53 protein-coding genes and 2 tRNA genes (1 of these 55 cut by a window edge) are annotated in these 56,626 nt (G+C 66.5%); 11 read left to right on the plus strand and 44 right to left on the minus strand.

Translation table 11 applies throughout. From position 1 onward, the window contains the following. Positions 1–385 precede the first annotated feature (385 nt). The 4 genes from F614_RS0107475 to F614_RS0107490 all read left to right on the plus strand — a co-directional run bounded on the left by F614_RS0107475 (position 386) and on the right by F614_RS0107490 (position 5,082). Entirely contained in the window at positions 386–1,246 is an 861-nt protein-coding gene (locus tag F614_RS0107475; RefSeq protein WP_018877178.1) for a diiron oxygenase, read from the plus strand. Between the two features lie 87 nt (positions 1,247–1,333). After that, positions 1,334–2,887 (plus strand): membrane-bound lytic murein transglycosylase MltF, encoded by a 1,554-nt coding sequence (mltF, locus tag F614_RS0107480; RefSeq protein WP_018867826.1) that lies wholly within the window; start codon positions 1,334–1,336, stop codon positions 2,885–2,887. 111 nt (positions 2,888–2,998) lie between these two features. Continuing rightward, positions 2,999–4,309: a peroxiredoxin gene (locus F614_RS0107485; protein ID WP_018877177.1), complete on the plus strand. Its 1,311-nt coding sequence runs from the start codon at positions 2,999–3,001 to the stop codon at positions 4,307–4,309. A 74-nt stretch (positions 4,310–4,383) separates the two neighbouring features. Beyond that, positions 4,384–5,082, plus strand: coding sequence for a rhodanese-like domain-containing protein (locus F614_RS0107490; protein WP_019558652.1), 699 nt, complete (start codon positions 4,384–4,386; stop codon positions 5,080–5,082). A gap of 19 nt (positions 5,083–5,101) precedes the next feature. Here F614_RS0107490 and F614_RS0107495 read toward each other — a convergent pair whose 3' ends face one another. The 3 genes from F614_RS0107495 to F614_RS0107505 form a co-directional block, all read right to left on the minus strand. Next, positions 5,102–6,370 carry a TlpA disulfide reductase family protein gene (locus tag F614_RS0107495; protein ID WP_019558653.1) on the minus strand — a complete coding sequence of 423 codons (1,269 nt, stop codon included), beginning with the start codon at positions 6,368–6,370 and terminating at the stop codon, positions 5,102–5,104. 92 nt (positions 6,371–6,462) lie between these two features. Next, positions 6,463–7,035, minus strand: a complete 573-nt coding sequence (locus tag F614_RS0107500; protein WP_019558654.1) for an NUDIX hydrolase — start codon at positions 7,033–7,035, stop codon at positions 6,463–6,465. Position 7,036: 1 nt separating this feature from the next. Next, the gene (locus F614_RS0107505; RefSeq protein ID WP_018867821.1) at positions 7,037–7,651 is read right to left on the minus strand and encodes a BMC domain-containing protein; all 615 of its coding nucleotides are present in this window, start codon (positions 7,649–7,651) and stop codon (positions 7,037–7,039) included. 264 nt (positions 7,652–7,915) lie between these two features. Here F614_RS0107505 and F614_RS0107510 point away from each other — a divergent pair, with 264 nt between their 5' ends. Genes F614_RS0107510 through F614_RS0107520 form a run of 3 tightly spaced genes read left to right on the plus strand, consistent with a single transcriptional unit; the run spans position 7,916 to position 11,406 of the window. Continuing rightward, a complete protein-coding gene (locus tag F614_RS0107510) occupies positions 7,916–9,934 on the plus strand; it encodes a site-specific recombinase (RefSeq protein ID WP_019558655.1) in 2,019 nt (672 codons plus the stop codon). After that, a complete protein-coding gene (locus tag F614_RS0107515) occupies positions 9,924–10,961 on the plus strand; it encodes an alpha/beta fold hydrolase (protein ID WP_019558656.1) in 1,038 nt (345 codons plus the stop codon). The genes F614_RS0107510 and F614_RS0107515 overlap by 11 nt, the downstream gene beginning before the upstream one ends. 58 nt (positions 10,962–11,019) lie before the next feature. After that, entirely contained in the window at positions 11,020–11,406 is a 387-nt protein-coding gene (locus F614_RS0107520; protein WP_019558657.1) for a YajD family HNH nuclease, read from the plus strand. 15 nt (positions 11,407–11,421) lie between these two features. Here the strand turns inward: F614_RS0107520 and F614_RS0107525 are convergent, their stop codons facing one another. Then, positions 11,422–12,003 carry a GNAT family N-acetyltransferase gene (locus F614_RS0107525; RefSeq protein WP_019558658.1) on the minus strand — a complete coding sequence of 194 codons (582 nt, stop codon included), beginning with the start codon at positions 12,001–12,003 and terminating at the stop codon, positions 11,422–11,424. 25 nt (positions 12,004–12,028) lie between these two features. After that, positions 12,029–13,066, minus strand: a complete 1,038-nt coding sequence (locus F614_RS0107530; RefSeq protein WP_018877173.1) for a DUF21 domain-containing protein — start codon at positions 13,064–13,066, stop codon at positions 12,029–12,031. Between the two features lie 225 nt (positions 13,067–13,291). Here F614_RS0107530 and F614_RS0107535 point away from each other — a divergent pair, with 225 nt between their 5' ends. Continuing rightward, complete coding sequence (locus F614_RS0107535) at positions 13,292–13,741, plus strand: host attachment protein (RefSeq protein WP_018867815.1); 450 nt, start codon at positions 13,292–13,294, stop codon at positions 13,739–13,741. Positions 13,742–13,841: 100 nt separating this feature from the next. Here the strand turns inward: F614_RS0107535 and F614_RS0107540 are convergent, their stop codons facing one another. Next, complete coding sequence (locus F614_RS0107540) at positions 13,842–14,426, minus strand: histidine phosphatase family protein (protein WP_018877172.1); 585 nt, start codon at positions 14,424–14,426, stop codon at positions 13,842–13,844. 113 nt (positions 14,427–14,539) lie between these two features. Then, complete coding sequence (locus F614_RS0107545) at positions 14,540–15,136, minus strand: histidine phosphatase family protein (protein WP_018880340.1); 597 nt, start codon at positions 15,134–15,136, stop codon at positions 14,540–14,542. Between the two features lie 164 nt (positions 15,137–15,300). Here F614_RS0107545 and F614_RS0107550 point away from each other — a divergent pair, with 164 nt between their 5' ends. After that, positions 15,301–16,125 carry a proteasome-type protease gene (locus tag F614_RS0107550; protein WP_018867812.1) on the plus strand — a complete coding sequence of 275 codons (825 nt, stop codon included), beginning with the start codon at positions 15,301–15,303 and terminating at the stop codon, positions 16,123–16,125. 39 nt (positions 16,126–16,164) lie between these two features. Here F614_RS0107550 and F614_RS0107555 read toward each other — a convergent pair whose 3' ends face one another. Beyond that, positions 16,165–17,124: an alpha-E domain-containing protein gene (locus tag F614_RS0107555; protein WP_028485126.1), complete on the minus strand. Its 960-nt coding sequence runs from the start codon at positions 17,122–17,124 to the stop codon at positions 16,165–16,167. A gap of 1 nt (position 17,125) precedes the next feature. Next, positions 17,126–18,574, minus strand: a complete 1,449-nt coding sequence (locus F614_RS0107560) for a circularly permuted type 2 ATP-grasp protein (RefSeq protein WP_018877170.1) — start codon at positions 18,572–18,574, stop codon at positions 17,126–17,128. Positions 18,575–18,704: 130 nt separating this feature from the next. On the opposite strand from F614_RS0107560, the gene F614_RS0107565 reads away from it, so the two are divergent. Further along, positions 18,705–18,983, plus strand: a complete 279-nt coding sequence (locus F614_RS0107565) for a hypothetical protein (RefSeq protein ID WP_018867809.1) — start codon at positions 18,705–18,707, stop codon at positions 18,981–18,983. Positions 18,984–19,108: 125 nt separating this feature from the next. Here F614_RS0107565 and F614_RS0107570 read toward each other — a convergent pair whose 3' ends face one another. From F614_RS0107570 to rlmE, 31 genes are all read right to left on the minus strand, one after another. Further along, complete coding sequence (locus F614_RS0107570) at positions 19,109–19,726, minus strand: class I SAM-dependent methyltransferase (protein ID WP_018867808.1); 618 nt, start codon at positions 19,724–19,726, stop codon at positions 19,109–19,111. Between the two features lie 67 nt (positions 19,727–19,793). Further along, complete coding sequence (gene pnp, locus F614_RS0107575) at positions 19,794–21,881, minus strand: polyribonucleotide nucleotidyltransferase (RefSeq protein WP_018875898.1); 2,088 nt, start codon at positions 21,879–21,881, stop codon at positions 19,794–19,796. 121 nt (positions 21,882–22,002) lie between these two features. Next, positions 22,003–22,272, minus strand: a complete 270-nt coding sequence (gene rpsO / locus F614_RS0107580; RefSeq protein WP_018867806.1) for a 30S ribosomal protein S15 — start codon at positions 22,270–22,272, stop codon at positions 22,003–22,005. Between the two features lie 124 nt (positions 22,273–22,396). After that, complete coding sequence (gene truB / locus F614_RS0107585) at positions 22,397–23,356, minus strand: tRNA pseudouridine(55) synthase TruB (RefSeq protein ID WP_019558659.1); 960 nt, start codon at positions 23,354–23,356, stop codon at positions 22,397–22,399. A 31-nt stretch (positions 23,357–23,387) separates the two neighbouring features. Then, positions 23,388–23,855, minus strand: coding sequence for a 30S ribosome-binding factor RbfA (gene rbfA, locus F614_RS0107590; protein WP_018867804.1), 468 nt, complete (start codon positions 23,853–23,855; stop codon positions 23,388–23,390). Beyond that, complete coding sequence (infB, locus tag F614_RS0107595) at positions 23,855–26,596, minus strand: translation initiation factor IF-2 (RefSeq protein WP_196800285.1); 2,742 nt, start codon at positions 26,594–26,596, stop codon at positions 23,855–23,857. Before infB ends, rbfA begins: the two co-directional genes overlap by 1 nt. 63 nt (positions 26,597–26,659) lie before the next feature. Next, positions 26,660–28,156 (minus strand): transcription termination factor NusA, encoded by a 1,497-nt coding sequence (gene nusA, locus F614_RS0107600; protein ID WP_018867802.1) that lies wholly within the window; start codon positions 28,154–28,156, stop codon positions 26,660–26,662. Positions 28,157–28,230: 74 nt separating this feature from the next. Then, on the minus strand, positions 28,231–28,686 hold the full coding sequence (gene rimP, locus F614_RS0107605; RefSeq protein ID WP_018867801.1) for a ribosome maturation factor RimP: 456 nt from the start codon (positions 28,684–28,686) through the stop codon (positions 28,231–28,233). Between the two features lie 213 nt (positions 28,687–28,899). Further along, positions 28,900–28,976: transfer RNA gene (locus tag F614_RS0107610), tRNA-Met, on the minus strand. A 60-nt stretch (positions 28,977–29,036) separates the two neighbouring features. Further along, positions 29,037–29,381, minus strand: a complete 345-nt coding sequence (locus F614_RS0107615) for a DUF2818 family protein (RefSeq protein ID WP_018867800.1) — start codon at positions 29,379–29,381, stop codon at positions 29,037–29,039. Positions 29,382–29,384: 3 nt separating this feature from the next. Further along, positions 29,385–30,833, minus strand: coding sequence for an NADH-quinone oxidoreductase subunit NuoN (gene nuoN, locus F614_RS0107620; protein WP_019558661.1), 1,449 nt, complete (start codon positions 30,831–30,833; stop codon positions 29,385–29,387). A 13-nt stretch (positions 30,834–30,846) separates the two neighbouring features. Continuing rightward, positions 30,847–32,361 carry an NADH-quinone oxidoreductase subunit M gene (locus F614_RS0107625; protein ID WP_018867798.1) on the minus strand — a complete coding sequence of 505 codons (1,515 nt, stop codon included), beginning with the start codon at positions 32,359–32,361 and terminating at the stop codon, positions 30,847–30,849. 52 nt (positions 32,362–32,413) lie between these two features. Continuing rightward, positions 32,414–34,423 (minus strand): NADH-quinone oxidoreductase subunit L, encoded by a 2,010-nt coding sequence (nuoL, locus tag F614_RS0107630; protein WP_018881793.1) that lies wholly within the window; start codon positions 34,421–34,423, stop codon positions 32,414–32,416. A 6-nt stretch (positions 34,424–34,429) separates the two neighbouring features. Further along, a complete protein-coding gene (gene nuoK / locus F614_RS0107635) occupies positions 34,430–34,735 on the minus strand; it encodes an NADH-quinone oxidoreductase subunit NuoK (protein WP_018141813.1) in 306 nt (101 codons plus the stop codon). A gap of 99 nt (positions 34,736–34,834) precedes the next feature. After that, positions 34,835–35,491 carry an NADH-quinone oxidoreductase subunit J gene (locus F614_RS0107640; protein WP_018867796.1) on the minus strand — a complete coding sequence of 219 codons (657 nt, stop codon included), beginning with the start codon at positions 35,489–35,491 and terminating at the stop codon, positions 34,835–34,837. Between the two features lie 15 nt (positions 35,492–35,506). Next, positions 35,507–35,995, minus strand: a complete 489-nt coding sequence (nuoI, locus tag F614_RS0107645) for an NADH-quinone oxidoreductase subunit NuoI (protein ID WP_018141815.1) — start codon at positions 35,993–35,995, stop codon at positions 35,507–35,509. Between the two features lie 10 nt (positions 35,996–36,005). Beyond that, positions 36,006–37,070: an NADH-quinone oxidoreductase subunit NuoH gene (gene nuoH / locus F614_RS0107650; RefSeq protein ID WP_018867795.1), complete on the minus strand. Its 1,065-nt coding sequence runs from the start codon at positions 37,068–37,070 to the stop codon at positions 36,006–36,008. A gap of 12 nt (positions 37,071–37,082) precedes the next feature. Further along, the gene (nuoG, locus tag F614_RS0107655) at positions 37,083–39,482 is read right to left on the minus strand and encodes an NADH-quinone oxidoreductase subunit NuoG (RefSeq protein ID WP_018881327.1); all 2,400 of its coding nucleotides are present in this window, start codon (positions 39,480–39,482) and stop codon (positions 37,083–37,085) included. Positions 39,483–39,515: 33 nt separating this feature from the next. Beyond that, positions 39,516–40,796: an NADH-quinone oxidoreductase subunit NuoF gene (gene nuoF / locus F614_RS0107660; protein WP_018867793.1), complete on the minus strand. Its 1,281-nt coding sequence runs from the start codon at positions 40,794–40,796 to the stop codon at positions 39,516–39,518. Between the two features lies 1 nt (position 40,797). After that, a complete protein-coding gene (nuoE, locus tag F614_RS0107665) occupies positions 40,798–41,328 on the minus strand; it encodes an NAD(P)H-dependent oxidoreductase subunit E (RefSeq protein ID WP_012982125.1) in 531 nt (176 codons plus the stop codon). Further along, positions 41,328–42,581, minus strand: coding sequence for an NADH-quinone oxidoreductase subunit D (locus F614_RS0107670; protein WP_019558662.1), 1,254 nt, complete (start codon positions 42,579–42,581; stop codon positions 41,328–41,330). The genes nuoE and F614_RS0107670 overlap by 1 nt, the downstream gene beginning before the upstream one ends. Then, entirely contained in the window at positions 42,574–43,293 is a 720-nt protein-coding gene (locus tag F614_RS0107675) for an NADH-quinone oxidoreductase subunit C (RefSeq protein ID WP_018867791.1), read from the minus strand. The genes F614_RS0107670 and F614_RS0107675 overlap by 8 nt, the downstream gene beginning before the upstream one ends. 17 nt (positions 43,294–43,310) lie before the next feature. Further along, on the minus strand, positions 43,311–43,787 hold the full coding sequence (locus F614_RS0107680; protein ID WP_012982122.1) for an NADH-quinone oxidoreductase subunit B family protein: 477 nt from the start codon (positions 43,785–43,787) through the stop codon (positions 43,311–43,313). Then, a complete protein-coding gene (locus F614_RS0107685; RefSeq protein ID WP_017941353.1) occupies positions 43,778–44,134 on the minus strand; it encodes an NADH-quinone oxidoreductase subunit A in 357 nt (118 codons plus the stop codon). The genes F614_RS0107680 and F614_RS0107685 overlap by 10 nt, the downstream gene beginning before the upstream one ends. A gap of 265 nt (positions 44,135–44,399) precedes the next feature. Further along, positions 44,400–44,484: transfer RNA gene (locus F614_RS0107690), tRNA-Leu, on the minus strand. Positions 44,485–44,506: 22 nt separating this feature from the next. Next, positions 44,507–44,887 carry a preprotein translocase subunit SecG gene (secG, locus tag F614_RS0107695; protein ID WP_019558663.1) on the minus strand — a complete coding sequence of 127 codons (381 nt, stop codon included), beginning with the start codon at positions 44,885–44,887 and terminating at the stop codon, positions 44,507–44,509. Then, positions 44,884–45,651, minus strand: coding sequence for a triose-phosphate isomerase (gene tpiA / locus F614_RS0107700; RefSeq protein ID WP_018880332.1), 768 nt, complete (start codon positions 45,649–45,651; stop codon positions 44,884–44,886). Before tpiA ends, secG begins: the two co-directional genes overlap by 4 nt. A 179-nt stretch (positions 45,652–45,830) precedes the next feature. Next, entirely contained in the window at positions 45,831–47,171 is a 1,341-nt protein-coding gene (gene glmM / locus F614_RS0107705; protein WP_018867788.1) for a phosphoglucosamine mutase, read from the minus strand. After that, the gene (gene folP / locus F614_RS0107710; protein ID WP_018867787.1) at positions 47,171–48,064 is read right to left on the minus strand and encodes a dihydropteroate synthase; all 894 of its coding nucleotides are present in this window, start codon (positions 48,062–48,064) and stop codon (positions 47,171–47,173) included. Before folP ends, glmM begins: the two co-directional genes overlap by 1 nt. A gap of 79 nt (positions 48,065–48,143) precedes the next feature. Then, complete coding sequence (gene ftsH / locus F614_RS0107715) at positions 48,144–50,108, minus strand: ATP-dependent zinc metalloprotease FtsH (protein ID WP_018875886.1); 1,965 nt, start codon at positions 50,106–50,108, stop codon at positions 48,144–48,146. Positions 50,109–50,150: 42 nt separating this feature from the next. Next, the gene (rlmE, locus tag F614_RS0107720; protein ID WP_018867785.1) at positions 50,151–50,777 is read right to left on the minus strand and encodes a 23S rRNA (uridine(2552)-2'-O)-methyltransferase RlmE; all 627 of its coding nucleotides are present in this window, start codon (positions 50,775–50,777) and stop codon (positions 50,151–50,153) included. 68 nt (positions 50,778–50,845) lie between these two features. On the opposite strand from rlmE, the gene yhbY reads away from it, so the two are divergent. Then, complete coding sequence (gene yhbY, locus F614_RS0107725; RefSeq protein ID WP_018867784.1) at positions 50,846–51,145, plus strand: ribosome assembly RNA-binding protein YhbY; 300 nt, start codon at positions 50,846–50,848, stop codon at positions 51,143–51,145. Positions 51,146–51,163: 18 nt separating this feature from the next. Here yhbY and greA read toward each other — a convergent pair whose 3' ends face one another. The 4 genes from greA to F614_RS14975 form a co-directional block, all read right to left on the minus strand. After that, the gene (gene greA, locus F614_RS0107730) at positions 51,164–51,643 is read right to left on the minus strand and encodes a transcription elongation factor GreA (RefSeq protein WP_018867783.1); all 480 of its coding nucleotides are present in this window, start codon (positions 51,641–51,643) and stop codon (positions 51,164–51,166) included. Continuing rightward, complete coding sequence (gene carB, locus F614_RS0107735; RefSeq protein ID WP_019558664.1) at positions 51,640–54,873, minus strand: carbamoyl-phosphate synthase large subunit; 3,234 nt, start codon at positions 54,871–54,873, stop codon at positions 51,640–51,642. The genes greA and carB overlap by 4 nt, the downstream gene beginning before the upstream one ends. Positions 54,874–54,922: 49 nt before the next feature. Then, positions 54,923–56,056 carry a glutamine-hydrolyzing carbamoyl-phosphate synthase small subunit gene (gene carA, locus F614_RS0107740; protein WP_018881329.1) on the minus strand — a complete coding sequence of 378 codons (1,134 nt, stop codon included), beginning with the start codon at positions 56,054–56,056 and terminating at the stop codon, positions 54,923–54,925. 515 nt (positions 56,057–56,571) lie between these two features. Continuing rightward, positions 56,572–56,626: the 3' end of a hypothetical protein gene (locus F614_RS14975; RefSeq protein WP_081619697.1), read on the minus strand. It continues 149 nt past the right edge of the window; 55 of the gene's 204 nt are visible here — the last part of the coding sequence; its start codon lies off the right edge, out of view — the gene reads right to left on this strand; its stop codon occupies positions 56,572–56,574.

The following is a 56,626-nucleotide window of genomic DNA, read 5'->3' on the forward strand; positions in this document are numbered from 1 at the left end:
GCACGTCCGCGCTCGAGTCGCTTTTGCGTGCGAACAAGGCGCGGTGACTGCCCTGCAGTCATTCTGCACAAGGGAACCGCAACGCCGTTCCCGCGCCCGTTTTTGATCAACAACGGGCGGCCGAGCCCCTGCTTTCAATGGCTTGTGGGGTTGGTGCCCCCTGTTCCCCGATCCTGCGTTGCGCCGCTTGCGGGTAGAACCACTACCCGCTGCACGACGCGCCTTGTCTCGGAAAACAGGGGGCACCAACGCGGACGTGCGATTCAATCAGCGTCTCCTTAATCATGGGGGAGCAACCGCAGATTGCAACGGGTTGGCGTTGGTCCGGACGGGCAGAGCCGGTATGATTCCCGGCGTCATCCGCATGGGCCCCGGCACGCCAACGATGAATTCCTCCCAGGAGCTGCTCGATCACTTGAGCCGCAACAGTTCGCCATACCAGGATCCGCTCACGCGGATTCGCTGGGATGCGCTGTCGCCGAAGGACTTCTGGATCCCGGAAGAGGCCGTCTCGCTATTTGGTACGCCGGAATACTCGGCGTTGTCCGCCGAGCAGAAACGCCGCCTGTCGCAGTACGAGTTCCTCTACTTCATCAGCGGGGCACTGTGGCTGGAGGGCCTGTTCATGGAGCGCATCTCGCGCATCTCCATGCACTCGACCGGCCGGCTGGACCGGCTGAACTACCGCCTGCACGAGCTGCGCGAAGAGGCCGGGCACAGCCTGATGTTCATCGAGTTCATGCGGCGCAGCGGCCTGGAGCTGCCGGAGAAGCGCTTCCCGAAGCCACGTCTCGCCACGCTGGTCGGACGCTTCGCCCCGTTCGAGTCCTCGATCTTCTGGATCGCGGTGATGATCGGCGAGGAAGTGCCGGATCGGATGAACCGGCTGATCCACCAGCGCCGCGACCAGATAAGCCCCACGGTGCATGACGTCGTCACCACCCACATGATCGACGAGGCCCGCCACATGGCGCATGCCCGCGACACGCTGGAAAGCTACCTGGACTCCCTGCCCGCCTGGCAGAAGACCACCTACCGGCCGCTGATGCGCCGGGTATTCCGTCAGTTCGTGCACGCCTTCTACTACCCGACGGCGGATATCTACCAGCTCGCGGGCCTGCCCGCGGGTCCGGACTACCGCCGACTGGCACGCGACAATCCGCGCCGGGCCGCCTTCATCGACACCTGTGTCGACCCCGCGCTGCAGATCCTGCGCGCTCAGGGGCTGGTCCTGAACTGGCGATAGGGAAACATTCCGGCCAGGACCAGCACCCGGACCCGGCGCCGCCGCGTCCCGCGCGGCCACGCCGCTTGATTGGGTATCATCCAGTCCATGGCCCCGCACCTTCAGCTCCGACCTCCAAGCACGACCTGGCGTCAGATCGAGCTCGGCATCTTCATCGTGCTGCTGGTGATGATTGGTCTGCGGGTCTGGTTCCAGCCACCCTCTGCACTGGAGCAGCTCACCTTTCGCGAGGAGTTGCAGGTCGTTCTGGTGGACACTCCACTTGGCCGTTCGGAACTGACCATGGCCAACGGCCACGACCAACTGGACCTCGACTTGCTGCACGGCTTTGCGCGGGAGCTAGGCACGCGCATCCGGGTCACCCGCGTGGACACAGCGGCCGAGGCCCACCAGCGTCTGCGCGAACAGCGCGTGGATCTTGCCGCCGGCTTGCTGGTCGATCCCGGCGATCCCGCGGTCAAACCGGGCCCGGAGATCCTCGCGATCCAGCAGCTCCTCGCCTTCTGGCGCGGCAACGAAGCGAACGCGGCCCTGTCCGCCCTCGACGATCTGCCTGCCGGAACCCGTCTGGGGTTCACCGCGCAATCCCCCTTGCCGGAACGCCTGCGGGACCACCTGGCCCAAGTCGAGGCCTCAAGACAACGGAGCTCGACCCTGGCGGAGGGCCCCGAATCCGCCGATCCGGAAGAGAACCCCTTGGAAACGCTGAGCGACGAGCCACCTGACCCAGCGATCGACCTGGTACCGCTGGGCACCGCCGAGGCGCTGCGCCAGGCCCTGGCCGCAGGCGAGATCGACTATGCCCTGATGAACTCGCTGGAGTTCGGGCGGCTGCGGCGCCTGCATCCGGAGCTGCGCACCGCGTACGAGTTCGAGCGCGGTGCGACCGTCACCTGGCTGTTCCCGTCCGGGTTCGACCACAGCCTGATCGAAGCGGCGGAACGCTATATCGAGCGCCTGCGCGAGAGCCGCGAACTGGAGCTGATGACCGACCGTTACCTGGGCCACCTGGAGACCCACGACCTGGTGGACGCCCTGACCTTCGCCCGCCGAGTGGAGGACCGCCTGGATCGCTTTCGCGACCTGTTCGAGAGCGCCGGCGAGCAATACGGCCTGGATTGGCGCTTCATCGCGGCGGTGGCCTATCAGGAGTCACACTGGAATGCCAACGCCGTGTCGCCCACCGGCGTGCGCGGGCTGATGATGCTGACCCAGAACACCGCTGCGGGTCTCGGCATCGACGACCGCACCGATCCCGCATCGAGCGTGGACGGTGGCACGCGATACCTGCTGGATCTGCGCGAACGACTCCCGGAGCGAATCCCGGAACCGGACCGCACCTGGATGACCCTGGCGGCCTACAACGTCGGCCTCGGTCACCTGCACGACGCCCGTCGCCTGGCGGATGCGCATGGCGACGATCCGGATCGCTGGCTGGACGTGATGCAGTGGCTCCCGCGCCTGGCCGACCCCGAATGGTACGAGCGCACCCGCTATGGCTACGCCCGTGGCTGGGAGCCGGTCGTCTACGTGCAGAACATCCGCAGCTACTACGACAAGCTGATCCAGCGCTTCCCCGAAAGCGGCGACCACAGACCGCCGCCCCCCGAGCCGTATCGCCGGGTCCCGGTGTCGCTCTAGGTGTGGAGTCTCACAAGGATGTCCACGGGACGACCGGACTGCATTCAGCACCGGCGGATCAATATCGAGCCCTCGTGCGTCTCTCCCCGAACACCCTCCGGAAAGGCCTGCATGACCCGTTCTCTCGCCGTTGTTCTGCTCACTCTGGTAGCGCTTCTGGGGACGCCGCTTATCGCCCTGGCACAGGATGCCGGGGATCCAACCGGCGCTGCGAACGCAGCCGCCATCATCGAGGCCGGCGGCGCCGAAGTCCCGGTGGAGCGCTATCGCGCCGACGGCGACGCCGTGCTGCTGTGGTTCCCGTCCGAGCACGGGTTGCGCGACGGCCACCGCACCCAGGCCCTGGCCCTGCAGGCCATCGGCATCGAGGTCTGGCTGGTGGACCCCTTCAGCGGCCACTTCCTGCCGGAGGCGGCCTCCAGCTTCGATGACATGCCCACCACGACGGTCGCGGACCTGATCGAGTCGGCTCACGCCGATACCGGTCGCGCCGTCTTCGCGTTCGGCCACGACCGCGCCCTGCCCTGGCTGCTCACCGGGCTTTACCAGTGGCAGCTCGCCCACCCGGATGCGGACCACATGGCCGGCCTGCTGATGGCCAGCCCCTACCTGCACACCGGCGTGGACACCGAAGGTGCCGAGCTGCAGGCCATCGTCGGGCTGACCAACCTCCCCGTGTACATCCTGCAACCGGCGCAATCCCCACAGCGCCAGCAACTCGGCCGCATCCGCGCGGGTCTCACGGAGGGCGGTAGTGCCGTGGGGGCCCGCCTGCTTCCCGGCATCCGCGACCGGTTCTTCTTCCGCCCGGATGCCACGGCCGGCGAGCAACTGGCGAGCGAGCACTTCCATCGCGAGATCGCCTTCGGCATGGAGATGCTGTCGCGCCTGCCCCGCCAGCGGACGCCGGCCGTGGCCGATGCGGACACCGACCTGGCCGTGCGCACCCCCACCGGCGGCGACGCGCAACTGAATACCCTGGACGAGCCCGTGGCCGCCCCGCCGCTGGAACGGCCCGACCTTGCCGGCGACACCCGTCGTCTGGAGGACTATCGCGGCGAGGTCGTGCTGGTGAACTTCTGGGCAAGCTGGTGCCCGCCCTGCGTGCACGAGATGCCATCCATGCAGTTGCTGGAGGATGAACTGCGCGCGGAAGGCTTTCGCATCCTCGCGGTGAATCTCGGCGAGGACGAGGCCACCATCCGCCGCTTCATCGAGGACGAAGTGCAAACGGACTTCACCATCCTCCTCGACCCGGACCAGGCCTCCCTGAACGACTGGCGCGCGATGGCCTACCCCACCAGCTACGTCATCGACCGCGAGGGCCAGCTGCGCTACTACCTGTTCGGCGCGATCGAATGGACCGAACCCGGCGTCATCGACCAGATCCGCGAACTCCTCGACGAACAGGCGCAAGGGTAACGCCGCCGCCCGAAATACCCGCCAGGCGTGGGCCCTTGCGCGTGCTCGGCAATATTCGGGACTACGCTTGAGGAATGGCGGATGCCGAGGAGAATCCGATGAAAAAGCCCGAGCCCGCATCGCCCCTTGTACGCGGCCTGCTCGCGAGCCTGGCACTGCTGGTGGCCTCGCCCACCTTCGCGGAGGTGGAGGTGGGCATCACCACGGACATGGCCGAGTTCGAGGTACGCCACGGTGACGAACGTGTGATGGTGACCCGCGACCAGGACACCTTCGCGACCATCGATCTCGACTATGCGCAGATTGCACGCCCCTGTCCGCCCTTCTGCATCCAGCCGATGAGCCTGGGTCGTGGGGTCGAGACGCTGGGTGAACTGGAGTTCATCGATTACCTGCGCCAGACCACCGAGCGCGACGACCTGCTGATCATCGATTCACGCACCCCGCGCGAATATCGCCGCGGCACCATCCCCGGTGCCATCAACATCCCCTGGGATCGCCTGCACTTCGCCTCCGGGGCCGACCCGGACGACGTACGCAATGTGCTGAGCGACCGGTTCGACGTGGTCTTCGACGGGGACTTCTACGACTTCAGCCACGCGAAGACCCTGGTGCTGTTCTGCAACGGCCCCTGGTGCGGGCAGTCCCCCACCAACATCCGCACGCTGACCAACCTCGGCTACCCGGCCGAACGCATCAAGTGGTACCGCGGCGGCATGCAAATGTGGCACGCCTTCGGCCTGACCACGGTGGAAGGCTCCACCGACGAATAACGCACGACCGTCCGGCCGGCTATTCGGGCTCGGTCATGAGGGTACGGACGCGGTTGATGACGTCGGGGTCGTCCCATTCGATGGCGCTGTTGACGGAATAGCGCACGCGGCCGTCGCGGCCAAGGATGAAGGAGCTGGGGAAGGCGAATACACGCCAGTCGGCGGCAACCCGGCCGTCGAAATCCATCAGCACCGGGAAATCCACCTGCACCTCGTCCATGAAGGCGGAGATGTGCTCGGCGCTCTCCTGATAGTTAACCGAGACGATGGCGAAACCCTTGCCCAGGATCTCGGCCATGCGGTTCATCGACGGGATCTCCTGGACGCAGGGCGGGCACCAGCTGGCCCAGAAGTTCAGCAGGACCACCTGGTCCGCGTAGTCGGACAGCGACTGCTCATCGCCCAGGTGATCGGTCAGGGTGAAGTCCGCGACCGGCGGTGGGTGATCGCGCGCTACCAGCCCCCGACCGGCCTCGACCTCGTGCGCGAGTTCCGGCATAGGCGCCGCCGCCAGCGGGCTCGGGACACTCGCCAGCAGCCGGCCCGCCTGCAGCAACTGCGCGGGCAGACGGGCCGCCATGGCCACTTCCTCCGGTTCGGGGTCGGAACGGCGCAGGTAGTAGAAGTCGCGCACCCCCGGGATCATCCGCACGAATACCGCGCTGCCACCCCGGCGCAGGTCGGTCAGGATCTCGTCCAGGTGCCAGCGGTAGACGCCCTGGGTCGGCTGCAGCAGAAACACCGGAAGGCTGGTGGCCCGCACGACATCCACAAACTCCGCGGGCGCCCCGGCGACTGGCGTGTCCACCATCAGATTGGGGAAGGCCAGGGCCGCACCCAGCACGTAGGCCGCCTCGGGCCCGTCTTCCTGCCACTGGCGCAGGCCGCGCAGCGCGGTGATGGCCGGCCGACCGGAGGCCACCAGCATGACCTCCTTGCCCGTCTCTTCATGCGCGGCGCGCAGCAACGCGGCCACGCTGACACCATCCAGGCTGCGCATGCTCTCGTTGGTGCGGGGGAGGAAATGGGCATCCAGCAGGTCCACCTGCCAGACCTCGATGCCCAGGGCCGCCAGCTCGCGGCCGAACTCGGCATGGTTGGCGTGTGCGCCCGCCTGCGGCAGCAGCCAGAGGTAGAGGCGCTCACCCTCGGCCGGGTAGACGGTCACGTCCAGCTCCACGCCGGCGGGATCCGTCACGGTCATCGAACGCGGCTCCGCGACGTCGGCCAGCACCGGCGCAGCCAGAATCAGGCACAGCAGCAGGCCAAGACGTGGCAGAACGCTCATCGACACGGGACGCACGGATCAGGGAGACGGAAGGCGACTATAGCGCCCTGTCGGGCGGGCGGAAACATCGCCGGCCCATCCAGCAAACGGGATCAGCGCGGGTGAATGTGCCGGCAGGTACGCAGGCGGCGGGTCTTCTCCACCATCCGCCACAGGGAACGGCTGTTGTTGTAGCGCGAGACATGCTGCAGCGGGACCCACAGGATGTCGTGCGACTCGTGGCTGCCGGGCACCGGCAGGCGGTCATCGATCTCCAGCAGGAAGCGCACGTCGATGTGCTCGTGCATCGGGAAATGCGGGCTGGCGGGGATGGTGTGGATATCCAGGTCGAAGATGTCTTCCTCGACGAGCCGGATATGCTCGGGGGGCAGGCCGGTTTCCTCGTGTGTCTCGCGCAGCGCCACCTGCAGGATATCCGCCTGACCGTCGGCATGCCCGCCCGGCTGGAACCAGCGATGGTGCTTGCCGTGCAGCAGCAACAGGGCCTGCTCGCGATCCGGGCTGACCACCCAGGCCGAGCCGGTCACGTGGGCCGGCGTCAGGTCGCAATTGAAGCAGTCCGGGTGGTCGTTGACGAAATCCAGCGCGCGGCGGACGAAGCCGGCCTCCTCGATGAAGGTCGTCTGGTGACGGGCCAGCAGGTCCAGCAGCTGCGCGCGATGCATCTCAGGTCCCGGCGGGGTTGTGCAGCGCGTGGATCGCCGCACGCGCCGCCTCGTCCACGTCGCCCTCGCGGCCGGCCAGGGTCAGACGCCCGAAGGCGCCCACCGCGCGCACATCGATCAGCGACACATTGGCCGCCTTCAACGCCTGATTCGCGGCATAGATGATGTAGCCGGCCGGCTCCGCCTCGAGGATGAACATGCTCTGGTCCGGCAGGATCATGTTCCCGCGGCGGTTCTGGCGGTTGATCAGCACGGTGTGATCCGGGGTCATCCCGCGGATGGTCTCCTGCCACGGGATGCGGCAGGGCTGACGATCCTCCTGGCTGGCGCCCAGGCGCGAGAGCAGCACGCGACCGGCCTCCTGCACCTCGCTCTGGTCGCGGTGGTGGATCACCATGGAACCGAACTCGCGCTCCACGACCTGCTGCGCGAGGTGCACGTTGGTCGCCTTCAGCGCCACGTCGGTCAGACGGTGCACCGCCATCCCCGGCGAAACCTCCACCCACAGGCAGGAGTCCCCCGGTACGGGCAGAAAGCCCTGGGAGACCGTAGCCATGTATTCCGCCAGCTGCGGCTGGAGGGAATCCATGTAGACGTAGGTACGCAGCTGGATCATCGATTCGCTCTGGGCCGGGGCCTGGGCCCCATGGGTCCCGCGCGTCGCGGCCCGAACCCGCGCGGGGCGTCCGCGCACAGGTTACGCAAGCCGCCTGCTACCGCCGGCCTGAGTGAGTACACGGGAGAATTGAGGGGCGTATTGTGAACGCAGCGGGCCTCAAGCTCAATCTCCGGGCCGCATCGGCGCCCCTGCAACGCGCGGACACAAGCCCCGTATGGCCTCGTATAATGCAACGCCAGCCCAGCCGCCACAGGGATTGTCATGACAAAGCAGGACGCGGAACACCTCCTGGCCCACGTGGAAGATGCCGACCTCGATCTGGCCGAGACCCTGCGCGAACTCGTCGACTGGCTGCGCCCGGAAGATCCCCGCAATGTGGCCCCGGTTATCGGCCGGATCGAACAACTGACCCTGGCGCTCGCGGACCACCCGGGCCTGCAGGAACGGCTGCGTCAGCGACTGGAGGACGGGCTGGAGGACGCCCGGCACCTGACGCTGTACACCGGGATCGGCCTGTTCTCGCGCAAGGGATTCTTTCGTGAGGCGGCCGAATTGATCTACGAGCGCATCAACCCGCGCCCGATGGATCGCCAGGATCTGAAAGATGTGCTGTTTCACGTCTTTCACCAGACCGACGATGCCGTATGGGTCGCCGCCCTTCCGGACGATGCCTGGTGGCGCCTGCTGGAGGCACTGGGCTGCCTGTCCGGCGAGCATCCCGGGGTCCTGCACCGGGCCCGCGAGGAGATCCTCTACGCCCTGGAGATGCTGTCCATCTGGGTGGCGGCCGAGGAACTGGAACCGGAACTCCTGCGCCTGGACCCGTCGATCGCGGAGCGCAACTCGGCGTTTGTGGCCCAGGAGCGCGAGATCTCCGCCTACGTGCGCGACTATCGTGCCGCACTGGAGGATCCCAACCGCGAACGCATGGACGACCGCCACGCCCGCGTGCTGCTGGAGCAGTGCGGCGAGCAGATCGCGCGCCTGCGCCAGCTGGCCATCACCCACGGCAACAGCCTGTCCCTGACCCACCTGCTGGAACGCCTGGACCAGACCCTCCGGCGCATCCACAAGCTGCTCGACCTGCTGGAACCCGATGCGGAGCGCGATACCCGCGCCGCCTCGGTCGGCGTGTTCCGCGAACTCATCACCATCAGCGCCCGCCAGCACGGGGTGCGCGCGCTGTGGCAGGACAACATCAAGCTGGTCTCGCGCAGCATTACCCAGCATGTCAGCGACACCGGCGAGCACTACATCACCCAGTCGCGCGGCGAATACTTCCAGATGCTGCGCTCCGGGGCCGGCGCCGGGCTGATTATCGCGGTTATGGCGCTGATCAAGATCCAGATCGGGGCCCTGGATCTGTCCCAGGCGGCCTACACACTGTGGACCAGCCTGAACTACGGGCTCGGTTTCGTGCTGATCCACATCCTGCACTTCACCGTCGCCACCAAACAGCCGGCGATGACCGCCGCGCGCCTGGCCGCCGCCATCGAGGAGAGCGAACGGGGGACGGCCGACCCGCGCAAGATGGCGGACCTCCTGATGCGGGTGGGACGCTCGCAGTTTGCCGCGGTGCTGGGCAACGTGGGCATCGCCCTGCCCACCGCGATCCTGATCGGGCTGTTTTCCGCCCGCCTGTTCGAGGCCCCGATCCTGTCCGGCCAGGAGGCCGACTACCTGATGGACGGCCTGCGCCCGGTCATGGGGCTGGCGCTGTTCTTCGCCGCGATCGCCGGGGTCTGGCTGTTCGTCTCCGGCCTGATCGCCGGCTTCTTCGACAACCGCTGCGCCTATCTCGACCTGCCCGGCCGGCTGCGGGAACACCCTTGGCTGCGCCGCCTGCTGCCCACCGGCGCCCGCCACCGCCTGGCTGACTGGATCGGCTACAACTACGGGGCCCTGATCGGGAACTTCCTGTTCGGCGTCCTGCTCGGGGTCACCGGATATGTCGGCTACCTGCTGAGCCTGCCGCTGGATATCCAGCACGTGGCCTTCGCCTCGGCCAATCTCGGCTATATCACCGCCAGCGAGACACCCGGGCTGGGGATATTCACACTGTTCCTGGTCTTCGTGCTGCTGATCGGGGCCGTCAACCTGTGGGTCAGTTTCGGCCTCGCGCTGTACGTCGCGCTGCGCGCCCGGGGCGTGCGCATGGGGGCCTTCGGCCGCGTCTTCCGCGCCTACGGCCATCATCTGCGCGAACGCCCGCGGGAATTCCTGTTCCCCCCGCGTGCCGTTGACGCCGCCGACGACAACGACAAAGGCGATGCTCGGTAGCCACGCCCGGGGTCTCCTGCTGCTGCCGCTGACCATCCTGTGGCTGGCCGGCTGTGCCGGAGCGGTGCCCAACCCGTCCGGTGGCGAGTCCCGCGTACCAATCCTCGCCCCCGAGGTCATCCACACCGCAGATGGTGATCGACTGCCGCTGCATCGCTGGGGTCCGGAGACCCCGGATCAGGTGGTGCTGGCCCTGCACGGATTCAACGACCACGGCGGCAGCATGCAGGCCCTGGGCGAGGCCCTCGCCGAGCATGCCATCGCAGTCTACGCCTACGACCAGCGCGGCTTCGGCGGCACGCGCAATGCCGGCTACTGGTCCGGTCATCGGATCATGGCCGAGGACGCCCGCACCGCGCTGCGGCTGCTGCAGGCGCGTTATCCCGATCGCACGCCCTACCTGGTCGGCAAGAGCATGGGCGGCGCGGTCGCCCTGCTGGCCGCGTCGGAGGCGCCCGATGCCGGGGACGGGACACCCCTTGTAGCCGGCACGGTGCTGATCGCCCCGGCCGTCTGGAGCCGGGGCGACATGCCCTGGTATCAGCGCTTCGGCCTGTGGCTGGGAGCGCGCCTGGCGCCCGGCTGGCGCCTGGACGGCGAGATGGCGGCGGAACTGGATATCCGTCCCACCGACGACCCCGCCGTGCTGCAACAGATGCGCGACGACCCGCTCGTGCTGCGCGACGCGCGCATCGATGCCCTCGACGGCCTGACCACCCTGATGACCCGCGCGCTGGAGACCGGTCCCGACCTGCCCGCGCCCAGCCTGACCCTCTACGGGGCGCGCGACGACCTCGTGCCACCGCGCCCCCTGGCGCGCCTGCTGGAGGGGCTTTCCGCGCAGGAGTCCGGTGCCCACCGCGCCGTGCTCTACCCCGAGGGCTACCACATGCTGACCCGCTACACCCGCGCCGGAACCACCTTCGCCGACATCGCCGCCTGGCTGCAGGACCCGCAAGCCCCCCTCCCCTCCGGCCACGAACGCAGCCTCGATGCGCTAACGCAATACCTTCGAGACCTGGACTGACTGGCCGCGCCGGCGCATCAAAGCTACGCTCGATGCAGCAACCTCTGGAGACCGCCCCATGACCCACTCGACCTCCAACCGTCTCGACGACCTGGTGGCCCGCAGTCGGCGCGACCAGGCGGAGCGCGAACGCGGCTATCGCGAGCAGGCCCTGAAGATGTATCCGTGGGTTTGCGGGCGCTGCGGGCGGGAGTTCACCCGCGCCAATCTGCGCGAGCTGACGGTGCACCACCGCGACCACAACCACGACAACAACCCCCCGGACGGCAGCAACTGGGAACTGCTGTGCCTGTACTGCCACGACAACGAGCACCAGCGCTATACCGATGCCACCCCCGGAAGCGGCAAGACGGGCGGAACCACGGCCACGCACAACCCGTTCGCCGGGCTGGCCGGCATGCTCAAGGGGGACAACGATCCACAGGATGACGATTCGGGGGCGTAAACCCCCGCGACCGCTTCACAGCCCGCGCCACCAGAACTGCAATGGCTTGTGGGTTTCCTGCGTCTCGCCAATATCCGGCCAGGGAAACTGGCAGACCAGGCCCTCGGCCCGGGTGTAGCCGCGCCTCCTCCAGAAACCGTCCAGCGGCCGATAGTCCGCCGGGCGCCGCGGGTGATCCTGCGGGCGCACCACCGCACAGAAGGTGGCATGCGCAAACCCCAACCGGCGGGCCGCCGCCTCGCGCTCGTCGAAAAACCGGTGCCCGGCTCCCTGACCACGAAACTCCGGCTCCAGCACTGACTCCGCGAGGTAGTAGTACGCCGCCGGGTCCAGCCCCTGCTCGCGAAACGGGGCCTGGAATTCCGCCTCGGCCGCGGCCAGAGGCAACGCGGTGGAAGCGCCCACCACACGGCCATCTTCCAGCGCCAGCACCAGCGTGCTGTCCGGGCAGTCCGCGTAGTCCTGCAGGTACCGCGCCTCGTACTCCGCACTGCCGTCGTAGAGGTACGGCCACTCGCGGAACACCGCGATACGCAGGCGTGCCACGGCGTCCAGATAGGGCGTTATACCCGCCCCGCCCACGGTCCTGAATTCCATTCGTTTCGGCCTCCTGCGCTCGCGCTCAGACCGCTCCCGGGGTGTCGGCCGGGGCCGGCTGCCCCACACCGCGCAGCAAACGGCCGAGGATATCGGTCCCGCTCAGGATGCGGCGCTGATCATCGGTCCACAGCAGGATGACATCGTCGCCGACCACGGTGTCGCCACTGCTGGCCGGGCGCACCTTGAAATGCGGCACCAGCCCGCCCAGACGTCGGCCCCCATCACGCACCACCAGAGGATGATGGCAGTGATGCTGGGGATCAAAGCGTTCCGGTGCAAACAGGGCCTCGCGGGTAAACTCCGGGACCCGGATCACCGTGCGCGGCTCGCCTTCGGGGTCGGTAATCACTATCCATCCCCGCCCCGGCCGATTGAGCCGAACCAGGAACGGATCATCGGTCCGCGGCGCGATCGCGGGGAAGACCGGGCGCCCGTCCGCGAATTCCATGGCGACCACGCTGTCCGGATCCAGCGCCTGCCCCTCGTGCTGCACCAGGATGTCGTCCAGCTCCAGGAAATTGCGGGCACCGCGGCCCTCGACCCGCGTGATCTCGCTGCCGTGCGCCTGCATATGCAGATCGATCAGATAGTGCAGATCGCGCTCCGGAAAGAACCGGATCTCCTCGCCGCCGAGCCAGCGATCCAGCACCCAGGCCGTGGGGCGCGCCACCGGATACATCAGGAACTGGTAGAACCGCAGCAGCGGATAGAGCGCCCCGGCCACCTTCAGCGCGTGCCGGGAGAAATAGGACTGCGGCAGGATCTCGGCAAAGATCGTGATCACGACCGTGGAGAACAGGAACGCCGCCACGCCCCCCATCACCGAGCCCGACAGCAGCGCCAGGAGCACGTTGACGGCGACATTGCCCCAGAGGATGGTCACCAGTGCAAAGTTCGCATCGCCGCGCAGGGCCAGCAGGCGTTCCGCGCGCGGATCCCCCTTCTGCGCCTGGACCTCCAGTTCCAGCTTGCTGCGCGAGAACAGCCCGAGATTGAGCCCGGACAGGATCGCCGATTGAGAGAGGCAGACGAGGATACCCAGCCAGGTCAGGAGGCTCATGGGGTCTTTACCTTGGCTCGCGCATACATGGCATCAGGGTACCGCGCCGTACGCCGTGCGCGCCCGCACGGAACAGGCCCTGCGCTTTGCGATACCACCCCAAGCCGCTGCAGAGCATCTACACTCGAAGACGGGGCCGGTGCCTGCCGGGCCGGCCCCGCAGCGGTCCCGTCGCCCCGTCCAACGGGTACCCGGGGCCACCGTCTACGCCACAGGAGGATCTGCATGGACACTGTCTGGATCGTTGTCGCCGATGCCGCGCGCGCCCGCATCTTTGCCTGCGAGGGCCGCGCCTGTCAGGGGATGCACGAGAGCGAGACGCTCTCGCACAGCGAGTCCCGCGCCCACAACCAGGATCTCGTCTCGGATCGCCCCGGGCGCAGCTGGAGCAGTGCCAGCGGGGATGCGCGGCACGCCATGCAGGAGAGTACCGATCCCGCCGCCAACGAACGCAACCGTTTTGCCCGCCAAGTCGCCGAGCGGCTCAAGGCCGCCTATCACGAGGGCACCTTCAAGCGACTCGTGATCGTCGCCGCGCCGACTTTCTTGGGCGCCCTGCGCGAGGTACTGGACCCGACCGTCGCCCAGAGCGTTACCGCCGAGGTGGCCAAGAACGTGACCAAGTCCACCGACGCCGCCAGCCTGCGCAAGCACCTGCCGGATTTCCTCTACTGACCGACCCGCCCCGGCCCCGACCCGGGGCCGGCCTTCACCACGCGCGCCACACCCAAGCGACGGGCGCGCGATTGTGTGCATGGATCCGAGTTTTCCTGGCTCAGTGCATCAGGTCATCGGGCTGCAGCGTTCCGAGCAGACGCGGCCCGTCAGTATGCGGCTCGAACACGGCCATCTCGGCCTCGTCGATCTCCACCTCCGCGGCGTGGCGCAGGTTCAGGTCATGGCCCACGATCACAATGTTCTTCCCCGGGGCTTCGGGCGGCGTGTTCAGGTGCCGCCGCAGCCCTTCGATCAGCTCCTCGCGGCGCGCAGCATCCTGAATAATCGGCAGATTGTAGAGTTCGGTCCGGATCTCGTACTCGCCGAACCCGTAGTGCGCGGTCTCCCAGTTACGGCAGAACTCGCTGGTCAGCACCTGCTCGACCGGTATGGCGTGCCGCTCGAAGCCCTTGCCCACCTGCCGCGCCTGTTCCCGCCCGCGGGTGCTCAGGTTGCGCTGCCCTTCGCAGTCCGTCATGTCGGAGAGGTCATAGTCGTCGTGCGACCGATCCGTGGCCGCATGCCGCCAGTAGATCACCAGCCCGCCCGCCTGCAGGCGCTCGATCAGGGCCTTCGGTGCCAGCGGCTCGGCGCCGGCCGGGGCCACCATCGCCAGCATCAGGGCCAGTACTCCACCCACCATCCCGTTCCTCACCACATCACCCCCGATCTTTCCGCCCTCCCCTTTGCGTAGACGCTCCGGCGTCATTCTGCCCGGCCACGCGACCCCGGCCCGCCAGGGCGGGCCGGGGTCGCTTAGTCGAAATCCTCCGGGGTCAGTATGCCGAGCACGCGGGGCGCATCCCCGCCCGGCTCGAACACCGCGATCTCGCCTTCGTCGATGCGCACCCGCGCCGCGCGCTGGAGGTTGATGTTGTGCCCCACGATCACCACGTTGCTGTCGCCATCCTCCGGCGGCGTCACGAGATAGTCCCGCAGGGCCGTCACCAGCGCCTGCTGTCGCTGACGGTCGCGCACCGGCGGCACGTTGAACAGGTCGTCCCGAACCTCCCAGGAGCCCTCGCCGAAGGCGATCCGGGCGCTGTCGATATTGCGGCAGAACGCCGAGCTCAAAATGCGCTCGACCGGGATCGCGTGACGTTCGAAGCCGGCGCCGACCCGGCGCGCCTGCTCGCGTCCGCGGTCGTCCAGATTGCGCTGCAGTTCGCAGCGGCTCATGTCGGTCAGGTCCTGATCGCGGCGGCTGTGATCGGTCGCGGCGTGGCGCCAGTAGATCACCAGCCCGCCCGCCTGCATGCGCTCGATCAGGGCATCGGGCTCGAGCGCATCGGCACTCGCCAACGTGGGCAGGAACAGCAGGGTCAGCAACAGCCACAGGCCGGAACGAAACATCGGCATCTCCTCGCAAGAACACGCATTCAGTAGGCCTGCAGACCACGCGGCGGGGGCACCGGTTCGGTGCATCCGCCGACGGCACTCAACGCGACACTGCGTTGACGCCCCCCGACCCCAGCCCTAGTATGCCGTCACTGCCTTGCCCGGAAACCCGCGCCCCCATGACCTACTGTGTCGCCATCGACCTGGACGACGGCCTCGTCTTCGCCTCCGACTCCCGCACCAATGCGGGCGTGGACCAGGTGAGCACCTACAGCAAGATGCACACCTTCGAGATCGAGGGGCAGCGGGTATTCGTGGTCCTCGCGGCCGGCAACCTGGCCACCACGCAGTCGGTGGTGCAGCAGCTCAAGCGCGACATGGAGGAAGGCGCCGAGGAAAGCCTGGCGACGGTGGAGCGCATGTCGGATGCCGCCGAATACCTCGGCCGGCTCAACCGCGAAGAGGCGGAGAAGCATTCCGAGGCCCTGTCCCGCTCCGGTATCAAGGCCGAGGCCACCCTGATCATCGGCGGCCAGATCGGCGACGATGCCCCGGCGATCTTCATGGTCTACCCGCAGGGCAATTACATCACCACCTCGCAGCAGACGCGCTTTTTGCAGATCGGCGAGAGCAAGTACGGCAAGCCGATCCTGGACCGCATCATCGAACCGGCCACCCCGCTGGGGGATGCCGCGCGCTGCGCGCTGGTCTCCATCGACTCGACCATTCGTTCGAACCTGACTGTGGGGCCCCCGATCGAGGTGATGGTCTACGAGCGCGGCACCCTGACCTTCGACCATTACCTGTGCCTGGAGACCGACGACGCCTACCTGCGCTCGCTCACCCAGGCCTGGGACACCAACATCAAGAAGGCCTTCACCGACCTGCCGCGCTTCGACTGGGAGTCCGCCCACGCGCGCAAGCAGCGCGGGACCCGCGTCAGCCGCGGCTCCGGCAAGGCCGCAACGCCCGCTTCGAGCAAAGCGAAAAAGTCCCGCCGCTGAACGGATCGCAGCTTCACCCGCGATCCATCGACTACCTCCCTATGCCGCCTGCGTCTGGGTTTGCGCCGGCGCGATCCGGAACCAGGTCTCCACGTTCGCACCGTGGATGTCCCCGATATCCCGCTGCAGCACATCCATGAAGGCATGCAGGCCGTCTTCCGCGATCAGCTCCTCCACATGCGCACTGGAGGCGTGGCGGCGCGCCTGGATCACCAGGCGCAGCGGCAGTTCGTTGCGCGGCAGCTTCTCCAGCGCATCCTGCACCTGAGTCAGGGCGTGGGTCACCGAACGCGGGAAGGCGGTGTCCTGCAGCAGGAACCGCACCACGTCCACACCGTTGATCCGCCGCTTCACATGCTGGCGGTACATCTGAAAGCCACTCCCCGAACGCAGGATGCTGGTCCATAGCAGCCCCTCGTAGGGCTCGGGATCCTCGCCGTCCTTTTTCAGGAGTTTGAGGGCGCCCACGTCGACATGCCGGGTGGACATGTCGGCGCGCTCCAGATTGCGCCCCAGGCGGATGAAGTCATAGGCCGCATCATGACTCATGGTGCCGGCCAGCAGCCCTGTCAGGGTCTGGCAGCGCTGAACCACCTCGGAGAGAAACTCGAACCGGCCGCGCTTGCCGATGCCCTGATCGATATGGTCACGGGCGAACAGGTACAGCTCGTTCATCACCTCCCAGGCCTCGGAGGGAACCAGGTCGCGGGTGGTACGCACATTCTCGCGCGCCGCCCGCAGGGAGTTGAGCACCGAACTCGGGTTGTCGGCATCCGCCAGCAGGAATTTCACGCAATTGCGTTCATCGTCCCGCTGATAGTGGTTATCGAACAGGTCCTCGTTGCCGGTGACCTCTACCAGGCCCTTCCACGACACCTGCACCGATTTCGGCATGTCCAGCGCCAACAGATTGAAGGCCGTGACCATGCGTGCCGTATTCTCGGCGCGCTCGACATAGCGCGCCATCCAGTAAACGCGTTCGGCGACTCTCGAGAGCATCTCAGTTCTCCTCGTCCACGATCCAGGTGTCCTTGCTGCCCCCGCCCTGCGAGGAGTTCACCACCAGCGAGCCCTTGCGCATCGCCACGCGGGTCAGTCCGCCGGCGGTCACGTCGGTGCGCACCCCCTGCAGGATGAACGGGCGCAGGTCCAGATGGCGCGGCTCGATCTCGTCGCCGCACAGGGTCGGGGCGACGGAAAGATCCAGCGTCGGCTGGGCGATATAGTTGCGCGGGTCCTTCTTGATCAGCTGGGCAAACTCGGCCCGCTGCTTCTTGGTCGCGTGCGGGCCCACCAGCATGCCGTAGCCGCCGGACTCGTTGGCCGGCTTCACCACCAGCTCGTCGAGGTGGTCCAGCACATAGGCGCGATCCTTCTCGTTCACGCAGAGATAGGTCGGCACATTGGGGATGATCGGTTCCTGGTCCAGGTAGTAACGGATGATCTCGGGGACATAGGCGTACATCACCTTGTCGTCGGCCACGCCGGCACCGGGGGCGTTGGCCAGGCCCACGTTCCCCTTGCGCCAGGCGCGCATCAGTCCGGGCACGCCCAGCATCGAATCGGGGTTGAACACCTCCGGGTCGAGGAATTCGTCGTCGATGCGGCGGTAGATCACGTCCACGCGCTCAAGACCGTCGATGGTGCGCATGTAGACGCAGTCGTCGTCCCCGACGACCAGGTCCGCGCCCTCCACGAGCTCGGCGCCCATGCGCTGGGCCAGGAAGGAGTGCTCGAAGTACGCGGAATTGTAGATGCCGGGCGTCAGCACCGCGATCTCGGGATAGTCCTGCGGGCGCGGCGAGATCGACGCCAGCATGTCGAACAGCTGAGTCGGGTATTCATCCACCGGCAGGATGCTGGAGCTCTCGAACATCTCCGGGAACACGCGCTTGGTGACCTGGCGGTTCTCCAGCATGTAGGACACCCCGGACGGGACGCGCAGGTTGTCCTCCAGTACGTAGAACTGCCCCGATCCGTCGCGCACCAGGTCGGTACCGCAGATATGCGCCCAGACGCCCTGCGGCGGCTTGATGCCGATGCACTGCTCGCGGAAATTCTTCGACTGGTTCAGAACGTAGCGCGGGATCACCTTGTCCTGAAAAATGCGCTGCTCGTTGTAGATGTCGTCGATAAAGAGATTCAGCGCGTTCAGGCGCTGCTCCAGGCCGGCGGACACCTGGTCCCACTCCTTGCGCGCGATCACCCGGGGGATGATGTCGAACGGCCAGGCGCGGTCGATATTCTCGCCCTCGGTATACACCGTAAAGCTGATCCCCATCTCGAGGATCGCGCTGTCCGCGGCCTGCTTGCGGCTGTGGATCTCGCCCTCGTCCAGCGAGGCCAGGTATTCCGCCAGCGCCTTGCCCGGCCCGCGCGGCTTGCCGGGCTTATTGATCAGTTCGTCATAGAACGGGGCGGGGTCATAGCGCTTCCAGTCGATGGCCATTCGTCGGATCCTCTGACGCGGTGGGCGGGTTCCTCTACAGTAACGCCTTTTCCGACCACTGGCGCGACGGCCAGGGCCACTCAGACGTCTCTCTGAGGCTTTCGTCCGCTACAGCCCGACCGAGGTTCCCATGCCCGACGCACTCGAACACCGCCTGATCGCGCTCTTCCAGCACCCGAAGATCCAGGGCTGCAACTGGCAGCCGCGGCTGTTCTGGCACGCCGCCGCGGACGGGTCACCGTTTGGGCGCCTGCGGGTGGACGGGGGCGAACTGGAGGTCTTCCTGGCCACGATCGTCGGCGAGGCGTCCACCGAGCAGGCGCGCCTGGACCGCGAACAGGACGGGCGAGGCCGCTTCATCGCGGCCAATGCGCGCCGCCACGAGCTGCCGCTCTTCACACGCCTCTGACACACCCCGGAATCATCACGCGCCCCGTCATCGCGAGGAGCGTAGCGACGTGGCGATCTCCCGGGGCGGCCCCTAGGGGGCATTCCAAGGCAGTGCTTGTAGCGGAGCCCGGCGAGCGGCGCCGCTCAGGCAGGCTTGCGGAATTCGACCTGTTTCCAGTAGCCGAACAGGCTGGCCGGGGCGACCATGCAGGGTTCCTGCCCGGTGACGCGGACAAAGTCCTCGAACTCCATATCGGGGCGAAATCCGACGGCCTTGGACAGCGGGCGCAGGCAGCGCTCGAAGCCGCGCAACAGCCATTGCTGCGAGGCGAAGTGATTCACCACCAGCAGGCGACCGCCGGGGCGACAGACCCGCCACATCTCGGCGAACAGGGCGTCGGGGTTCGGCACCACCGTGGCCACGTACATCGCCACCACCGCATCGAAGCTGTTGTCGGCAAAGCCGAGTTGCTCCGCGTCCATTTCGCAAAGCCCGGATACGGCCGGGAGTCCCCCGTTCAGGCGGCCCCGTGCGACCTCCAGCATCTCCCGGGAGACATCGATCCCGACGACCTCGCAGTCGTCCGGGTAGTCCGGCAGCGAGATGCCCGTACCCACCCCGACCTCGAGGATGCGCTTGCCGGAGAGCGGTGCCAGGGTTTCCTGCGCACTTGCGCGCCCGGTCGCGAACACCCGCCCGAACGTCGCGTCGTAATGACGGGCGTAGCGCCGGTAGCTCTTGCGAATGCTGACGAGATCCATGCCGAAGCGTCCCGAATCTGAATGGCCGGGCACCGCAACCCGGTGCCCGTGAACGAAACGAGCCCGATCAGGACTCGGGTTCGACTGCCTTCATGCTCAGACGAATGCGCCCCTGCTTGTCCACTTCGAGTACGCGAACCGTCACGGAATCCCCCTCGGCGAGGAAATCGCCCACGTTCTCGACTCGCTCGTCGGAGATCTGCGAGATGTGCACCAGGCCGTCGCGGCCCGGCAGGATGGAGACGAACGCGCCGAAATCCATGATCTTGGCGACCTTGCCGGTGTACTGCCGGCCCACCTCGATATCCGCGGTCAGCTCCTCGATGCGGCGCTTGGCCTCGAGACCCGCCGCCTGGTCGGTGGAGGCAACCTTGACCGTCCCGTCGTCCTGGATGTCGATGCTCGCGCCGGTCTCCTCGGTCAGGGCCCGGATGGTGGCCCCGCCCTTGCCGATCACATCGCGGATTTTGTCCGGGTTGATCTTCATGGTGATGAAGCGCGGCGCGTGGGAGGACATCTCGTCGCGATGACGCGGCAGCACCTCGTTCATGCAGCCGAGGATGTGCATGCGGCCCTCGCGCGCCTGCGCCAGCGCCTGCTCCATGATCTCGCGGGTAATGCCGTCGATCTTGATATCCATCTGCAGGGCGGTGACGCCGTCCGACGTCCCGGCGACCTTGAAGTCCATGTCGCCCAGGTGGTCCTCGTCTCCGAGGATGTCGGACAGCACCGCAAAGCGGTCCCCTTCCTTGATGAGGCCCATCGCGATCCCCGCGACCGGCGCCTTCAGCGGCACCCCGGCATCCATCAACGCGAGCGACGTACCGCACACCGAGGCCATGGAGCTGGAGCCGTTGGATTCGGTGATCTCGGAGACCACGCGGACCACGTACGGGAAGTCCTCGTCGTTCGGCATGGCCGCGGCGACGCCGCGCTTGGCCAGACGCCCGTGCCCGATCTCGCGGCGCTTGGGCGAGCCCACGAATCCGGTCTCGCCGGTGCAGTAGGGCGGGAAGTTGTAGTGCAGCATGAAGCGGTCGCGGCGCTCGCCCTCGATCGCGTCGATCACCTGGGCGTCACGGTCGGTCCCCAGCGTCGCGACTACCATGGCCTGGGTCTCGCCGCGCGTGAACACCGCGGAGCCGTGGGCACGTGGCAGCACGCCGGTGTCGATGCGGATCGGGCGGACCGTCTTGTTGTCGCGGCCGTCGATGCGCGGATTGCCGTCGAGGATGCGATCGCGCACCAGACGGTACTCGAGATCGTGGAAGGCGGTCTTGATGGCATCCGCCGATGGGCCGGACTCGGCGTCGCTGGCGAGGGCCTCGACGGCCTGGGTACGCAGCTCGCCGATGCGCTGGGTACGCGCCTGTTTCTCGGCAATCTGGTAGGCCTCGACCAGGGCATCGCCCACTACGGCCTTCACCTGATCCTCCAGCGAATCGCTGGTGGCCGGGGCCTCCCACTCCCAGGCCGGCTTGCCGGCCTCGGCCGCCAGCTCGCGGATCGCCTGGATCGCGGCCTGCATCTGCTCGTGGCCGAACATGACCGCCCCCAGCATCGCCTCTTCGGAGAGTTGGTTGGCCTCGGATTCAACCATCAGCACGGCATTCTCGGTGCCGGCCACGACCAGATCGAGGTCGGACTCCTCCAGCGCGCTGTAGGTCGGGTTCAGCAGGTACTCGCCGGCGCGGTAGCCAACCCGCGCGGCCCCGATCGGACCCGCGAACGGGACCCCGGACAGCGCCAGCGCCGCGGACGTGCCGAGCATCGCGGGGATGTCGGGATCCACCTCGGGGTTGATCGACATCACCGTCGCGACCACCTGGGTCTCGTTCTTGAAGCCTTCCGGGAACAGCGGGCGGATCGGGCGATCGATCAGGCGCGAGGTCAGGGTCTCCTTCTCGCTCGGACGCCCTTCGCGCTTGAAGAACCCGCCGGGGATCTTGCCCGCGGCGTAGGTGCGTTCCTGGTAGTTCACGGTCAGGGGAAAGAAGTCGCGTCCCGCTTCGGCCTCCTTGCGGGCGACCACGGTGACCAGGACCACGGTCTCGGCCATGTTGACGAGGACGGCGCCACTGGCCTGGCGAGCGATGTCACCGGTTTCGAAGGTGACCGTATGGTTTCCGTACTGGAACGACTTCTTGTATGCCACGTTATTTCCCGTTTCCCGTGTTCATCCAACGTTGATGCCTGAATTCTGGCCTTCGCGGGCCATTGCGCGGCCCCGAAAGCGAACAGGCCCGCACCAGTGGCGCGGGCCTGTCGTGCCGGCCTTAGCGGCGCAGCCCAAGCTCCTGAACCAGGGCCTGATAGCGGTCCTGGTCGTGGCGCTTGAGGTAGGTCAGCAGCTTGCGACGCTGGCTGACCATCTTCAGCAGGCCGCGGCGCGAGTGATGATCCTGCTTGTGCTTGTCGAAGTGCCCCATCAGATGCTGGATGCGGGCCGTCAGCAGCGCGACCTGGACCTCCGGCGAACCGGTGTCGTTGGCATCGCGCTTGTGCTTCTCGACGATGGCCGATTTTTCTTCGGTAGTGAGCGACATGAAAACCTGACTCCTGAGATTACTTGACCGTTAATCGACCAGTGGCGCTGGCGATAGGCGCGCAATGGTACCACGGCCCACGCCGGCATGAACAGAATACAACCACCCGCTTGCCGGGCCGCCGTCAGGCCGCGGGAACGAACAGCCGCCGCGCCCGCACCTGCCCCGCGTCGTCGCGCACCCCCACCGCCAGGAAGGCCCCTGCGGCATCGAACACCCGGACCAGGGCCCAGCCGGTTTCGGATTCGCGCGGGGCATCGGACGCGCCCGGGGCCTCGGCGATCACCGCCGTCGCCGCCGCGGGATTGCCGTGGCGCATGGCGGCACTGGCGGCCGCATCCAGGGTGACCGCCGGCCAGTGCGCGAGCGCCGCCTCGGCGGGTTGCAGCAGGGCTTCGATGGCCGCGGCCCCGCCGGCCTCGAACGCGGCCTCGACCGTCTCCAGCGACACCATGGACTCGGCATCGAAACGGCCATGCCCGACCCGGTGCAGGGTATCCACCGCCGCACCGCACCCCAGCGCGTGCCCGATATCGGCGACCAGCGACCGGATGTAGGTGCCCTTGGAGCAGTGCACCTCCAGGCGCAGCCGGTCCGGGGCGGTCTGCTCGATACGCAGGGAATGAATACGGACCGGGCGCGGCGGCCGCTCGACCTCCACCCCGCGACGCGCCAGCTCGTACAGCCGCTGGCCCTGGTGCTTGAGCGCCGAGACCATCGGCGGGACCTGGGCCTGATCGCCGCTGAAACGCTGCTCCAGCTCGCGCAGGGTGGTCGAATCAATCGCCGGCACCCGGGACTCGCGGATCACCTCGCCATCGAGGTCGGCGCTGTCGGTCTCCACTCCCAGCTGTGCCTCGGCGGTGTAGCGCTTGTCCGCATCCAGCAGCCAGCCGGAGACCTTGGTCGCCTGACCGAAGCACAACGGCAGAAGGCCGGTCGCCCGCGGGTCCAGTGCCCCGGTGTGACCGGCCTTCTTCGCCTGCAGCAGATACTTGACGCGACCCAGCGCCTGGTTGGAACTGCGCCCCCGAGGCTTGTCCAGCAACAGGATGCCGTCGACCTCGCGCCGCTTGCCCGCCATGGATGGATCGCCCGACCGGAAACGCCGGGGCTCAGGCCCCGCGTTCCGGCCCTTCGCCCGGGTCACGGGCGTCCTCGGCATCCCCCTGTGAGGACTCGCCGCTACCGTCCCCGGCATCGGGATCGTCCGCGTGGTGCGCACGATCCTCGGCCAGTGCCTGGTCGATCAGCGACGACAGGTGCGCCCCGCGCTCCGGGGTGTCGTCGTAGGTGAAGCGCAGCTGCGGCACCGAGCGCAGGCGCATGCGCTGCCCTAGGGCCCGGCGCAGGAACCCGGCGGCATTGTTCAGCCCCTGCTGCGCCTCCGCGCCCTTCTCGGCTCCGCCCAGCTGGGTGAAATACACCCGGGCATGAGCCAGGTCGCGGGATACCTCTACCCCCGCCAGGGTGATCATGCCAACGCGCGGATCCTTGACCTCCATGCGGATGAGCTCGGCCAGCTCGCGCTGGATCTGCTCGCCGACCCGGTCCGAGCGATGAAAGTCGCGGTTTCCGGGCATCAGAGGGTCCGTGCCACCTCGACGCGCTGGAAGACCTCGATCTGGTCGCCCGCCTTCACGTCGTTGTAGTTCTTCACCGCGATCCCGCACTCGGTGCCGGCCTTGACCTCGTTCACGTCGTCCTTGAAGCGACGCAGGCTTTCCAGCTCGCCCTCGTAGACCACCACGTTATCGCGCAGCACGCGGATCGGGTTGCCACGCTTGACCGAGCCCTCGACCACGAGACAGCCAGCGACCTGGCCGAAGCCGGAGGCCTTGAACACATCGCGGACCTCGGCCAGACCGATCACCTCTTCGCGGATCTCGGCCGACAGCAGGCCGGACAGCGCCTGCTTCACGTCGTCGATCGCCTCGTAGATCACCGAGTAGTAGCGCACGTCGATGTCGTTCTCCGCGGCCAGGCGCTTGGCGCCCGCATCGGCACGCACGTTGAACGCAATCACGATCGCCTCGGAGGCCATCGCCAGGTTCAGGTCGGACTCGGAGATCCCGCCAACCCCGGCGGAGACCACCTTCACGCGCACCTCGTCGGTGGACAGCTTGACCAGCGATTCGCGCAGCGCCTCGGCCGAGCCCTGCACATCCGCCTTGATCAGGATGTTCACGGTGGCGATCTCGCCTTCCTGCATCTGGTTGAAGATGTTCTCCAGCTTGGCCGCCTGCTGCGCGGCCAGCTTGCGCTCGCGCTGCTTGGTGTCGCGATGTTCAGCCACCTCACGGGCAGTCTTGTCGTCCGCGACCACCAGGACCTCGTCACCCGCCTCCGGCACACCGGACAGGCCGAGGACCTCCACGGGCATGGACGGACCGACTTCCTTCACCGCCGTGCCGGTATCGTCGAACATCGCCCGCACACGGCCGTACTCCTTGCCCGAGAGCAGGATGTCGCCGTGCTTGAGCTTGCCGGACTGGACCAGGATGGTGGCCACCGGGCCTCGGCCCTTCTCCAGGCGCGATTCGATGACCACGCCACGCGCCGGGCCCTCGTCCGGGGCCTTCAGTTCCATCACCTCGGCCTGCAGGCCCAGGGCCTCCAGCAGTTCGTCGATCCCCTGTCCGGTATGGGCAGAGACTTGGATGAACTGGGTATCGCCGCCCCAGGCCTCCGGGATTACCTCGTGCTGGGCCAGCTCGTTCATGACCCGCTCCGGTTCGGCCTCCGGCTTGTCGACCTTGTTGACCGCGACCACAACGGGCACACCCGCCGCCTTCGCATGCTGGATAGCCTCTATGGTCTGCGGCATCACGCCGTCATCCGCGGCCACCACCAGGATCACGATATCCGTGGACTGGGCGCCCCGGGCCCGCATCGCGGTAAACGCGGCATGGCCGGGCGTATCCAGGAAGGTCACGCCGTCGTGGTTGTTCTTCACATGGTAGGCGCCGATGTGCTGGGTGATGCCACCGGCTTCGCCGGAGGCGACCTTCTCCTTGCGGATGTAGTCCAGCAGCGAGGTCTTGCCGTGGTCCACGTGACCCATCACGGTGACCACCGGCGGGCGCGGCTTGGCCTCGGCGGTCTGCTCCAGACCGGTATCGATCTCGTCCTCGACCGAGGTCTCCTTGGCCGCGATGGGGTTGTGCCCCATCTCCTCGACCACCAGCATCGCGGTGTCCTGGTCGATGGACTGGTTGATGGTGGCCATCACACCCATGCCCATCAGCGCCTTGATCAGCTGCGGCGCCTTGATCGCCATCGCCTGCGCCAGGTCCGCCACGGTAATGGTCTCCGGCACCTCGACATCCCGCACCACCGGCGCGGTCGGCTTGGCAAAGCCATGCTTGCTGGTCACCGCCTGGGCGGCCGCGGACTGGGCCTTGCGGCTCTCGCCCTTCTTGCGGCGCCCGCGACGATCGCCGGCCACATGCAGCTCCTTGCGATCGTCCTTGCGCCCACCCTTGCGAGCACCCTTGCCGGCCTTCGCATCGCCTTCCGGCGCCGTGGGCGCAGCCGCCCTGGCCGCCGCCTCGCGTTCCAGACGGGCCTGTTCTTCCTTCTCGCGCTTGGCCTCCTGGGCCTCCAGTTCCTTCTGCCGGCGCTTCTGGCGTTCCTCGCGTTCAGCCGCCTCCTGCTTGCGTGCCTCGGCCGCCTTGCGCTGGGCCTCGCGCTCGGCCTCGACCTGCAGCGCCAGCTGCTCGGTGCGGCTCAGCGGACGCTTCGGCTTGGCCGGCTCCGGCTCCGGTTCCGGCGCGGCCTCCTCGGCGGGCGCCGCCTCGACGGGTTCGGGTTCGGGCTCCGGCTCGGCGGGCGCCTCGGGCTCCTCGACCGGGGCTTCCTCGGCCGCCGGGGTCTCCTCGACCGGCGACTCGGCGACCGGCTCCTCCACCGGGGTCCCGGCGCGGGTCTCTTCGGGGGCCTCCGGCGCCGGGGCCTGTTCCTCGACCACCGGGGCCTCTTCCACCGGCGCCTCAGGCTGTGCCTCGGCGGGCTTGCGCTTCAGCGTGCGCTTCTTGCGTACCTCGACGTTGACCGTCTTGGAGCGGCCCTGACCGGAGCTGACCTTGAGGGTCTGCGCCTGGGTGCGGCGTTTCAGGGTCACGCGCCCCGACTCGCCGCCTTCGCCGTGCGACTGGCGGAGGTGATCGAGCAGCTTGCGCTTTTCGGCATCGGTGATCGCCGCCTCGGGACCATCGACCTCGACACCCGCCTCCTTGAGCTGAACCATGAGGCGGTCAACCGGTGTCCCCACCGATTCCGCGAATTGCTGCACTGTCATTTGCGCCATGGCGCCTACCTCCATTCCAGATTCTTTTCAGGCCTGCCGACAGCCCGGATACGGGTTCGCGATAACGGCGACCGGGGCTTAATCCCCGGTCTCGAACCACGGGGCGCGCGCGGTCATGATCAGCGCCGACGCCTCTTCCGTATCCAGACCGGTCATCTCGACCACATCGTCGGATGCCTGCTCCGCCAGGTCCTCCATGGTGCACACGCCATGTGACGCCAGCTTGTTCGCCAGCGCCGCGGTCATGCCCTCCATGTTCAGGAGATCCTCGGCGGGCTGATAGCCCTCACGGCCTTCCTCGGCCGCAATGGCCTTGGTCAGAAGCGCATCGCTCGCGCGGTTGCGCAGCTCCTCGACCATGTCCTCGTCGAATTCCTCGATCGCGAGCAGCTCGGCCTCGTCCACGTAGGCCACCTCGTCCAGGGTGGTAAAGCCTTCCTGGACCAGAATGCCGGCGACTTCCTCGTCGACATCCAGGGCCTCCATGAAGAAGGTGACCAGCTGTTGTGCCTCGGCCTCGCTCTTCTCGGCCGCCTGTTCCTCGGTCATCACGTTCAGCTCCCAGCCGGTAAGCTGGGAGGCCAGGCGGATGTTCTGTCCGCCGCGACCGATCGCGAGCGACAGCTTGTCCTCCTCGACCGCGATGTCCATCGACTGCTTGTCCTCGTCGACCACGATCGACAGGACCTCGGCCGGCGACATCGCATTGATCACGAACTGGGCCGGGTTCTCGTCCCAGACGATGATGTCGATGCGCTCGCCCGCCAGTTCATTGGAGACCGACTGCACACGCGAGCCGCGCATGCCGACACAGGCCCCGACCGGATCCAGGCGCGGATCGTTCGAGCGCACCGCGATCTTCGCGCGCATGCCCGGATCGCGCGCCGCGCCCATGATGTCGATGATGTTCTGCCCGACCTCCGGCACCTCGAGCTTGAACAGCTCGATCAGGAACTCCGGCGCGGTACGGCTGAGGATCAGCTGCGGGCCGCGCGCCTCGGGACGGATCTCCTTGAGGAAGCCGCGCAGCCGGTCATTGGTGCGCACCGTCTCGCGGGGGATCATGTGCTCGCGCGGGATCAGCGCCTCGGCGTTGCTGCCAAGATCCACGTAGGTCCCGTTGCGATCGGTGCGCTTGACGATACCCATGACCAGCGTGCCTACGCGATCCTGGTACTCCTCGACCACCTTGGCGCGTTCGGCCTCGCGCACCTTCTGCACGATGACCTGCTTGGCGGTCTGGGCGGCGATACGCCCGAAGTCGACGGCCTCGACCGGCTCCTCGATCACGTCGCCAACCTGCGCGTCGGGGTTCTTCTGCTGGGCATAGGACAGCAGGATCTGGTACTCCGGGGACTCGAACTCCGGGTCCTCGTCGTCCACCACGGTCCAGCGGCGAAAGGCCTCGTAGTCGCCCTCCTCGCGGTCGATGCTTACACGCACGTCCATCTTGCCGCCGTGGTACTTGCGGGTCGCCATCGCCAGGGCCGATTCCAGGGCGTCGAAGATGATGTCCTTCTCCACTCCCTTCTCGTTCGCCACGGCATCGGCGACCAGCAGGATCTCCTTGTTCATGTCTTGCCTCTCCGCACTCGGCAGTCACCTGCCGATTCAACAAAAGCGTAGCAGCGTCCCACGCAGCAGCCGCGTTACAGCTGCTCCAGGACGCGCGCGTTGTGGATCGCGGCCAGCGGCAGCTCGTAGGCCATGCCGTCCACTTCCACCTCGATCATGGGTTCGTCCACCGACAGCAGCACGCCACGGAAATTGCGGCGATCGTGCTCCGGCCATGACAGGCGCACCTTCACCGGGTGTCCGATGTAGCGCCGGAACTGCTCGGGGGTAAACAGGGGGCGTTCAACGCCCGGGCTGGAAACTTCCAGGGTGTAGTTGCCCTTCAGGACCTGCTCGACTTCCAGTACCGCGCCCACCTGCTCGCTGACCCGCGCGCAGTCATCCACGGTGACGCCGTTCTCGCCGTCGATAAAGATCCGCACGACGGGCGGCTTGGAACCGGCGTGATACTCCAGCCCCCAAAGCTGCATTCCCTCCCCCTCGACCACCGGGGTGAGCAGCGTGTTCAGTTGTTCAGCCTTCTGCGACAAGGGCGTCTCGATCGACTCCGTCCCGATGGCGGGACCCGGAAACAAAAAAAGGGCGCCGAACGCCCCTCGTACACCTCTAACGATGGCTGCAGCGAAACGTCCGCTGCGAGGCGCGCGGGAGCGCGGCCTTAAGGACCCAACCCGGCCGCGAGCAGTTGCGGCCGGACCATCGATCCTTAACAAAAAGGCCCCATACGGGGCCTCTCTGACAATTGGTAGCGGGGGCAGGATTTGAACCTGCGACCTTCGGGTTATGAGCCCGACGAGCTGCCAGACTGCTCCACCCCGCATCCGAGACGCAGAACTATACCAAAGCGCCGTCCGGCGCCGCAAGGGTTTCCGATGATTATTTACCGGGTGCGGCGCTCGCCGGTGCGCAGATGCGGGCGCAGGTCGTAGCGCCAGATGTACCCCGGCAGCGCGAACATCGCGAACAGCGACAGGGTGATCACATAGAACTCCCAGCCCTGCGAATGGATGCCACCGGTTGCCTGGAACTCCAGCCCCTTGCCGATCAGCCCGGCGAGGATATAGAGCCCGAACCACTCGAAGATCCGGGTCCAGGGCCCCTTGGTCCCATTTTTCGGCAGCACCATCAACGCGATGCGTTCACTCAGCCACGGCAGGTTCGCGCTGATGAACGCGACTACCACAAACCCCCAGACGAGGGCCTCGAACGGAATCCACTGTGTCACGACTTACCCAATGATTGCGTAGTGGGTGAGAGACAGCAGAAGCCCCGGGAAAATTCCCAGCAGCAGTACCGCCAGCCCGTTGATGCTGAGCGCGGTGGCCAGCGCGCCGGACGGCTGCACCGGCTCCTCGGCGCCCTCCTGCGGGTCATCGAAGAACATCATCTTGACCACGCGGAGGTAGTAGAAGGCGCCAATGATGGAGAAGATCACCGCAACGATCGCCAGCCACACCAGGTCGGCGCCCACGGCCGCCTGGATCACCGCCAGCTTGGCGTAGAACCCGACGGTCGGCGGCACGCCGGCCATCGAGAACAGCAGCAACAGCATGATGAAGGCGAACCAGGGGTTACGCTTGGCCAGGCCCTTGAAGTCGTCGATCTGGTCGGCTTCATACCCCTTGCGCGACAGGAACACGATCATGCCGAAGCCACCGGCCGCGGTGATCGCGTAGACCATCACGTAGAACATCGCCGAGGCGTAGCCGCTGTCGGTCCCCGCCAGGATGCCCATGAACAGGAAACCGATATGGGCAATGGTCGAGTAGGCGAGCATGCGCTTGATACTGGTCTGCGCGATCGCAATCACGTTGCCCACCGCCAGCGACAGCACGGCCAGGATGATCAGCATCCCCTGCCAGTCCGCGTGCATCGGGCCCATGCCCTCCACCAGCAGGCGCATCAGGAAGGCGAACGCGGCGATCTTCGGCGCGGTGGCAATGAACAGCGTCACCGCCGTCGGGGCGCCGTCGTAGACATCCGGCACCCACATATGGAACGGCACCGCCCCCAGCTTGAAGGCGACGGCCACCACCAGGAACACCAGGCCGAACACCAGCGGGATGTTCAGGCTGTCGTCCGCGGCCACCAGCTCGGCGGCGATCACGGCGATATCCAGCGAGCCGGTCATGCCATAGATCATCGACATGCCGTACAGCAGCAGGCCGGAGGCCAGCGCGCCCAGCACGAAGTACTTCATCGCAGCCTCGGTCGCCCGGCTGTTGTCGCGCCAGAAGGCGACCAGCGCGTAGGACGACAGCGACAGCAGCTCCAGGCCCAGGTACAGGGTCAGCAGGTTGTGCCCGGAGATCATGATCATCATGCCGAGCACCGCAAACAGGCCCAGCACGTAGAACTCGCCCTTGTGGATACCGCGCTCCATCAGGTACGGACGGGCATACAGGAACACCAGGAAGCTGGTCACGTACACCGCGACCTTCAGGATGTCGGCCATCGGGTCCTTCACGAAGGTATCCGAGAAGGTCAGGACCGTCTCCGGCCCCATCAGCCACAGCGTCAGGCCGGCCGCCGCGACCAGCGTCGCCTGCACCAGGCCGTAGGTGACATCGCGCCGCGAATCCGGCAGGAACGCGTCGATCACCAGGATCAGGCACGCCATCCCGAGCACGAACATCTCGGGCACGGCGGGGAGGAAATTGGGGATCTCGAAATTCATGTCAGGCGTCCCTTCAGAGCTTCGACTGCGCGATATGCGCCACGAGGTGGTCGATGGTCGCGTTCATCACATCCAGCAGCGGCGCCGGCCACACACCCAGCAGCAGGGTGAAGAAGGCCAGCACGCCCATCAGGAAGAACTCGCGGCGGTTCATGTCGGACAGGCCGGCCACGTTGTCATTGGCCACCGCGCCGAAGATCACGCGCTTGACCAGCCACAGGGTGTAGCCCGCGGCCAGGATCAGCGTGGTCGCGGCGAGGAAGGCGATCCAGAAGTCCGCCTTGAACGCGGCCAGGATGACCATGAACTCGCCAACGAAGCCGGAGGTGCCCGGCAACCCGGTGTTGGCCATCGCGAACAGCACGAAGAACGCGGCGAACCACGGCATGGTGTTCACCACGCCACCGTAGTCGGCGATCTGCCGGCTGTGCAGGCGGTCGTACAGCACGCCAACCGCGAGGAACATCGCCGCCGAGATGAAGCCGTGCGAGATCATCTGCACCATGCCGCCGGCAATACCCAGCGAGGCCCCTTCCCAGTCACCGGTGTTGGAGTAGATGTAGAAGGCGAGGAAGAAGCCCAGGGTCACAAAACCCATGTGCGCGATCGACGAATAGGCGATCAGCTTCTTCATGTCGCTCTGGATCAGCGCCACCACGCCGATGTACACGATCGCGATCAGCGACAGCACGATCATCAGCGTATCCAGCACCGCGCTGGCATCCGGGGTAATCGGCAGCGAGAAGCGCAGGAAGCCGTAGCCCCCGATCTTCAGCATGATCGCGGCCAGGATCACCGAGCCGCCGGTGGGCGCCTCCACGTGCGCATCCGGCAGCCAGGTATGTACCGGGAACATCGGGATCTTCACCGCGAACGCCATGAAGAACGCGAGGAAGATCAGGATCTGCGCGGTCATGCCAATCTGCAGGGCATGGAAGTCCTGGATCAGGAAGCTGCCGGACTGGATGTACATCCAGATCAGCGCGACCAGCATGAACACCGAGCCGAGGAAGGTGTAGAGGAAGAACTTCAGCGTCGCATAGACGCGCCGCGGCCCGCCCCAGATCCCGATCACCAGGAACATCGGGATCAGCATCGCCTCGAAGAACACGTAGAACAGCACCGCGTCCATCGCCGCGAACATGCCGATCATCAGGCCTTCCATCACCAGCATCGCGGCCATGTAGTAGGCGATGCGGTCCTTCACCGATTCCCAGGCCGCCACCACGACCACCACGGTGATCAGCGTGGTCAGCAGGATCAGCGGCATGGAGATCCCGTCCACGCCCAGGTGGTAGTTCACGTTGAACGCGGGAATCCACGAGGCCAGCTCCTGGAACTGCATCTCCGCGGTGCCACGCTCGAACGCGAACCACAGCGGCAGACTGGCCACAAAGGTCGCCACGGCCACCGCGAGCCCGAGCCGCCGCGCGACATGGGGCGCGTCGCGCCCGGCGGCAAGCACCAGGAAGCCGCCGAGAATCGGCAGCCAGATCAACAGACTCAAGATAGGCCAGTCAGCAAACATGGTCGTTCCTTGAAACAGCGATGGACTTCGAGCGCATGGGTGTCGAAGCCGCTCAGATCACGTAGGCGAACATCAGGACCAGCAGGCCGATGATCATCACGAACGCATAGTGGTAGAGGAAGCCGGACTGCATGTGGCGAATGCGCGCGGCGATCCAGCCGACCGAGCGCGCAGTCCCGTTGACCAGCAGCCCGTCGATGATCAGCGCGTCACCGTAGCGCCACAGCGCACGGCCCAGTCGCACCGTCCCGCCGGCGAAGAACCAGTCGTTGAAGCGGTCGAAGCCATACTTGTCCTCGAGGATGCGCACGCCCAGCTTCAGCCGTTCGGCGATCACGCCCGGCAGTTCGGGCCGCTTCATGTACAGGTACCAGGCCGTACCCAGGCCGGCCATGGCCAGCCAGAACGCGGGCAGCATCAGGCCGTGCAGGACGAAGCCGATCACCCCGGTGTAGGTCTCGCCCTTGGTCGCCAGCACGTCCTGCTCCGGCAGCACGAACAGGCTGTCGGCGAAGAAGTCGCCGAACAGCATCGGGCCGATGAAGTAGCCGGCCACCACCGACGGGATCGCCAGCAGCACCAGCGGAACAGTCACTACCCACGGCGATTCCTTCGGCTGCAGCGGGCCGTGGTGATGATCGTCGGCATGCTCGTCGTCGTGGTCATCGCCATGGTCAGGCATGTACTTGTGCGCCTGGTCATAGCGCTCTTCGCCATGGAACACCATGAAGAACATGCGGAAGGTGTACAGCGCGGTCACGAACACCCCGGCCAGCACCAGCCAGTAGGCAAACGTCGCCCCCGGGATCTGCGAGTAGCCGACCGCCTCGATGATCGCGTCCTTGGAGAAGAACCCGGAGAAGAACGGGAACCCGATCAGCGCCAGCGAGCCGATCAGGGCGGTCACATAGGTGATCGGCATGTGGCGGCGCAGGCCGCCCATCGCGCGCATGTCCTGCAGGTGGTGCATCGCGATGATCACCGAGCCCGCGGCCAGGAACAGCAGCGCCTTGAAGAAGGCGTGCGTCATCAGGTGGAACAACCCGGCGGCGTAGGCCGAGGCGCCCAGCGCCACGGTCATGTAGCCCAGCTGCGACAGCGTCGAATACGCCACCACCCGCTTGATGTCGTTCTGGACAAGCCCGATCAGGCCCATGAAGAACGCGGTGATCGCCCCGATGATCAGGATGAACGACAGCGCCGGGACGGAGAACTCGTACAGCGGCGACATGCGCGCCACCATGAAGATGCCCGCGGTCACCATGGTCGCCGCGTGGATCAGCGCGGAGATCGGGGTCGGACCCTCCATGGAGTCCGGTAGCCAGACGTGCAGCGGCACCTGGGCGGATTTGCCCATCGCACCGATGAACAGGAAGATCAGCGCCAGATCCAGCAGGCCGAAGGTCCAGCCCGGCCAGATGGTGATGGTCGCATCCCGCATCGACTCGGCTTCGGCAAACACCTCGGTGTAGTTCAGGCTGCCGGCGTAGAACACCAGCGCGGCGATCCCGATCAGGAACCCGAAGTCCCCCACCCGGTTCACGATGAACGCCTTCATGTTGGCGTAGATCGCGGTCGGACGCTTGTACCAGAAGCCGATCAGCAGGTAGGAGACCAGACCCACGGCCTCCCAGCCGAAGAACAGCTGCATGAAGTTGTTCGCCATCACCAGCATCAGCATGGAGAAGGTGAACAGCGAGATGTAGGCGAAGAAGCGCTGGTAACCCGGATCGTCCTGCATGTAGCCGATGGTGTAGATGTGCACCATCAGCGACACGAAGGTGACCACCAGCATCATCATCGCGGTCAGGTTGTCGACCAGGAACCCGACCTCGAACTGGATGCCGTCGGAGACCATCCAGGTGTAGACGGTCTCGTTGTAGACCCCGGCATCCCCGAACACGTGGGCCCAGAACACCACCACGGACAGGATGAACGAGATCGCCACCCCCAGGATGGTGACGCTGTGCGCGCCGGTACGCCCGATCTGGCGGCCGAAAAGTCCGGCGGCGATCGCGCCGAACAGCGGCGCCAGAACGATAAGCAGATAGATCGTATCCATGGCCCGTTATCCCTTCATTGCGTCCATGTCCTGGACGTTGATGGTTCCGCGGTTACGGAACAGCAACACCAGGATGGCGAGGCCGATGGCCGCCTCGGCCGCGGCGACGGTCAGGATGAAGAACACGAACACCTGGCCCGCGAGGTCCTGCAGGAAGAACGAGAAGGCAATGAAGTTGATGTTGACCGCGAGCATCATCAGCTCGATGCACATCAACAGCACGATCACGTTTTTCCGATTCAGGAAGATCCCGGCCACGCTGATGGAAAACAAAAGCGCGGCCAGCACCAGGTAGTGCTCTAGCGTAATCATGTTCTAGCCCTGAGTTCTTTCGGGGGCGGCGTCCGCCCCCGGTGTCCGGGTCCCGCCGCGCGCGGCCGGGATCCCCGATTGGGATTGCACTCGGTTTGCCTACTTGGATTCGTCCTTGCCGCCCGGCGCGTCGGCCCCGGACCCCTGCCCACCCCGGCGCGGGGCCTTCTTCTTCTCCGACGCCATGGTGACCATGCGCACGCGACCCTCGCGGGAGACGGCCATCTGCTTGCCCGGATCGATGGACTTGTTGTCCGGGCGCTTGCGCATGGTCAGCGAGATCGCGGCGATGATCGCGACCAGCAGGATCACCGCGGCAATCTCGAACGGATACACGTATTCGGTGTACAGGATCGCGCCCAGGGCCTCGGTATTGGCGTACTCGGGCCCGGCGCGTTCCGGGACGTCCATGGTGATGTAGCGGGTAATCACCAGCACCAGCACGGTGGCCATGGCCAGCGCGACCACGATGCCCACCGGCAGGTACTCGGTGAAGCCCTCGCGCAGCTTGGCCAGGTTGATGTCCAGCATCATCACCACGAACAGGAACAGCACCATCACCGCGCCGACGTACACCAGCACCAGCACGATACCGAGGAACTCGGCCTCCGCCAGCAACCACAGCGCAGCGGCCGCCACGAAACACAGCACCAGGAACAGCGCGGCATGTACCGGGTTGCGCACACTGATCATGGCCAGCGCGCCGCCCAGCAGGATCGCGCCGAACAGATAGAAAAGGACGAGCTCGAAGGTCATGAGGCGTTCCCTGCGTTACCGGTAGGGGGCATCGACCGCGCGCGCCTGCGCGATCTCTTTTTCGAAGCGATCACCAATGGCCAGGAGCTTGTCCTTGGTCATGATCTGCTCGCCCCGGTTCTCGAAGTGGTACTCGAAGATGTGCGTCTCGACGATGGAATCCACCGGGCAGGCCTCCTCGCAGAAGCCGCAGAAGATGCACTTGAACAGGTCGATGTCATAGCGCGTGGTGCGGCGCGTGCCGTCGGCGCGCTCCTCGGAGTCGATGGTGATCGCCAGCGCCGGGCAGACCGCCTCGCACAGCTTGCAGGCGATGCAGCGCTCTTCCCCATTGGGGTAGCGGCGCAGGGCATGCAGGCCCCGGAATCGCGGCGACATCGGAGTCTTCTCGTCCGGGTACTGCACGGTGAACTTGCGACTCAGCAGGTAGCGCCCGGTCAGGCGCAGCCCCAGCAGCAGCTCGAAGAACAGGAAACTCTTGAAGAAACGGCGCACGGCTTTCATCTCGAACTCCTCACGCGAACCACGGGCCGACGTTGAAGGCGACCAGCACGCCCTCGACGAACAACCAGACGATGGTCACCGGGATCAGGACCTTCCAGCCCAGGCGCATGATCTGGTCATAGCGATAGCGCGGGAAGGTGGCGCGGAACCACAGGAAGGCGAACAGGAAGATCGCGGTCTTGAACAGGAACCAGTGGATCCCGTGATCCAGCAACGAACCGATCACCGGCAGATCGAAGGCGGCCGCCGGCAGGATCCCCTGGAACGGCGACAGCCAGCCGCCGAGGAACAGGATCGCGGTCAGCGCCGAGATCAGGATCATGTTGGCATATTCCGCGAGGAAGAACACCGCGAACGCCATGCCCGAGTATTCCACATGGAAACCCGCGACGATCTCGGACTCGCCTTCCGCGACGTCGAACGGGGCGCGGTTGGTCTCCGCGATCCCGGAGATGAAATACACGAAGAACATCGGCAGCAGCGGGAGCAGGAACCAGTGGTACATGCTCCCCGACTGCGCCTCGATAATCCCGCCCACGTTCAGGGTGCCGGCGGCCATCAGCACCCCGACCAGGGCAAAGCCCATCGCGATCTCGTAGGACACCAGCTGCGCGGCCGAACGCAGCGAACCCAGCAGCGCGTATTTCGAGTTCGAGGCCCAGCCGGCGATGATGATGCCGTACACACCCAGCGAGGTCAGCGCCAGCAGGTACAGGAGTCCGGCATTCACATCCGCCAGCGCCCCGCCCTCGAAGAACGGCACCACCGCCCAGGCGGCCAGGGCCGGGGCGATCGTCAGTACCGGCGCGCTCAGGAACAGAAAGCGGTTGGCGTTGGTCGGGAGGATGACCTCCTTGGTCAGCAGCTTCAGCGCATCCGCGATCGGCTGCAGCCAGCCCCGCGGGCCGACCCGGTTCGGGCCCACCCGCACGTGGGCGTAGCCAATCACCTTGCGCTCGGCAAAGGTGGTGTAGGCCACGGCCAGCATCAGCGGGATCACGATCAGCTGAATGCCGATCAGGATCTGCATCACGGTCGGCAGGCTGTAGAAGAGGTTCATCATCCAGTCGAACATGTCTTAAGTCCCTCAGGCCCGCGCCAGCGCGACCGTGGTGTTCGGCAGGCCGAGGGCCCCCATCGCCGCGGAGCCCGCGAAGGTCACGGCCAGGCCCGGCGGTACCGAATCGTCCAGCAGCAGGGTCAGTTCCGTCTCGGCCTTGCCCTGACGCAGCCGCACGCGACTGCCGTGGGCATGCCCGCCGGCGGAGTCGGGGTGCACCAGCACGCTCTCCGCCAGTTGCCCCTCGGGGCTGGTCTGCAACGGCTCGGCGCGGCGAAGCAGCGGATCGCCGCTGTAGAGAGCGGCCGCCTGCACGCGCAGAAGGCCCTCGCCGCTGCCGGCCTCGGGCAGTTCCACATGCACCTTGTTCAGGTTGACGCCCGTGTCGAAGCTGGCATCGGCCAGCTGCCCCTTCAGCTCGTCCCGCACCGCAGGCGAGTCGAGATAATCGAAGCCGGCCTGCTCCAGCAGGTTGCCCAGCACACGCCACACCTTCCACCCGGGGCGCGCGTCATCCGGCGTGCGCGCGGCGGCGCGGAAGCTCTGCCAGCGACCCTCGGCGTTCACGAAGGTTCCGGAGTGCTCGAAGCTGGTGGCGATCGGCAGCAGAACATCGGCGACCGCCTCGAGGTCCTCGTTCGCGAAACTGGTGAGTGCGACGACCAGCCCGGCCTGTTGCAGGGCCGCGCGGAAGGCGACCGGGTCGGCGCCGTCACGCCCCGGCTCGAGCCCGGCGATCACGAAGGCGTCGCGGCCCTGTTCCAGCATCGCGGCGGCATCGGCGCCGGCAGTCTCCAGCTCGCGGCCGGCCGGACCGCGATGCGGCAGTACACCCGCGAGCCATGCGCCCCCGGCATTGGCGCCCTGCGGGAGGTAGCCCAGGCTCGCCCCGGTATGCTTGGCGATCCAGCCGGCCAGGGCCCGCAACGTGGAGAAGGCCGGCCCCTGCATCGCGGCAGCCCCGAGCAGGACGTGACCCTGCTTCGCGTCCAGCAGGGCCCGCGCGGCGCGTTCGAAGGCCTCGCGCGTGGCGGGGTCGTCGGTCTCGGCCGCCTTGACGACCTTTTCCAGCTTCTTCGGCAGCGCCTTGCCGGCCGCGGCGATCTGTCCGGCGACCCCGGCCAGCGCCAGCACCTGGTCGTGCGCGTCACCGACCAGCTGGGCCTGCACCGGATAGGTCAGATCCAGCAGCATGTCGTTGATCAGGCTGACCCGGGCACCACGCGAGGCGGCCTTGCGCAGGCGGTGCGCAATCAGCGGCTGCTCGCGACGCGGGTTGCTGCCGACCAGCAGGACGCCATCGGCGTTTTCCAGATCGCCGATCGCGGCACCCAGATAGGGGAACAGCGGCGCTGCGGCCTCGTCGCGGAAATCGCGCTGGTTCACGCGGTGATCGATATCGGTCACACCCATGCCGCGCAGCACCTTCTGCGCGAGATAGTGCTCCTCCAGCGAGAGCGAAGGCGACAACAGGGCGCCGATGCGCTCCGGAGCGACCTCTTTGAGGCCCTCGACCGCATAGCTCAGCGCGGTCTCCCAGGAGACCTCCTGCCACTGGCCATCGACCTTGATGCGCGGACGGGTCAGGCGATCCTCGGCGTACAGGCCCGTGTAGCTGAAACGGTCGCGGTCGGAGATCCAGGTCTCGTTGACGGCCTCGTTCTCGCGCGGGACCACGCGCATCGCGCGGCCGTCATCGGTATGCAAAAACAGGTTGGAGCCCACGGCATCGTGCGGGGCAATGGTGGCGGCCTGGGCATATTCCCAGGCACGCGCGCCATAGCGCGACGGCTTGGCGGTCAGCGCGCCCACCGGGCACAGGTCGATCACGTTGCCCGACAGCTCGTGGGCGACGGTCTTCTCGACGTAGGTGCCGATGCGCATGTGCTCGCCGCGCCCGGTCGCCCCCAGCTCGCGCACCCCGGCGATCTCCTCGCCGAAGCGCACACAACGGGTGCAGTGGATGCAGCGGGTCATCTCGGTCTCGATCAGCGGACCGATGTCCTTGTCCTTCACCACGCGCTTGGCCTCGGTGTAGGTGGACACGCTCTCGCCGTAGCCCATGGCCACGTCCTGCAGCTCGCACTCGCCGCCCTGATCGCAGATCGGGCAATCCAGCGGGTGGTTGATCAGCAGGAACTCCATGGTCCCCTTCTGCGCGCGCAGCGCCAGCGGGGACTGGGTGTACACCTTCATCCCGTCCATCACGGGCGTCGCACAGGCCGGCAGCGGCTTCGGCGCCTTCTCCACCTCCACCAGGCACATGCGGCAGTTGGCCGCCACCGACAGCTTCTTGTGATAGCAGAAGCGCGGGATGCGGATATCGGCATCATCGGCGACGTCGATGAGCATGGCGCCCTTTGGCGCCTCCACCGTACGGCCGTCAATCTCGATGCTGACCAGATCCTGTTTCTGATCCTGACTCATGCTCGATTCCTGATGCGATGGCGCGGTAGAGCGTCAGGCGGCGTCTGCCACCGGGCTCCGGCCGTGCTGGATGTAGTATTCGAATTCGTGGCGGAAGTGCTTGACGAAGCTGCGCACCGGCATGGCCGCGGCGTCGCCCAGGGCGCAGATGGTGTGCCCCTCGATCTTGCTCGCCACGTCGTCCAGGCGTTCCAGGTCCTCGGGACGGCCCTGGCCTTCCACGATGCGGGTCAGCATGCGGTAGAGCCAGCCGGTCCCCTCGCGGCAGGGCGTGCACTGGCCGCAGGACTCGGAGAAGTAGAAACGCGAGATGCGCTGCAGGGCCTTGACCATGTCGGCGGTCTCGTCCATCACGATCACCGCGCCGGAACCCAGCATGGAGCCGGCATGGGCGATGGAGTCGAAGTCCATGTTGGCCTGCAGCATCACGTCGCCCGGGACCACCGGCACCGAGGAGCCGCCCGGGATCACCGCCTTCAGCTTGCGGCCGTTCAGCACCCCGCCGGCCATCTCGAGGAGATCCTTGAACGGCGTGCCCAGCGGGATCTCGTAGTTGCCCGGCTTGTTCACATGCCCGGAGACGGAGAACAGCTTCTCGCCACCCGACTTGGGCACGCCGAGATCCGCGAACCACTGGCCACCATTCCGAATGATGGACGGGATGGACGCCAGCGACTCGGTGTTGTTGATCGTGGTCGGCTTGCCGTACAGACCGAAGTTGGCCGGGAACGGCGGCTTGAAGCGCGGCTGGCCCTTCTTGCCCTCCAGCGACTCCAGCAGGGCCGTCTCCTCGCCACAGATGTAGGCGCCCGCGCCCAGCGACGGGTGGAGATCGAAGTCGACCCCGGACCCGAAGATATCCTTGCCGAGATAACCGGCCTCGTAGGCCTCTTTCAGGGCCGCGGTGAAGCGCGTGTTCACCTCGTCCATGAACTCGCCGCGCATGTAGTTGTAGCCCACGGTCGCGCCAATCGCGTAGCCGGCGATCGCCATGCCCTCGATCAGGGCATGCGGGTTGTACATCAGGATCTCGCGGTCCTTGCAGGTGCCCGGCTCGGATTCGTCCGAATTGCAGACGATGTACTTCTGGCCCGGGGTGTTGCGCGGCATGAAGGACCATTTGAGCCCGGTCGGGAAGCCCGCGCCACCGCGGCCGCGCAGGTTGGAGGTCTTGACCTCCTCGATCACGTCCTCGGGGGCCATCTTGCCCTTGTAGACCTTCTCCAGCGCCTGGTAGCCGCCGACGCTCTTGTAGGTCTCGAGCGAGGCCGGATCGTCCAGGTAGCGGGTCGCAAAGCAGATCTGGTTGGCCATGCTACTTCTCCAGACCGTCGAGGATCTCGTCGACCTTCTCGGGCGTGAGATTCTCGTAGTAGACGTGATCCACCTGCATCATCGGGGCGCCACAGCAGGCCGCCAGGCACTCCTCTTCCATCTTCAGGTAGAACTTGCCGTCCGGCGTGCTCTCGCCGAGCTTGATGCCGAGACGGTTCTCCAGGTGCTCGATGATCTGTTCCGAGCCGCGCAGCATGCAGGAGATGTTGTTGCACACCATGATCGTGTGCTTGCCGACCGGCTCCAGCTCGTACATCGAATAGAACGAGCCCACCTCGTACACCGCGATCGCCGGCAGGCCGAGGTACTCGGCGACGGCGTCCATTTTGGCGGTGGAGAGATAGCCATCCTCGTGCTGCACCGCGCGCAGGGCGCCCAGCACCGCGGAGCGCTTCTGGTCTTCGGGATAGCGCGCCAGCCAGGCGTCGATCTCTTCGCGCTCGTGGTCGCTGAGCTCCACCTTCTTGCCGGCGGGCTTGTGGAAGGCGACGGTTTTCTGTTCGGCAGCCATCAGCGGTCGATCTCCCCGAATACGATGTCCTGGGTCCCGATAATGGCGACCACATCGGCCAGCATGTGGCCGCGCGCCATCTCGTCCAGCGCGGACAGGTGCACAAAGCCCGGCGGGCGAACCTTCAGGCGATAGGGCTTGTTGGAACCATCGGAGACCAGATACACCCCGAACTCGCCCTTCGGATGCTCCACCGCGGCGTAGGCCTCGCCTTCCGGCAGGCACATGCCCTCGGTGAACAGCTTGAAGTGGTGGATCAGGGCCTCCATGTCGGCCTTCATCTCCTCGCGCTTCGGCGGGGTGATCTTGTGATCCTCCAGCAGCACCGGGCCCGGGTTCTGGCGCAGCCAGTCCACGCACTGACGGATGATGCGGTTGGACTGGCGCATCTCCTCGATGCGCACCAGATAGCGGTCGTAGCAGTCGCCGTTAACGCCCACCGGGATATCGAAATCGAGGCGGTCATAGACCTCGTAGGGCTGCTTCTTGCGCAGGTCCCACTCGATGCCGGAGCCGCGCAGCATCGGACCGGTAAAGCCCAGCTGCTTGGCACGGTCGGGATCGACCACGCCGATGCCCACGGTGCGCTGCTTCCAGATCCGGTTGTCAGTCAGCAGGGTCTCGTATTCGTCCACGCAGCCCGGGAAGCGCTCGGTAAAGGCCTCGATGAAGTCCAGCAGCGAGCCCTGGCGAATCCGGTTCAGGTCGTCCACGACCTCCTGGGACTTCCAGGACGACGGCTGATACTTCGGCATCGTGCCCGGCAGGTCGCGCGCGACGCCGCCCGGACGGTAATAGGTCGCGTGCATGCGCGCACCCGAGACCGCCTCGTAGCAGTCCATCAGGTCCTCGCGCTCGCGGAAGGCATACAGGAACACCGCCATCGCGCCGATATCCAGCGCATGCGCACCCAGCCACATCAGGTGATTCAGGATGCGGGTGATCTCGTCGAACATTACCCGGATGTACTGCGCCCGCAGCGGGGCCTCGATGCCCAGCAGCCTCTCCATCGCCAGCACGTAGCCGTGCTCGTTGGCCATCATCGACACGTAGTCGAGACGGTCCATGTAGCCGATGGACTGGTTGTAGGGCTTGCTCTCGGCGAGCTTCTCGGTGCCGCGGTGCAGCAGGCCGATATGCGGGTCGGCGCGCTGCACGACCTCGCCGTCCATCTCCAGCACCAGACGCAGCACGCCGTGGGCGGACGGATGCTGCGGCCCGAAGTTCAGGGTGAAGTTGCGAATCTCAGGCATTCTCGGCTCCTTCGCCCGGCTTCTCGCCCTCGCTGTAGCGATGGTCGTCGCGGATCACCTTGGGCACCAGCACGCGGGGCTCGATGGTCACTGGCTGGTACACCACGCGCGCCTGTTCGGCGTCGTAACGCATCTCGACGTGGCCGATCAGCGGGAAGTCCTTGCGGAACGGGTGGCCGACAAAGCCGTAGTCGGTGAGGATGCGGCGCAGGTCCGGGTGCCCGGAGAACAGGATGCCGAACAGATCGAAGGCCTCGCGCTCGAACCAGTTGGCCGAGGCCCAGACCTCCACCAGCGACTCGATCTCGGGAAATTCCTCATCGTCCAGCCAGGCCCGCATGCGGACGCGGCGGTTGTGCGCCACCGACAGGAGGTGGGCCACCACGGTAAAGCGCGGCCCGTCCCAGTTGGAATCTTCCGGCGCGTCATCGAAGGTGAAGCGCCCCGAGGTCGCGGCCTCGACTCCCCGGGAGAAGCCCGTATTAGTAGCGGAATCGGTACCCCACTCGTCCTGGCCGTATTCGAGGTAATCCACCCCGCACAGGTCGATCAGGATCTCGAAACCCAGCGCATCACGGAGCTTCTCGCCCGCCTCGCGCCAGGACCCGGGCGTGATATCGACGGTGATCTCGTCGTTCGCCTCGTGCAGGCTTTCCAGGGCATCGCCCAGTTCCGCCCGCAGGGCGTCGATCCAGTTGTCTTGTTCAGCCATCGGAAACCCCGGGTGCGTCAGCGCGCGATGGTGTTCGTGCGCCGGATCTTGTTCTGCAGCTGGATGATGCCGTAGAGCAGCGCCTCGGCCGTCGGCGGGCAACCCGGCACGTAGACATCCACCGGCACGATGCGGTCGCAGCCGCGCACGACGGCGTAGGAGTAGTGGTAGTACCCGCCCCCGTTGGCACAGGAGCCCATGGAGATCACCCAGCGTGGCTCGGGCATCTGGTCGTAGACCTTGCGCAGGGCCGGGGCCATCTTGTTGACCAGGGTGCCGGCGACGATCATCACGTCCGACTGGCGCGGACTGGGCCGGAAGATAATCCCGAAGCGGTCGAGGTCATAGCGCGCCGCACCGGCGTGCATCATCTCCACCGCGCAGCACGCCAGGCCGAAGGTCATCGGCCACAGGGAGCCGGTACGGGCCCAGTTGATGAGCTTGTCCGCCGAGGTCGTGACGAAGCCCTTTTCAAGAACGCCTTCTATTCCCATTCCAGCGCCCCCTTCTTCCACTCGTAAATGAAACCGACCACCAGAATGACGAGAAACAGCGCCATCGCAAGAAGCCCGAACAGGCCAATGGTGTCTAGCGACACTGCCCACGGGAACAGGAAGGCGATCTCCAGATCGAAGATGATGAACAGGATCGCCACCAGGTAGAAGCGCACATCAAACTTGAGCCGCGAGTCCTCGAAGGCCTCGAAGCCGCACTCGTAGGGCGAGTTCTTGGCGGCGTCCGGCTTGCGCGGACCCACCGCCATACCGACGATCAGCGGTACGATCCCGATCACGATGCCCACTGCGATGAACAGCAGGATGGGTAGATAACCTTCCAGCATTTCTCTCTCCCGTACGCCGCCTCTGGCGGGCAGGTTCGCGAGGCGTCGCGTGGATCGGGCGCGCCGGCGAGCCGTTCAGCGTTGCTGGTTGAAAGCGCGGGTACGGACCGCCCTCGTGGAGACGAGACAGGACCGCACACCGGGCACGGAGTCTAGGTGATGCCCAAAAACGGTGTCAAGTATTCGTAATTTTATAAGACGCTGATTTTATTGTTATTTGGCCCGGGCACTCAGGAACAGAGAGCAACCCGGGCCATCCAGAATTTGGTGCAGATGGTGGGACTCGAACCCACACGGCTTGCGCCACTACCCCCTCAAGATAGCGTGTCTACCAATTCCACCACATCTGCCGTTTGGTACAGGTACCCAGGATCAGTCGGGCACGTCGGCCGGCCGGCCGGATTGCGGGGTATCGCCCGCGGGCTCCTGCCCCGGGACCACCTCGCGCGGAAGATCCGGCTGACCGTCACCTTCCACTTCCATGGCCTCCATCTGGTCCAGCAGGCTCTCGGCCTCCGGGCTGGAGGCGGCCAGATAGGCCAGCGTCAGACTGTTCAGGAAGAACACCACCGCCAGAAACGCGGTCGAACGGCTCAGAAAGTTGGCCGAGCCAGCCGCCCCGAACACCGTTGCCGAAGCCCCGCTGCCGAAGGCGGCGCCGGCATCGGCCCCTTTGCCGTGCTGCATCAGGATCAGCGCGATCAGGCCGATCGAGACCGCGACCTGGACAACCAGGAGCAGGCCGTAAATCATGCTGCGACTCGCTCGCCCGCGGCACGGACGATGGCGGTGAACCCGTCGGCATCCAGCGAGGCGCCGCCGATCAGACCGCCGTCGATATCCTCCAGCGCCAGCAGCCCGGATGCATTGTCGGCCTTCATGCTGCCGCCGTAGAGAATGCGCAGCTCCGCGGCGATGCGCGGGTCGCGGCCGGCGACGCGATTACGGATGAAGGCATGCACCTCCTGGGCCTGTTCCGGCGTGGCGGTCAGCCCGGTGCCGATCGCCCAGACCGGCTCGTAGGCCACCACGGCACTGGCGAAGGCCTCGACCCCGGCCGCGTCCAGCACCGCATCCAGCTGCTCGGCCACGACGCTCTCGGTACGGCCACCCTCGCGGTCGTCCTTCTGCTCGCCGACACACAGGATCGGAATCAGGCCGGCCGCCTGGGCCGCAACGAATTTCGCGGCCACCCAGGCACTGTCCTCGTTCTGCCGCTCACGGCGCTCGGAGTGCCCGACGATCACGTAACGGCAGCCGACCTCGGCCAGCATGGCGCCGGCCAGTTCGCCGGTGTAGGCGCCCTTCTCCTCGTCCGAGCAATCCTGGGCACCCACCGCGATGGGGCCGCCCGAGAGGTCGTCGGCGATTTCGGCGAGGTAGACCGCGGGCGGACACACCGCCACGTCCACGCCCCGGATATCGCCCAGGCTGCCCTTCAGGGCGCTCAGGAGCGCGCGGTTCGCGTCCCGCGAACCGTTCATCTTCCAGTTTCCGGCGACCAGCGGCGTGCGCATGCGGATCTTCCTCCTGCGGTCGGACGCACCCCATGGATAGACGGGGTCCGATCATGATGATTAGAGCGGCGGGATGTTACCGGCGCACCGGGAGCAAATCAACCAAGCCGGCACGCGCCACGCCGGCGGCGCCCGGCGCGGGGTGATACCGGGAGAGCCGCCCGCGGGCGCCGAGGGCGTCAGATCGCCGCGCGGATACTGTCGGCGATGCGCTCAGCGGCCGAGCGGGTCTCGTTCGCGTCCTCGCCCTCGACCATCACCCGCACCAGCGGTTCGGTACCCGAGGGACGCAGCAGCACCCGACCGCGCTGGCCCAGCTGACCCTCGACCGCGGCAACCTCCGCGCGTACCGGCTCGGCCTCCAGGCAGCCCGAAGCGGCACCGCTGACGGGCACATTGATCAGGCACTGCGGGAGCTTGGGGATCGCACCGGCCAGCGCCGACAGCGGCTGGCCGGTGCGATGCATCAGGTGGGCGACCTGCAGCGCCGCGACCGTGCCATCACCGGTCGTGGTGTGCTCGAGGCAGACGATGTGGCCCGACCCCTCGCCACCCAGGGTCCAGTCGCGACGCCGGAGCTCCTCCAGCACGTAGCGATCCCCGACCTTCGCGCGCACGAACGGGATGCCGGCGCCATTCAGGGCCTGCTCCAGGCCGAGGTTGGTCATCAGCGTCCCGACCACCCCACCATCGAAGCCCCCGCTCTGCTGCCGCGCCAGCGCCAGGATGCCGAGGATCTGATCGCCGTCCACGACCGTGCCATCGGCATCGGCCAGGATCACGCGGTCACCATCGCCGTCCAGGGCAATCCCGAGGTCCGCCCCGCTGGCGCGCACCTGCGCCGCCACCTTCTCGGGGTACAGGGCGCCCACGCCCTCGTTGATGTTGTAGCCGTCAGGACTCGCGCCAAGGATCTCGACACGGGCGCCCAGCTCCTCGAATACATGCGGGGAGACGTTGTAGGTGGCCCCATGGGCGCAGTCGATCACCACCTTCATGCCGCGCAACTCGGAGCGCGCCGGGATGGCGCTCTTGCAGAACTCCACATAGCGCCCGGCCGCATCGCTGATGCGCACGGCCTTGCCCAGTCGCGCCGCGTCGATCGGCTGCGCCGGCTGATCCAGGCGCGCCTCGATCGCGGCCTCGGTCGCATCCGGCAGCTTGTCGCCCTCGGGCGTGAAGAACTTGAACCCGTTGTCGTGGAACGGGTTGTGCGAGGCACTGATCACGATGCCCGCGGTCGCACGGAAGGTATGGGTCAGGTAGGCGATCGCGGGCGTGGGCATCGGCCCCAGCAGCGCGACATCCAGCCCGGCGGCCGACAGCCCGGCCTCCAGCGCCGACTCGAACATGTAGCCGGACACCCGCGTGTCCTTGCCCACCAGCACCGGGCCCTGGCGCTGGCCGTTCTCGCCCAGCACCTCGCCCACGGCATACCCCAACCGCAGCGCAAACTCCGGCGTCATGGGCCACTCGCCGGTGCGCCCGCGAATCCCGTCCGTCCCGAAATACTTGCCCATCAGTTCCCTCGATTGTCCTGCTCTTCGCCGCCATCCGGCCGCAACTCCGAGTATAGCGCCAGCGCGTCGCGGGTCGCCGAGACGTTGTGCACACGCAGGACACGCGCCCCGGCCTGCGCCGCCAGCATCGCCGCCACGGCACTCCCCGGGTCCCGCTCGGCGACCGGGCGATCCCCCAGCAACTGGCCGATCATCGATTTGCGCGAAACGCCGACCAGCAACGGCAGGCCGGCCCCGGCCAGATGCGGCAGGCCACGAAACAGCGCGACGTTGTGCGCCAGGGTCTTGCCAAAGCCAAACCCCGGGTCTAGCAGGATCTGGCCTCGCGGCACGCCGGCGGCCCGCAATTCGCGCACCCGCTGGTCCAGAAAGGCCGCGATCTCGGTCACCACGTCGTCATAATGCGGCGCACGCTGCATCGACTGCGGCTCGCCCTGCATATGCATCGCGCAAAGCGCCACGCCATCCTCGCGCGCCGCCTCGACCGCCGCCTCCAGGGCCCCCTCGGCTCGGAAGCCGTTGACGTCGTTGAGCAACCCGGCGCCGGCCGCGACCGCCTCGCGCATCAACGCCGGCTTCATCGTATCCACGGACAGCGGCACACCGATTTCCGCGTGCAGCGCCTCGATCACCGGCAGCACCCGGCGGCGCTCCTCCTCCAGTGGTACCGGCTCCGCGCCGGGACGCGTGGACTCACCCCCCACATCGAGGAGATCCGCCCCCTCCGCGACCATGGCGCGGGCGCGCGCCAGGGCCTCTTCGACCCGGGCATATTGCCCGCCATCGGAGAACGAGTCCGGGGTCACATTGAGGATACCCATGATGCGTGGCCGCCCCAGGTCCAGGCGGCGCGCTCCGCATTGCAGCACGGGTGCATCGGTCGGCACGATCATTCTCCTTTGCTACCAACGAAAAAGGCCGCCAGGAAAGGGCCTGGCGGCCTGGGTTCGACGCGTCGGCGGGGGGGCCCGCTCAGGACTGCGGCGCGGGCCCGCCTACAACACCCTTGTTGTCGTCGTCATCACGACCTTCGGAGCCGTCACCCGAGCCACTGGCGTCGGACTCCTCGCCGGCCTGCGCGGTACCGCCGGGGCCGCCGCCGCTGTCCCAGTCGGCGGGTTCGCGGGGTTCGCGCCCGGCCATGATGTCCTCGATCTGCTTGTCGTCGATGGTCTCGTACTTCACTAGTGCCTGGGCCATCGCATGCAGCTTGTCGATGTTATCCACCAGGATCTGCTTCGCGTGCTGGTAATTCGTGTCGATGATCTGGCGCACCTCGGCGTCGATCTCGCGCGCGGTCTCGTCGGACATCGGCTTGGACTTGCCCATCTGCCCGCCCAGGAAGGGATGCCCCTCTTCCTCGCCGTAGTCCAGCGGGCCCAGCTTGTCCGACAGGCCCCACTTGGTGACCATATTGCGCGCGATCTGGGTGGCACGCTCGATGTCGTTGGAGGCCCCGGTGGTCACCTTGTCGTTGCCGAAGATGATCTCTTCCGCCAGCCGCCCGCCGAACAGGCTCGCCAGCTGGCTTTCCAGACGCGTCTTCGAGTGGCTGTAGCGGTCTTCCTCCGGCAGGAACATGGTCACCCCGAGGGCGCGCCCGCGCGGGATGATGCTGACCTTGTACACCGGGTCATGCTCCGGCACCGTCAGGCCGACGATCGCATGCCCGGCCTCGTGATAGGCGGTCAGCTTCTTCTCGTCCTCGGACATCACCATGGACTTGCGCTCGGCACCCATCATGATCTTGTCCTTGGCGCGCTCGAAGTCGGACATATCCACCAGGCGCTTGTTGGCCCGGGCCGCGAACAACGCCGCCTCGTTGACCAGGTTGGCCAGATCCGCCCCGGAGAAGCCCGGCGTACCGCGGGCAATCAGGTCCGGGCGCACATCCTCCGCGATCGGGGTCTTCTTCATGTGGACCTTGAGGATCTGCTCGCGGCCGCGCACGTCCGGCGGCGGCACCACCACCTGGCGGTCGAAGCGGCCCGGGCGCAGCAGCGCCGGGTCCAGCACGTCCGGGCGGTTGGTCGCGGCGATCACGATGACCCCCTCGGTGCCCTCGAAGCCGTCCATCTCGACCAGCAGCTGGTTCAGCGTCTGCTCGCGCTCGTCGTGACCACCGCCCATGCCGGCGCCGCGCTGGCGACCGACCGCATCGATCTCGTCGATGAAGATAATGCAGGGAGCGTGCTTCTTGGCCTCGGAGAACATGTCTCGCACGCGCGAGGCGCCCACGCCGACGAACATCTCGACGAAGTCGGAACCGGAGATGCTGAAGAACGGCACCTTGGCCTCGCCGGCGATGGCCTTGGCCAGCAGCGTCTTGCCGGTACCCGGAGAGCCCACCATCAGCACCCCGCGCGGGATCTGGCCGCCGAGTTTCTGGAACTTGGACGGGTCGCGCAGGAAGTCCACCAGTTCGGTGACCTCTTCCTTGGCCTCGTCGCAGCCGGCCACGTCACCGAAGCCGACCTTGACCTGGTCCTCCGACATCAGCTTGGCCTTGGACTTGCCGAAGGACATCGCGCCCTTGCCGCCGGCGCCACCGCCCTGCATCTGGCGCATGAAGTAGATCCACACGGCGATCAGCAGCAGGATCGGGAACCAGCTGATCAGGATGCTCATCAGCAGGGAACGCTCGGCCTCCTCGTGGGCATTGACCTCCACATTGTTCTGCAGCAGGTCGCCAATCAGGCCCGGGTCGTTCGGATTCACCGTGGTGAATCGCTGGCCTTCCAGCGTGGTGCCCTCGATCTTCTCGCCCTTGATGGTCACGTTATCCACGCGACCGCCCTGCACATCGCGGATGAACTCGGAGTAGGTAATGCTCCGCACATCCTGCGTCTGCTGCTGTGGGCCGAAGTTGTTGAAGACAGACATCAGGACGACGGCAATCACCGCCCAGATGATCAGGTTCTTGGCCAGACCGTTCAAAACGACACCTCGAAAAACATCAATCGTCAGTTGCAGGCAGCTTTACACATCCCGGGGCTCGCGTGCCAATACATACACTTCCCGTGACCGAGGCCGCGAGGCCTTCGGTTTGCGCACCTTGACCGAGCGAAACCGGCGGCGCACCTCGGCCAGGTAGGCATCGGAACCTTCGCCCTGAAACAGCTTGACCAGAAAAGCCCCCCGGGGGTTCAGAATCTGGGTGGCCAACTCCAGCGCCAGTTCACACAGATGGATGGAACGCGGCTGATCCACGGCATCCGTACCGGTCAGGTTGGGGGCCATATCGGAAAGCACAAGGTCGGCCGGCTCGTCCCCGAGCGCGCTCAGGATCGCATCCAGCACGGCGTCCTCGCGGAAGTCGCCGGTCACGATCTCCGCGCCCGGCACGGGATCCATGGGCAGGATATCGGTCGCGACCAGGACCCCTTTGCGCCCGATTTTCTGCGCGGCGTACTGGGTCCAGCCGCCCGGCGCCGCACCCAGGTCCACCACGCGCATCCCGGGCTTCAGCAGCCGGTCGCGCTCGTCGAGCTCCTGCAGCTTGTAGACCGCGCGCCCGCGGTAGCCCTCCTGCTGGGCCCGCTGGACGTAGGGGTCATCGAAATGTTCCTTCAGCCAGCGCTGGCTGGAGCGGCTACGCTTGGGCATGCCCGATCCTTGCGCCGGCACTCGGCGTGCTACAATTTTGGCTTTCCAACACCGAAAAACGGCCTCCCGTGAATCTGACCGACGCGCAACGCCGCCACCTGCGCAGCCTCGCCCATCCCCGCAAACCCGTCGTGACCATTGGCCGCAACGGGCTGACCGACGCGGTGCTGGCGGAACTGGAACTGGCGCTCACCCACCACGAACTGGTCAAGATCAAGGTGAATATCGGGGATCGCGAGGCCCGCAACGGGGCCGTCGAGGAACTGTGCGAGCGCACCGGCGCCGAGCGGATTCAGCGCATCGGTCATGTCGCCACCCTGTTCCGGCGCAACCCGGAGGACCCGAAGGTCTCGCTGGACCCGGCCTGACAGCCGGATACGGCGGCGTCAGTTGACGTAGCGGACCTCCAGGATCTCGTACTCCGTCTCCCCGCCCGGGGCCTGCACGGTGACCACATCGCCCTCTTCCTTACCGATCAGCGCCCGCGCGATTGGGGAAGACACCGAGATCATGTTGTTCTTGATGTCGGCCTCGTCCTCGCCCACGATCTTGTAGGTCACCTGGCGCCCGTCCTCGGTCGCCTCCAGCACCACCGTGGTGCCGAACACGACCTTGCCGGTCTGCGGCAGGGCCGTGACGTCGATGATTTGGGCATTGGAGAGCTTCGCCTCCAGCTCGCGGATGCGGCCCTCGATGAAGCTCTGCTGCTCGCGCGCGGCGTGATACTCGGCGTTCTCCTTGAGGTCACCATGCTCGCGCGCCTCGGAGATCGCGTTGACCACGCGCGGGCGGTCCTCGCCCTTCAGCTTCTTCAGCTCTTCCTTCATCTTTTCCGCGCCAGTCACGGTCAAGGGCGTCTTGTTCATGCGCTTTTCCCTCCGAGATTTTCCTGGTGGAGGTCCTGCAGCCGGAAGACGTCGTTCGCCCCCAGATGATCCAGGGCCTGCACGGTGGCCTTGGCCCCAGCAATGGTGGTGGTATAGCCCACCTTGTGCATCAGCGCCTCGCGGCGGATGGTGTAGGAGTCGGAGGTCGACTGCTTGCCCTCCACGGTGTTGATGATGAAGCTGATCTCGTCGTTCTTGATCATGTCCACGATATGCGGACGACCCTCGGTGACCTTGTTCACGCGGGTCACCGCGATCCCGGCCTCCTCCAGCACGTTCGCCGTGCCCCGGGTGGCCAGAACCTCGAAACCCAGCTCGACCAGGCGGCGCGCGACTTCACCCACCAGCGGCTTGTCGATCTCGCGCACGGACACGAAGGCCTTGCCGGTGGACGGCAGCAGCACGCCCGCCCCCAGCTGGCTCTTGGCGAAGGCCTCGGCGAAGCTGCGACCGACCCCCATCACCTCGCCGGTGGACTTCATCTCCGGCCCCAGGATCGGGTCCACGCCCTGGAACTTGGCGAACGGGAACACCGATTCCTTTACCGAGTAGTAATCGGGGTAGACCGCATCGCCCACGCCCTGCTCGGGCAGGGTCTGCCCGGCCATGCAGCGGGCGGCAATCTTGGCCAGCGGCCGGCCGACGCTCTTGGAGACATACGGCACGGTGCGCGAGGCGCGCGGATTGACCTCCAGCACGTAGATATCGTCGCCCTTGATCGCGAACTGGGTGTTCATCAGGCCGACGACCTTGAGCCCCAGCGCCATCTTGCGCACCTGCTCGACCATCTCGTCCTGTAGCGCCATCGACAGCGAGAACGGCGGCAGCGAACAGGCGGAGTCGCCCGAGTGCACGCCGGCCTGCTCAATGTGTTCCATGATCCCGCCGATGATCACGTTCTCGCCATCCGAGATGGCATCGACATCAACCTCGATCGCGTCATCCAGGAAGCGGTCCAGCAGCACCGGGGCATCGTTGGAGACGGACACCGCGTTCTGCATGTAGCTGCGCAGGTCCTCGCGGTCGCGCACGATCTCCATCGCGCGGCCACCGAGCACGTAGGACGGGCGCACCACCAGCGGGTAGCCGATCTCGTCGGCCAGCTTCTCCGCCTCTTCCTCGCTGCGCGCGGTGCGGTTCGGCGGCTGCTTGAGTCCCAGCTTGTTCAGCAGGGCCTGGAAGCGTTCGCGGTCCTCGGCCAGGTCGATCGAGTCCGGGCTGGTGCCGATAATCGGTACCCCGGCCGCCTCGAGATCCCGCGCCAGCTTCAGCGGGGTCTGCCCGCCGTACTGCACGATCACGCCGGCCGGGTTCTCGGTCGCCACGACCTCCAGCACGTCCTCCAGGGTCAGCGGCTCGAAGTACAGCCGATCCGAGGTGTCATAGTCGGTGGAGACGGTCTCCGGGTTGCAGTTGACCATGATGGTCTCGTAGCCGTCCTCGCGCATCGCCAGCGCCGCGTGCACACAGCAGTAGTCGAACTCGATGCCCTGGCCAATACGGTTCGGCCCGCCGCCCAGGACCATGATCTTCTGTTTGTCGGTCGGTTCCGCCTCGTTCTCCTCTTCGTACGATGAGTACATATAGGCGGTGGTGGTCGCGAACTCGGCCGCGCAGGTATCCACCCGCTTGTACACCGGGCGCACGCCTAGGCCGTGGCGGTGCTTGCGCACGGCCTTTTCCGTCTCGTTGAGGATCGTCGCCAGGCGCAGGTCGGAGAAGCCGCGCTGCTTCAGGCGGTACATCTCCTCGGCCTTGATGTCGCCCAGGATGCGGTCGCGCAGGCCCTTCTCGACGTCCACCAGTTCCTGGATCTGGGCCAGGAACCAGGGGTCGATCGCGGTCAGGTCGAAGATGTCCTGGATCGAGAAGCCGGCGCGGAAGGCGTCGGCCACGTACAGCACCTGCTCCGGGCTGGGGTTGGCGAGCCGGGTGCGCAGCTGATCGACCACGTCGTCGGCATCCAGGTCAATGCGCTCGTCGAGACCGTCCATGCCGGTCTCCATCGAACGCAGCGCCTTCTGGAACGACTCCTGGAAGGTGCGGCCGATGGCCATCGCCTCGCCCACCGCCTTCATCTGCGTGGTCAGCCGCGCCTCGGCCTGCGGGAATTTCTCGAAGGTGAAGCGCGGGATCTTGGTGACCACGTAGTCGATGGACGGCTCGAACGAGGCCGGGGTCAGCCCGCCGGTGATCTCGTTTTTCAGCTCGTCGAGGGTGTAGCCCACCGCCAGCTTGGCCGCGACCTTGGCGATCGGGAAGCCGGTCGCCTTGGAAGCCAGCGCGGAGGAACGCGACACCCGCGGGTTCATCTCGATCACGATCATGCGCCCGTTCTCGGGGTTGATCGCGAACTGCACGTTGGAGCCACCGGTTTCCACGCCGATCTTGCGCAGCACCGCCAGCGAGGCGTCGCGCATGATCTGGTATTCCTTGTCGGTCAGGGTCTGCGCCGGGGCCACGGTGATCGAGTCCCCGGTGTGGATCCCCATCGGGTCCAGGTTCTCGATGGAGCAGATGATGATGCAGTTGTCCGCCTTGTCGCGGACCACCTCCATCTCGAACTCCTTCCAGCCCAGCGCGGACTCCTCCAGCAGCACCTGGTTGACCGGCGAGAGGTCGAGCCCATTCTTGACGATGTACTCGAACTCCTCGCGGTTGTAGGCGATACCGCCGCCCGAGCCGCCGAGGGTGAACGACGGCCGGATGATCACCGGAAAGCCGATCTTCGGCTGGACCTCCTGCGCCTCCTCCCAGGAGTGCGCGAGCATCGCGGTCGGAGTGTCCAGACCGATATCGGCCATCGCCGCCTTGAAGTGATCGCGGTCCTCGGCCATGTCGATCGCCGCCTCGTTGGCGCCGATCATCTCCACCCCGAACTTCTCGAGCACGCCTTCCTTCGACAGGTCCAGCGCGCAGTTCAGCGCGGTCTGACCGCCCATGGTCGGCAGCACCGCATCCGGGCGCTCCTTCTCGATGATCTTGGCGACCGTCTCCCACTCCACCGGCTCGATGTAGGTGGCATCCGCCATCTCCGGGTCGGTCATGATCGTCGCCGGGTTGGAGTTCACCAGGATCACCCGGTAGCCCTCCTCGCGCAGGGCCTTGCAGGCCTGGGCGCCGGAGTAGTCGAACTCGCAGGCCTGGCCGATCACGATCGGGCCGGCCCCGAGGATCAGGATGCTCTGGATGTCGGTACGCTTGGGCATGTGACGGCTCTCGCAGGCTGTCGATATCGGAAATTCGGGAGGAGGAGCTTTAGCGACGCGCGGCGCGCATCATCTCGACGAAGTCGTCGAACGCCGGGGACACGTCGTGGGGGCCCGGGCTGGCTTCGGGGTGTCCCTGCAGGCTGAAGGCCGGGCAGTCGGTGCGGGCGATCCCCTGCAGCGTGCCGTCGAACAGCGACCGGTAGGTCGGCGTCAGCGTATCGGGCAGGTTGTCCTCGTCGATCGCAAAGCCGTGATTCTGCGACGAGATCATCACCCGCCCGCTTTCCTCGTGGCGGATCGGGTGGTTCGCCCCGTGATGGCCGAACTTCATCTTCACGCTCTTGCCGCCGCTGGCAATGCCCAGCAGTTGGTGCCCGAGGCAGATACCGAACAGCGGCAGCTTGCGCTCGCAGATGTCGCGGATCGCATCGATCGCGTAGGTGCAGGGCTCGGGGTCGCCTGGGCCGTTGGACAGGAACACCCCGTCGGGTTTCAGCTCCATGACCTCGGCCACCGGAGTCTCGGCCGGCACCACGGTCACGCGACAACCCCGGTCCGCCAGCTTGCGCAGGATGTTCTGCTTCATGCCGAAGTCGTAGGCCACCACATGAAATTCAGCCTGCTCCGGGTCCACCCGGGCCGGCTCTTCGCCGAGCTGCCAGGTGCCCTCCAGCCATTCGTAGCGGCTGCGCGTGGTGACCTCGCGCGCCAGGTCCATGCCCTTGATGCCGGGAAACTCGCGCGCGGCGGCCAGGGCCGCTTGCTCGTCCACCTCACCGGCCTGGATGCAGCCGTTCAGCGCGCCCTTCTCGCGCAGAATGCGGGTCAGTTTGCGGGTATCGATCCCGCTGATCGCCACGATGCCGTGGCGCAGCAGGTAATCCGGCAAGGATTCGCGCGAGCGCCAGTTCGACACCAGCGGCGGCAGGTCACGGATGATCAGCCCGGCCGCATGGGCGCGGGCGGACTCGTCATCCTCCGGATTGGTCCCGGTGTTGCCGATATGCGGATAAGTCAGCGTGACCATCTGCCGGTGGTAGGAGGGATCCGTGAGGATCTCCTGATAACCGGTCATCGCGGTGTTGAACACCACCTCGCCGACCGTCTGGCCCTGGGCGCCAATCGCCTGACCATGAAACACAGTGCCATCTTCCAGGACGAGCAGAGCGGGCGCGGACACAGGGGACCTCCGGATGGTCTGGGTCGGGGCCGCCAGGCGGTTCGCCGGCGGCGGTACTGCGATCGATTCGGGTCTTTGACCCGGCCTCGCCCGCACCGTTTCAACAGGGAAAGGGCCCTGCTATGGGCAACGGTTCGGTGCTCGCGGGACGGGTACGGATACGCCTTCAAGTGTACGCGAGCGCCGCGCGCGGCGTCCAACGAGATGCCCGCTTGCGACGTCATCCGCCTCTCCGCTCCAGCCTGGCGATCCCTAACTCTTGGGCGTTGATGGCTGGCCCCCGTTCGTCACCCGGTGTTTCGCCTGCCTTGTTGTGGCTGGCCCTGGCTCGGCCTCGGGTGTTTACGGTGCCTTCGGTCCGCAACCTGCCGTGCGCTGACTCGCCAGCGCGCCGCGAGGTCCTTTCTTGCTTGCCCAAGAAAGGACCCAAAGAAGGGCACCCGGATTCCGCCCGGGAACCTCGCTCCGGACGTGCTGGGCCGGCGGCGCTGAACTCGCCGCGCCTTCGGCTCCGCTCAGACATCCAGCGCCTTCTCCCGGCCCACCACGCCCTCCGCGAGGGGCTCCATA

Source organism: Thioalkalivibrio sp. ALE12 (genome assembly GCF_000381105.1).
Lineage (GTDB): Bacteria > Pseudomonadota > Gammaproteobacteria > Ectothiorhodospirales > Ectothiorhodospiraceae > Thioalkalivibrio.

Excerpts from the sequence above, each read along its gene's own strand:
- F614_RS0107555 (WP_028485126.1), bottom strand. The coding sequence starts at position 17,124 with ATGCTCTCGAGAGTCGCCGAACGCGTTTACTGGATGGCGCGCTATGTC.
- nusA (WP_018867802.1), bottom strand. The coding sequence starts at position 28,156 with ATGAACAAGGAGATCCTGCTGGTCGCCGATGCCGTGGCGAACGAGAAG.
- F614_RS0107475 (WP_018877178.1), top strand. The coding sequence starts at position 386 with ATGAATTCCTCCCAGGAGCTGCTCGATCACTTGAGCCGCAACAGTTCG.
- F614_RS0107505 (WP_018867821.1), bottom strand. The coding sequence starts at position 7,651 with ATGATCCAGCTGCGTACCTACGTCTACATGGATTCCCTCCAGCCGCAG.
- folP (WP_018867787.1), bottom strand. The coding sequence starts at position 48,064 with ATGATCGTGCCGACCGATGCACCCGTGCTGCAATGCGGAGCGCGCCGC.
- F614_RS0107680 (WP_012982122.1), bottom strand. The coding sequence starts at position 43,787 with ATGGGAATAGAAGGCGTTCTTGAAAAGGGCTTCGTCACGACCTCGGCG.
- F614_RS0107535 (WP_018867815.1), top strand. The coding sequence starts at position 13,292 with ATGGACACTGTCTGGATCGTTGTCGCCGATGCCGCGCGCGCCCGCATC.
- F614_RS0107530 (WP_018877173.1), bottom strand. The coding sequence starts at position 13,066 with ATGAGCCTCCTGACCTGGCTGGGTATCCTCGTCTGCCTCTCTCAATCG.
- carB (WP_019558664.1), bottom strand. The coding sequence starts at position 54,873 with ATGCCCAAGCGTACCGACATCCAGAGCATCCTGATCCTCGGGGCCGGC.
- F614_RS0107490 (WP_019558652.1), top strand. The coding sequence starts at position 4,384 with ATGGCGGATGCCGAGGAGAATCCGATGAAAAAGCCCGAGCCCGCATCG.
- F614_RS0107550 (WP_018867812.1), top strand. The coding sequence starts at position 15,301 with ATGACCTACTGTGTCGCCATCGACCTGGACGACGGCCTCGTCTTCGCC.
- F614_RS0107545 (WP_018880340.1), bottom strand. The coding sequence starts at position 15,136 with ATGTTTCGTTCCGGCCTGTGGCTGTTGCTGACCCTGCTGTTCCTGCCC.
- F614_RS0107495 (WP_019558653.1), bottom strand. The coding sequence starts at position 6,370 with ATGAGCGTTCTGCCACGTCTTGGCCTGCTGCTGTGCCTGATTCTGGCT.
- nuoF (WP_018867793.1), bottom strand. The coding sequence starts at position 40,796 with ATGGCCAACCAGATCTGCTTTGCGACCCGCTACCTGGACGATCCGGCC.
- truB (WP_019558659.1), bottom strand. The coding sequence starts at position 23,356 with ATGGCGGGCAAGCGGCGCGAGGTCGACGGCATCCTGTTGCTGGACAAG.
- mltF (WP_018867826.1), top strand. The coding sequence starts at position 1,334 with ATGGCCCCGCACCTTCAGCTCCGACCTCCAAGCACGACCTGGCGTCAG.
- nuoH (WP_018867795.1), bottom strand. The coding sequence starts at position 37,070 with ATGTTCGACTGGATGATGAACCTCTTCTACAGCCTGCCGACCGTGATG.
- F614_RS0107625 (WP_018867798.1), bottom strand. The coding sequence starts at position 32,361 with ATGTTTGCTGACTGGCCTATCTTGAGTCTGTTGATCTGGCTGCCGATT.
- F614_RS0107510 (WP_019558655.1), top strand. The coding sequence starts at position 7,916 with ATGACAAAGCAGGACGCGGAACACCTCCTGGCCCACGTGGAAGATGCC.
- nuoK (WP_018141813.1), bottom strand. The coding sequence starts at position 34,735 with ATGATTACGCTAGAGCACTACCTGGTGCTGGCCGCGCTTTTGTTTTCC.
- F614_RS0107685 (WP_017941353.1), bottom strand. The coding sequence starts at position 44,134 with ATGCTGGAAGGTTATCTACCCATCCTGCTGTTCATCGCAGTGGGCATC.
- F614_RS0107515 (WP_019558656.1), top strand. The coding sequence starts at position 9,924 with ATGCTCGGTAGCCACGCCCGGGGTCTCCTGCTGCTGCCGCTGACCATC.
- F614_RS0107540 (WP_018877172.1), bottom strand. The coding sequence starts at position 14,426 with ATGGTGGGTGGAGTACTGGCCCTGATGCTGGCGATGGTGGCCCCGGCC.
- rbfA (WP_018867804.1), bottom strand. The coding sequence starts at position 23,855 with ATGCCCGGAAACCGCGACTTTCATCGCTCGGACCGGGTCGGCGAGCAG.
- glmM (WP_018867788.1), bottom strand. The coding sequence starts at position 47,171 with ATGGGCAAGTATTTCGGGACGGACGGGATTCGCGGGCGCACCGGCGAG.
- F614_RS0107640 (WP_018867796.1), bottom strand. The coding sequence starts at position 35,491 with ATGACCTTCGAGCTCGTCCTTTTCTATCTGTTCGGCGCGATCCTGCTG.
- nuoG (WP_018881327.1), bottom strand. The coding sequence starts at position 39,482 with ATGAGTCAGGATCAGAAACAGGATCTGGTCAGCATCGAGATTGACGGC.
- F614_RS0107500 (WP_019558654.1), bottom strand. The coding sequence starts at position 7,035 with ATGCATCGCGCGCAGCTGCTGGACCTGCTGGCCCGTCACCAGACGACC.
- rlmE (WP_018867785.1), bottom strand. The coding sequence starts at position 50,777 with ATGCCCAAGCGTAGCCGCTCCAGCCAGCGCTGGCTGAAGGAACATTTC.
- F614_RS0107670 (WP_019558662.1), bottom strand. The coding sequence starts at position 42,581 with ATGCCTGAGATTCGCAACTTCACCCTGAACTTCGGGCCGCAGCATCCG.
- F614_RS0107675 (WP_018867791.1), bottom strand. The coding sequence starts at position 43,293 with ATGGCTGAACAAGACAACTGGATCGACGCCCTGCGGGCGGAACTGGGC.
- nuoE (WP_012982125.1), bottom strand. The coding sequence starts at position 41,328 with ATGGCTGCCGAACAGAAAACCGTCGCCTTCCACAAGCCCGCCGGCAAG.
- greA (WP_018867783.1), bottom strand. The coding sequence starts at position 51,643 with ATGAACAAGACGCCCTTGACCGTGACTGGCGCGGAAAAGATGAAGGAA.
- F614_RS0107570 (WP_018867808.1), bottom strand. The coding sequence starts at position 19,726 with ATGGATCTCGTCAGCATTCGCAAGAGCTACCGGCGCTACGCCCGTCAT.
- secG (WP_019558663.1), bottom strand. The coding sequence starts at position 44,887 with ATGATTTACGGCCTGCTCCTGGTTGTCCAGGTCGCGGTCTCGATCGGC.
- infB (WP_196800285.1), bottom strand. The coding sequence starts at position 26,596 with ATGGAGGTAGGCGCCATGGCGCAAATGACAGTGCAGCAATTCGCGGAA.
- F614_RS0107565 (WP_018867809.1), top strand. The coding sequence starts at position 18,705 with ATGCCCGACGCACTCGAACACCGCCTGATCGCGCTCTTCCAGCACCCG.
- F614_RS0107520 (WP_019558657.1), top strand. The coding sequence starts at position 11,020 with ATGACCCACTCGACCTCCAACCGTCTCGACGACCTGGTGGCCCGCAGT.
- nuoN (WP_019558661.1), bottom strand. The coding sequence starts at position 30,833 with ATGAATTTCGAGATCCCCAATTTCCTCCCCGCCGTGCCCGAGATGTTC.
- rpsO (WP_018867806.1), bottom strand. The coding sequence starts at position 22,272 with ATGTCGCTCACTACCGAAGAAAAATCGGCCATCGTCGAGAAGCACAAG.
- F614_RS0107485 (WP_018877177.1), top strand. The coding sequence starts at position 2,999 with ATGACCCGTTCTCTCGCCGTTGTTCTGCTCACTCTGGTAGCGCTTCTG.
- nuoL (WP_018881793.1), bottom strand. The coding sequence starts at position 34,423 with ATGGATACGATCTATCTGCTTATCGTTCTGGCGCCGCTGTTCGGCGCG.
- F614_RS0107560 (WP_018877170.1), bottom strand. The coding sequence starts at position 18,574 with ATGGCCATCGACTGGAAGCGCTATGACCCCGCCCCGTTCTATGACGAA.
- F614_RS0107525 (WP_019558658.1), bottom strand. The coding sequence starts at position 12,003 with ATGGAATTCAGGACCGTGGGCGGGGCGGGTATAACGCCCTATCTGGAC.
- tpiA (WP_018880332.1), bottom strand. The coding sequence starts at position 45,651 with ATGCGCACGCCGCTGGTCGCCGGAAACTGGAAGATGAACGGTTCGCGG.
- nuoI (WP_018141815.1), bottom strand. The coding sequence starts at position 35,995 with ATGAAAGCCGTGCGCCGTTTCTTCAAGAGTTTCCTGTTCTTCGAGCTG.